The organism is Alteromonas sp. G4i13, from assembly GCF_054960505.1.
In genome coordinates, this window is sequence record NZ_JBHNYX010000016.1 from 57,672 (window position 1) to 108,209 (window position 50,538).

Annotated in this window: 46 protein-coding genes and 9 tRNA genes (1 of these 55 cut by a window edge); 32 read left to right on the plus strand and 23 right to left on the minus strand. The window is 44.7% G+C overall.

Annotated elements, in window-relative coordinates; all coding sequences use genetic code 11:
- The 4 genes from dapE to ACFI6J_RS09855 all read left to right on the plus strand — a co-directional run.
- Window positions 1-646, plus strand: partial view of a succinyl-diaminopimelate desuccinylase gene (gene dapE, locus ACFI6J_RS09840; RefSeq protein ID WP_462586069.1) — the 3' portion only. It extends 491 nt beyond the left edge of the window; the window shows 646 of its 1,137 coding nt (coding positions 492-1,137); its start codon lies beyond the left edge, outside the window; the stop codon is at window positions 644-646.
- Between the two features lie 9 nt (window positions 647-655).
- Window positions 656-1,342 carry a M15 family metallopeptidase gene (locus ACFI6J_RS09845; RefSeq protein WP_462555388.1) on the plus strand — a complete coding sequence of 229 codons (687 nt, stop codon included), beginning with the start codon at window positions 656-658 and terminating at the stop codon, window positions 1,340-1,342.
- Between the two features lie 14 nt (window positions 1,343-1,356).
- Complete coding sequence (locus ACFI6J_RS09850) at window positions 1,357-1,566, plus strand: DUF2897 family protein (protein WP_456252413.1); 210 nt, start codon at window positions 1,357-1,359, stop codon at window positions 1,564-1,566.
- A 190-nt stretch (window positions 1,567-1,756) separates the two neighbouring features.
- Window positions 1,757-3,016 carry a dicarboxylate/amino acid:cation symporter gene (locus ACFI6J_RS09855; RefSeq protein ID WP_081333974.1) on the plus strand — a complete coding sequence of 420 codons (1,260 nt, stop codon included), beginning with the start codon at window positions 1,757-1,759 and terminating at the stop codon, window positions 3,014-3,016.
- 155 nt (window positions 3,017-3,171) lie between these two features.
- On the opposite strand, the gene ACFI6J_RS09860 is transcribed toward ACFI6J_RS09855, so the two are convergent.
- The 7 genes from ACFI6J_RS09860 to seqA all read right to left on the minus strand — a co-directional run bounded on the left by ACFI6J_RS09860 (window position 3,172) and on the right by seqA (window position 11,918).
- Window positions 3,172-3,498 (minus strand): heavy metal-binding domain-containing protein, encoded by a 327-nt coding sequence (locus ACFI6J_RS09860; RefSeq protein WP_014949040.1) that lies wholly within the window; start codon window positions 3,496-3,498, stop codon window positions 3,172-3,174.
- Window positions 3,499-3,554: 56 nt separating this feature from the next.
- Window positions 3,555-3,965, minus strand: coding sequence for an HIT domain-containing protein (locus ACFI6J_RS09865; RefSeq protein WP_156086203.1), 411 nt, complete (start codon window positions 3,963-3,965; stop codon window positions 3,555-3,557).
- Entirely contained in the window at window positions 3,958-4,989 is a 1,032-nt protein-coding gene (gene astE / locus ACFI6J_RS09870) for a succinylglutamate desuccinylase (RefSeq protein ID WP_156086202.1), read from the minus strand. Before astE ends, ACFI6J_RS09865 begins: the two co-directional genes overlap by 8 nt.
- 145 nt (window positions 4,990-5,134) lie before the next feature.
- Window positions 5,135-6,439 (minus strand): putative bifunctional diguanylate cyclase/phosphodiesterase, encoded by a 1,305-nt coding sequence (locus ACFI6J_RS09875; RefSeq protein WP_462586070.1) that lies wholly within the window; start codon window positions 6,437-6,439, stop codon window positions 5,135-5,137.
- Between the two features lie 297 nt (window positions 6,440-6,736).
- Window positions 6,737-9,214, minus strand: coding sequence for a glycogen/starch/alpha-glucan phosphorylase (locus ACFI6J_RS09880; protein ID WP_014949036.1), 2,478 nt, complete (start codon window positions 9,212-9,214; stop codon window positions 6,737-6,739).
- Between the two features lie 218 nt (window positions 9,215-9,432).
- A complete protein-coding gene (gene pgm, locus ACFI6J_RS09885) occupies window positions 9,433-11,085 on the minus strand; it encodes a phosphoglucomutase (alpha-D-glucose-1,6-bisphosphate-dependent) (protein ID WP_061485424.1) in 1,653 nt (550 codons plus the stop codon).
- Between the two features lie 47 nt (window positions 11,086-11,132).
- Window positions 11,133-11,918, minus strand: a complete 786-nt coding sequence (gene seqA / locus ACFI6J_RS09890) for a replication initiation negative regulator SeqA (protein WP_156086200.1) — start codon at window positions 11,916-11,918, stop codon at window positions 11,133-11,135.
- A 499-nt stretch (window positions 11,919-12,417) separates the two neighbouring features.
- Here seqA and ACFI6J_RS09895 point away from each other — a divergent pair, with 499 nt between their 5' ends.
- The 6 genes from ACFI6J_RS09895 (at window position 12,418) to cynS (ending at window position 20,386) form a co-directional block, all read left to right on the plus strand.
- Complete coding sequence (locus ACFI6J_RS09895; protein WP_156086199.1) at window positions 12,418-13,365, plus strand: AAA family ATPase; 948 nt, start codon at window positions 12,418-12,420, stop codon at window positions 13,363-13,365.
- Window positions 13,366-13,401: 36 nt separating this feature from the next.
- Window positions 13,402-14,529, plus strand: coding sequence for a DUF58 domain-containing protein (locus tag ACFI6J_RS09900; RefSeq protein ID WP_462555380.1), 1,128 nt, complete (start codon window positions 13,402-13,404; stop codon window positions 14,527-14,529).
- Entirely contained in the window at window positions 14,526-16,592 is a 2,067-nt protein-coding gene (locus ACFI6J_RS09905; RefSeq protein WP_462555378.1) for a transglutaminase TgpA family protein, read from the plus strand. The genes ACFI6J_RS09900 and ACFI6J_RS09905 overlap by 4 nt, the downstream gene beginning before the upstream one ends.
- Window positions 16,593-17,032: 440 nt before the next feature.
- Entirely contained in the window at window positions 17,033-17,881 is an 849-nt protein-coding gene (locus tag ACFI6J_RS09910; RefSeq protein WP_014949030.1) for a formate/nitrite transporter family protein, read from the plus strand.
- A 126-nt stretch (window positions 17,882-18,007) separates the two neighbouring features.
- Window positions 18,008-19,918 (plus strand): protein kinase domain-containing protein, encoded by a 1,911-nt coding sequence (locus ACFI6J_RS09915; RefSeq protein WP_462555375.1) that lies wholly within the window; start codon window positions 18,008-18,010, stop codon window positions 19,916-19,918.
- Window positions 19,919-19,936: 18 nt separating this feature from the next.
- Window positions 19,937-20,386 (plus strand): cyanase, encoded by a 450-nt coding sequence (gene cynS, locus ACFI6J_RS09920; RefSeq protein WP_014949029.1) that lies wholly within the window; start codon window positions 19,937-19,939, stop codon window positions 20,384-20,386.
- 113 nt (window positions 20,387-20,499) lie between these two features.
- Here the strand turns inward: cynS and fusA are convergent, their stop codons facing one another.
- The 5 genes from fusA to ACFI6J_RS09945 all read right to left on the minus strand — a co-directional run bounded on the left by fusA (window position 20,500) and on the right by ACFI6J_RS09945 (window position 25,960).
- A complete protein-coding gene (gene fusA / locus ACFI6J_RS09925; RefSeq protein WP_039225640.1) occupies window positions 20,500-22,587 on the minus strand; it encodes an elongation factor G in 2,088 nt (695 codons plus the stop codon).
- Window positions 22,588-22,770: 183 nt separating this feature from the next.
- Entirely contained in the window at window positions 22,771-23,868 is a 1,098-nt protein-coding gene (rlmM, locus tag ACFI6J_RS09930) for a 23S rRNA (cytidine(2498)-2'-O)-methyltransferase RlmM (RefSeq protein WP_239246179.1), read from the minus strand.
- Window positions 23,861-24,328, minus strand: coding sequence for a DUF423 domain-containing protein (locus ACFI6J_RS09935; protein ID WP_239246181.1), 468 nt, complete (start codon window positions 24,326-24,328; stop codon window positions 23,861-23,863). The genes rlmM and ACFI6J_RS09935 overlap by 8 nt, the downstream gene beginning before the upstream one ends.
- Window positions 24,329-24,363: 35 nt before the next feature.
- Window positions 24,364-25,056 (minus strand): alpha/beta family hydrolase, encoded by a 693-nt coding sequence (locus tag ACFI6J_RS09940; protein ID WP_239246183.1) that lies wholly within the window; start codon window positions 25,054-25,056, stop codon window positions 24,364-24,366.
- Window position 25,057: 1 nt separating this feature from the next.
- Window positions 25,058-25,960, minus strand: a complete 903-nt coding sequence (locus ACFI6J_RS09945) for a transcriptional regulator GcvA (protein ID WP_239246185.1) — start codon at window positions 25,958-25,960, stop codon at window positions 25,058-25,060.
- Window positions 25,961-26,176: 216 nt separating this feature from the next.
- On the opposite strand from ACFI6J_RS09945, the gene ACFI6J_RS09950 reads away from it, so the two are divergent.
- Window positions 26,177-26,455, plus strand: coding sequence for a hypothetical protein (locus ACFI6J_RS09950; protein ID WP_014949023.1), 279 nt, complete (start codon window positions 26,177-26,179; stop codon window positions 26,453-26,455).
- A 62-nt stretch (window positions 26,456-26,517) separates the two neighbouring features.
- On the opposite strand, the gene kdsA is transcribed toward ACFI6J_RS09950, so the two are convergent.
- From kdsA to hemA, 6 genes are all read right to left on the minus strand, one after another.
- Window positions 26,518-27,372: a 3-deoxy-8-phosphooctulonate synthase gene (gene kdsA / locus ACFI6J_RS09955; protein WP_061485402.1), complete on the minus strand. Its 855-nt coding sequence runs from the start codon at window positions 27,370-27,372 to the stop codon at window positions 26,518-26,520.
- Window positions 27,373-27,392: 20 nt separating this feature from the next.
- Complete coding sequence (locus ACFI6J_RS09960) at window positions 27,393-27,764, minus strand: SirB2 family protein (protein ID WP_014949021.1); 372 nt, start codon at window positions 27,762-27,764, stop codon at window positions 27,393-27,395.
- Window positions 27,765-27,996: 232 nt separating this feature from the next.
- Window positions 27,997-29,559: a response regulator gene (locus ACFI6J_RS09965; protein ID WP_014949020.1), complete on the minus strand. Its 1,563-nt coding sequence runs from the start codon at window positions 29,557-29,559 to the stop codon at window positions 27,997-27,999.
- A 153-nt stretch (window positions 29,560-29,712) separates the two neighbouring features.
- A complete protein-coding gene (gene prmC, locus ACFI6J_RS09970; RefSeq protein WP_348671053.1) occupies window positions 29,713-30,552 on the minus strand; it encodes a peptide chain release factor N(5)-glutamine methyltransferase in 840 nt (279 codons plus the stop codon).
- 36 nt (window positions 30,553-30,588) lie between these two features.
- The gene (gene prfA, locus ACFI6J_RS09975; protein ID WP_014949018.1) at window positions 30,589-31,674 is read right to left on the minus strand and encodes a peptide chain release factor 1; all 1,086 of its coding nucleotides are present in this window, start codon (window positions 31,672-31,674) and stop codon (window positions 30,589-30,591) included.
- Window positions 31,675-31,689: 15 nt separating this feature from the next.
- On the minus strand, window positions 31,690-32,964 hold the full coding sequence (hemA, locus tag ACFI6J_RS09980; RefSeq protein WP_462558439.1) for a glutamyl-tRNA reductase: 1,275 nt from the start codon (window positions 32,962-32,964) through the stop codon (window positions 31,690-31,692).
- Window positions 32,965-33,095: 131 nt separating this feature from the next.
- Here hemA and lolB point away from each other — a divergent pair, with 131 nt between their 5' ends.
- The 19 genes from lolB to ACFI6J_RS10075 all read left to right on the plus strand — a co-directional run bounded on the left by lolB (window position 33,096) and on the right by ACFI6J_RS10075 (window position 44,080).
- A complete protein-coding gene (gene lolB / locus ACFI6J_RS09985) occupies window positions 33,096-33,722 on the plus strand; it encodes a lipoprotein insertase outer membrane protein LolB (RefSeq protein ID WP_131138404.1) in 627 nt (208 codons plus the stop codon).
- The gene (gene ispE, locus ACFI6J_RS09990; RefSeq protein WP_321825277.1) at window positions 33,722-34,588 is read left to right on the plus strand and encodes a 4-(cytidine 5'-diphospho)-2-C-methyl-D-erythritol kinase; all 867 of its coding nucleotides are present in this window, start codon (window positions 33,722-33,724) and stop codon (window positions 34,586-34,588) included. The genes lolB and ispE overlap by 1 nt, the downstream gene beginning before the upstream one ends.
- Before the next feature lie 33 nt (window positions 34,589-34,621).
- A tRNA-Gln gene (locus ACFI6J_RS09995) sits at window positions 34,622-34,697 on the plus strand.
- Between the two features lie 33 nt (window positions 34,698-34,730).
- Window positions 34,731-35,678, plus strand: coding sequence for a ribose-phosphate pyrophosphokinase (locus ACFI6J_RS10000; protein ID WP_014949014.1), 948 nt, complete (start codon window positions 34,731-34,733; stop codon window positions 35,676-35,678).
- Between the two features lie 255 nt (window positions 35,679-35,933).
- Window positions 35,934-36,416, plus strand: a complete 483-nt coding sequence (locus ACFI6J_RS10005; RefSeq protein WP_061485392.1) for a hypothetical protein — start codon at window positions 35,934-35,936, stop codon at window positions 36,414-36,416.
- A gap of 124 nt (window positions 36,417-36,540) precedes the next feature.
- Window positions 36,541-37,542: an NADPH-dependent aldehyde reductase Ahr gene (ahr, locus tag ACFI6J_RS10010; RefSeq protein ID WP_014978887.1), complete on the plus strand. Its 1,002-nt coding sequence runs from the start codon at window positions 36,541-36,543 to the stop codon at window positions 37,540-37,542.
- Between the two features lie 365 nt (window positions 37,543-37,907).
- Window positions 37,908-38,540: a 50S ribosomal protein L25/general stress protein Ctc gene (locus ACFI6J_RS10015; protein WP_014976150.1), complete on the plus strand. Its 633-nt coding sequence runs from the start codon at window positions 37,908-37,910 to the stop codon at window positions 38,538-38,540.
- Between the two features lie 5 nt (window positions 38,541-38,545).
- Window positions 38,546-39,127, plus strand: coding sequence for an aminoacyl-tRNA hydrolase (gene pth, locus ACFI6J_RS10020; RefSeq protein ID WP_014949010.1), 582 nt, complete (start codon window positions 38,546-38,548; stop codon window positions 39,125-39,127).
- Window positions 39,128-39,168: 41 nt separating this feature from the next.
- Window positions 39,169-40,260, plus strand: coding sequence for a redox-regulated ATPase YchF (gene ychF / locus ACFI6J_RS10025; RefSeq protein ID WP_014949009.1), 1,092 nt, complete (start codon window positions 39,169-39,171; stop codon window positions 40,258-40,260).
- Window positions 40,261-40,384: 124 nt separating this feature from the next.
- The gene (locus ACFI6J_RS10030; protein WP_275444899.1) at window positions 40,385-41,380 is read left to right on the plus strand and encodes a peptidylprolyl isomerase; all 996 of its coding nucleotides are present in this window, start codon (window positions 40,385-40,387) and stop codon (window positions 41,378-41,380) included.
- Window positions 41,381-41,551: 171 nt separating this feature from the next.
- Window positions 41,552-41,628 (plus strand) — tRNA-Met (locus ACFI6J_RS10035).
- 35 nt (window positions 41,629-41,663) lie between these two features.
- Window positions 41,664-41,748: transfer RNA gene (locus tag ACFI6J_RS10040), tRNA-Leu, on the plus strand.
- A gap of 4 nt (window positions 41,749-41,752) precedes the next feature.
- Window positions 41,753-41,828 (plus strand) — tRNA-Gln (locus tag ACFI6J_RS10045).
- Between the two features lie 34 nt (window positions 41,829-41,862).
- Window positions 41,863-41,947: transfer RNA gene (locus ACFI6J_RS10050), tRNA-Leu, on the plus strand.
- Between the two features lie 2 nt (window positions 41,948-41,949).
- Window positions 41,950-42,025, plus strand: a tRNA-Gln gene (locus ACFI6J_RS10055).
- A gap of 52 nt (window positions 42,026-42,077) precedes the next feature.
- Window positions 42,078-42,154, plus strand: a tRNA-Met gene (locus ACFI6J_RS10060).
- A 34-nt stretch (window positions 42,155-42,188) separates the two neighbouring features.
- Window positions 42,189-42,273: transfer RNA gene (locus tag ACFI6J_RS10065), tRNA-Leu, on the plus strand.
- 4 nt (window positions 42,274-42,277) lie between these two features.
- A tRNA-Gln gene (locus tag ACFI6J_RS10070) sits at window positions 42,278-42,353 on the plus strand.
- 320 nt (window positions 42,354-42,673) lie between these two features.
- Complete coding sequence (locus ACFI6J_RS10075) at window positions 42,674-44,080, plus strand: alanine/glycine:cation symporter family protein (protein WP_061485388.1); 1,407 nt, start codon at window positions 42,674-42,676, stop codon at window positions 44,078-44,080.
- A gap of 172 nt (window positions 44,081-44,252) precedes the next feature.
- Here the strand turns inward: ACFI6J_RS10075 and ACFI6J_RS10080 are convergent, their stop codons facing one another.
- Both ACFI6J_RS10080 and ACFI6J_RS10085 read right to left on the minus strand, forming a co-directional pair.
- Window positions 44,253-44,909, minus strand: coding sequence for a cupin domain-containing protein (locus tag ACFI6J_RS10080; RefSeq protein WP_239246308.1), 657 nt, complete (start codon window positions 44,907-44,909; stop codon window positions 44,253-44,255).
- A gap of 115 nt (window positions 44,910-45,024) precedes the next feature.
- Window positions 45,025-45,819, minus strand: a complete 795-nt coding sequence (locus ACFI6J_RS10085) for an SDR family NAD(P)-dependent oxidoreductase (protein ID WP_014976145.1) — start codon at window positions 45,817-45,819, stop codon at window positions 45,025-45,027.
- Window positions 45,820-45,924: 105 nt separating this feature from the next.
- Here ACFI6J_RS10085 and ACFI6J_RS10090 point away from each other — a divergent pair, with 105 nt between their 5' ends.
- Window positions 45,925-46,269 (plus strand): winged helix-turn-helix transcriptional regulator, encoded by a 345-nt coding sequence (locus tag ACFI6J_RS10090; RefSeq protein ID WP_014976144.1) that lies wholly within the window; start codon window positions 45,925-45,927, stop codon window positions 46,267-46,269.
- Between the two features lie 11 nt (window positions 46,270-46,280).
- Here the strand turns inward: ACFI6J_RS10090 and ACFI6J_RS10095 are convergent, their stop codons facing one another.
- Window positions 46,281-46,904, minus strand: a complete 624-nt coding sequence (locus ACFI6J_RS10095) for a flavin reductase family protein (protein WP_014976143.1) — start codon at window positions 46,902-46,904, stop codon at window positions 46,281-46,283.
- Window positions 46,905-46,996: 92 nt separating this feature from the next.
- Here ACFI6J_RS10095 and ACFI6J_RS10100 point away from each other — a divergent pair, with 92 nt between their 5' ends.
- Entirely contained in the window at window positions 46,997-47,554 is a 558-nt protein-coding gene (locus tag ACFI6J_RS10100; RefSeq protein ID WP_014976142.1) for an acyl-CoA thioesterase, read from the plus strand.
- Window positions 47,555-47,623: 69 nt separating this feature from the next.
- On the opposite strand, the gene ACFI6J_RS10105 is transcribed toward ACFI6J_RS10100, so the two are convergent.
- Together ACFI6J_RS10105 and ACFI6J_RS10110 are read right to left on the minus strand one after the other, a co-directional pair.
- Window positions 47,624-50,188: a TonB-dependent receptor plug domain-containing protein gene (locus tag ACFI6J_RS10105; RefSeq protein ID WP_039225628.1), complete on the minus strand. Its 2,565-nt coding sequence runs from the start codon at window positions 50,186-50,188 to the stop codon at window positions 47,624-47,626.
- Window positions 50,189-50,208: 20 nt separating this feature from the next.
- Window positions 50,209-50,538: hypothetical protein (locus ACFI6J_RS10110; protein WP_462558563.1), on the minus strand; the 330-nt coding region annotated here is incomplete at its 5' end.

Consider the following 50,538-nt stretch of genomic DNA (forward strand, 5'->3'; position numbering starts at 1 on the left):
ACCCTCTTCAACCGATGAAGTAGGCGATATTGTTAAGAATGGCCGTAGAGGTTCATTAACGGGTGATTTGATAGTAAAAGGTATCCAAGGCCATGTCGCCTACCCTCATTTAGCTAAAAACCCTGTTCATAGTGCAATGGCAGCCCTTGACGAGCTAGCTAAATCTCATTGGGATAACGGTAACGACTTTTTCCCTCCCACCAGCTTCCAGATATCAAACATTCACGCGGGAACAGGTGCGGGCAATGTGATCCCGGGCGAGATGCACATTTGCTTCAACTTCCGTTTTTCAACGGAAGTAACCGACCAAATTCTCATTGAGAGAGTCACGGCAATTTTGGAAGCCCACGAACTGGAGTACGAGATTAAATGGACGTTTAACGGTCAACCCTTTTTGACCGATACGGGTGCCCTGTTAGAAGCCACTCAAGGTGCAATAGCTGCGGTTAAAGGAACACCTACCGTGCTGTCTACTGCTGGCGGTACATCAGATGGTCGCTTTATCGCGCCAACAGGTGCACAAGTGATAGAGCTAGGCCCGGTGAATGCCACTATTCACAAAATTGACGAGTGCGTGAAAATGTCTGACCTTGAACAGCTTGCTGATATGTACTTCGGTATCTTAGAACGCTTGCTGGCTAAATAGCCGCTATTGATGGTTATGAATCAAGTGCCAGAAAAAGCGTGGTTGGGCCAGCACAACGACTATCTCGTTGATGCTGGCAACGGCCATAGACTGCATCGCGACGTGATATCGCCGTTTCTTGCCATGCAAGATGCTGCGCAAAAAGACGGTATAGACTTACAGTTGGTCAGTAGCTTTCGAGATTTCGACAGGCAAACAGCCATTTTTAACCGCAAATGGGCAGGTCAAGCACAGCTTCTTGATACCAACGGTGATGAACTGCCATTCGAGGCACTAAGCGATAATGAAAAGCTTCATGCTATTTTGACATGGTCAGCACTTCCCGGCGGCAGTCGCCACCATTGGGGCACTGACATCGATGTGTACGACAGAGTTGCCGTGCATAACTGGGGGGGCAAGTTTAATCTTGTCGAAAGCGAATACCTTTCTGGCGGACCGTGCCATGCCCTTTCATGTTGGCTAGCTGACAATATGGAACAGTTTGGCTTTTATCGTCCTTTTTCGGTTAATACGGGTGGCGTCGCAGTAGAGCCATGGCATTTAAGCTTTCGAAAAACAGCGTGTGTTTTCGAAAATGCCAGGCACTTAGATGGCTTTACAAAAGCCATTGAACAAAGCGATATAGAAGGCAAAACATGTATTTTGCCACAGCTACCTAGCTTGTATAATCGCTACGTATTGAACAAAGGGCTGTAGCCTACGGAATTTTTATGAGTACTACCTGGGTCATCATTATTATTGTTTTAGTATTGGGCGTTGTGATTGGGAATATCACGCTGCTTAAATACAGTGCTAGATTTAAATTTCCGACACCTTCTAAACCTTATGATGATAGTGACGACGATTCAAACGAGGACAGTGAAAGCGCGAATACATCCGTTAAAGACCAAGATAAAGACAGCAACACCCCAATGAAATAACCCTAATCTGATAGCGTCAATCGCGGCAATTTAATCGAAGCCTAAGTAAAGCTTTTATAATTCGAGGCTTTTATAATCAAAAGCTTGTACCCATTGTTTATGCCTACGCAGGCACTTGAGTATTAGGGCTCTCAATTATTCATTCACAAATCACTTTTCACATTTAAACACACTCTAAGAGGTTCTAGACGTGTCTAAAAAACAATCCTTACTGGGCAATATCGGCGTACAAGTTGTCATTGCTATGATTATTGGCACCGCTGTTGGCGCCTTTATGGGTGAAAGCGCTGAAATGTTCGCACCACTAGGTGCCATTTTTATCAATTTAATTAAGATGCTGGTCATTCCACTGGTGGCAGTAGCGCTTATCTCTGGCGCTGCGGGGCTTGGCAACAGCACTAATGCAGGAAAAGTGGGGCTATCTACCCTTGCTTATTTTGCGTTAACGTCAGCACTTGCCGTAACACTGGCCCTAATTATGGGTGAAGTGTTTAAGCCAGGAATAGGTATCGACGTTTCTGCGGTAGAAGGTATGTTCTCTGGTGAATACGCCTCTAAAGGTGAGTTACCTTCATTTTGGGCTACCGTTACAGGTATGATCCCCACCAACGTATTTGCATCGTTAACCAACGCAAACATTCTTCAAATTCTGGTGTTTTGCTTGTTCTTCGGCCTCGCCCTGTCTAAACAGCCTAAAAAGAACCGTGAGCCTATTTTAAATGGCGTGAACACTATCGTTGATGCCATGGTATGGATGATAAACTGTGTGATGAAAATCGCGCCTATCGGCGTATTTGGTTTAATGGCAGAGGCCGTAGGAACATTTGGTTTTGCCGCGCTCATGGTGGTATTCAAACTCTTCTTGGTGTTTACTGCGGCAATTTTAGTGTTTGGTTTTGTGGTTTACCCCCTTTTGGTACAGCTATTTACAAAAACGTCGGCTAAATCATTTCTCGTCGCCATGAAAAAGCCTCAGGCGGTTGCTCTTTCAACCGCGTCATCCATGGCGACACTGCCGGTTACTATGAATACAGTAGAGAATGAGCTAGGTGTAAGAAACGCAACGGCATCTTTTGTACTGCCGTTAGGCGCCACCATCAACATGAGCGGAAATGCCATTTATTATGGCTTGGTAGCGGTGTTTTTTGCGCAGCTTTTCAATATAGATTTATCAATGGGTGCATATGTTGCCATCATCCTAACGTCTACCCTTGGCGCGGTTGGTCAAGCGGGCGTTCCTGGGCCATCATTCTTGGTCGTTGCGGTGTTGCTTGCTGCCGGCATTCCCATTGAAGGTTTACCCCTGCTATTTGCCTTGGACAGAATTTTCGACATGATCCGCACAGCGCTAAATATTACGGGTGATGCAGCATGCGCAGTGATCGTAGATACGATTGCCATTGATGCTGATGCTGTTGAAGAGCAAGCAATAGAAAATACGGCCAAATAAAGCCTAGTCTTACAGATAGAAAAGGGCAGCAAAGCTTTTTGAAACGCTTACGCTGCCCTTTTTTAATTGGATTGTGTCGCTTTTTGCTTATCGCTATTTTAATCGGCACTTAATTGATAAACGTTAATTCACCAAAGCATACGCCCTTCATAATCTTATAAAGGGGTTGTTTTCACTGCGGTACCGCTAATGCTCACCATAAGCATACTGCCTTTATCGCCAATCACTTGATAGTCTAAATCGATGCCAACCACAGCATTTGCGCCCATGCTTCTGGCTTCATGCTCAAGCTCAGTAAACGCTAACTTACGTGCGGTGGTTAACTCTTCTTCATACGACCCAGAACGGCCGCCAACGATATCGCGAATAGAGGCGAAAAGATCTTTAAATACGTTTGCGCCCATCACGGCCTCGCCCACAACAATACCGTAATAAGCTTCAATTTTATGCCCTTCAAGCGTTGGGGTAGTTGAAACTATCATGCATAACTCCTTTTAATGTGAACTGTTTATTTTGCGCTATTAAGGGCGTGCGCCCTCTAGCTGTTGTTTTCGAACCACTGCTTAACAGACTTAACAAGTGCCTGAGCATCGTTTGTGTTATACGCCACTGCTGGCTGGTTGCCCCACACAGGTTTTGGCCACGCACAATCATTTTCAAAACGTGCGACGTGATGAACATGAAGCTGCCTTACCACATTGCCTAGTGCTGCCACGTTAAGTTTAAGCGGTGAAAACAAGGACTGCATGGCTTTTGATGCCAATGCAGACTCTTTAAGTAAAGTAATCTGCTCTTCTTCTGACAAATCGATAATTTCCGCAATATCATTTTTCATCGGCACTAAAATAAGCCACGGAAACTGACTATCGTTCATTAACAGTACACGACACAGCGAGAGATCACAGACAAAAAATGTATCATTGTGTAAACGGCTATCAAGATTAAACATCTAGCTTATCCAACGTAGTAGGCACAACGGTTAATAAGGCGCGTTGTCCAATGGCCACTTTTGCATTCGGGAAAACAATGGCTTCGCCGTCCTGCTCTGCTATGTACTCTTTACCCGGTTCAGAAGCCAATACCGTGCCTTTAGGGTAGTCAGTGAAGTTTGGCGTATCGTCATCGAAATGAAGCGTAAACTGTTCTTCGTTTCGGTTTATAACTTGGTTCACGCGATAAATATCAAGGTCATCCATATCAACCGTAGGCGCGTACTCGGTTTGAGTAATTAACTGCGTTATCGCTTGTTTCGCATCTTCAAATCGACGCATATCGTTTTGCCCGAATGGACGCACCTTGCCAAGTTCAACCGTAAACGCGTGCGCGTTGTATTGATATGACGAGAAATAGCTAAAGGTGGTTGTCGAGCTTTCCGACAGTAATATGGTTTTCACACCACACGCGGCAAGAAATGCCAGCTGCCCTTTGCTGTGTATTCTGTCATGAAGATAAGGATATACCGCAAACTTTTCATTTTTAGAGGCGCGAATTGCTGTGTGTAGGTCGTAGTGATATCGGGTGCCCTCACCCGCTTCGAAGAAAGACGCCACAGCATCTTCGAGCTGTTTAGCACGAACGCGCTCTGCGTTCACTAAACCTTCGCCCTTCGAGTGTGCACCGCTAAACAAGCGGTTCATGTTCTCTTCAACGAAACGCTCTGCAATATCCATCGCTGGCAGGTTGCCAAATAAGAACAAAACATCATGTGCCAGCGTTATGTTCCCTGTAAGGATCCCCTTAACCAAATCATCACAGATTTCGATAGGTGCGGTTTCATTACCGTGCACACCACACGATAAAACAATGCGTTTATTAGGCTTAGAGGTTGGCTGTACTGAAAAACTGATAATGCCAGGTGCGGTAATATGGACGAGCGTACCATTAGCTAATGTAAATTGATGAGAGCGTTCAAATAATGCGGAATTACGGCGAGAAAGTGTTAAAAATTGGCCGCTTTCGATAAGTTCTTGCATAAGTGTGAGCTTTGTCTACGTTGTCTAATCTCGAATGCTTCCAGTGTACCCAGACAGGCCTTCAAAATCACGTTATCTCACTGTTTAATTCCCAGTAGCTGTAAGCATTGAACAACGGAACTACAGATTGCCGCACTTTCAGATACTACGCTTGAGCGCGTCTAGGCGAGTTGCCGATAATTATCTCTTGTTGGGTAAGCTGTACGAAATCATCGAATGGAATGGCGCGAGAGAACAGGTATCCCTGCCCTTGTGTCACCCCTATTTCTCTGAGTATGTGAAGCTGCTCTACGGTTTCTACGCCCTCGGCGACTACACAGCACTCTTTTGCATGCCCTATCACTTTCGCCGCTTCGATAATGGCGCGATTAACAGGGTGAGCTTCAAGTTCCATCACAAAGGACTTATCGATTTTCAGCGCATCCAAATCCAGATCTCGAATATAAGCAAGATTTGAATACCCTTTACCAAAATCATCTACAGAAATAGATACGCCTAAGCTTCGCAGCTCATCTAACTGCTTTTTCACCATTAATGAATTAGACAGCGCCACGTCCTCGGTAAGCTCCAACTCGATTAACGAAAGCGGCATTGAATACGTACGACTCAGCATCGTCAGTGTTGGGACTAACTGGTTGTCGTACAACTGTGTGGGAGAAATATTCACAGACAGCATTAAAGACCGCTTCATTAGGTCCAATTCCGAGAGCGCCCTAAAGGCTTGCTCAAGCGTCCAGTAGCCCAGTTCGCTCATCATATTATACGACTCGGCCGCTTCGATTAGCGGACCTGGAAATAAGACGCCATCAAGAGGGTGATTCCAGCGAAGTAAGCACTCAGCCCCCACTACTTCTAGCGTTGTCAGATCGACTTTTGGTTGATAGTAAAGCTCGAGTTCATTTTGTGCTAATGCACGTTTTAAATCTGCTTTTAGCGCCAAACTTCTGCCCGTGTCGGTTTTGTCTGACTTAGTCAACGCGAAGTAATTTTCGTATTTGTTTTCTTTTGCTTGTTTTAAAGCCGTTTCCGCTCGGGAAACAAAGGAAGTGATATCAAAGTCATTCTTAATACTGCACGCCACACCTACGTTAAAGTCTGCAATAAAAGCCGTACCATCATAATGCATAGGCGTTTTGAAATGCTCGACTAAGCGTTCGAACATTTGTCGCATTACGGTTTCATTACTTTCATTAGGAAAAACGATGCCAAAAACATCACCACTGATACGGCCAATCGATACCGCAGTTCCAAATAGGAGTTGGATGCGGTTGGCTATTTCAAGTAAAAAGCGATCGCCTACATGAATGCCCAGACTGGTTGTCACATCAGAAAAACGCACTACATCGACCAGCATCAATGAAATAGAAGCACTGCGAGACGCTTGCTTCGAAATGCTATCGATAAACGCATAGCGATTGGGAATGGTTGCCAGTGATGTGTGTTGGCTCATGATGTTTTCCTTGAGCTTTACGCTTCGAGGTACTAAAAACAACTAGTTATATAAAACCATGGCGCTACGAAAGGCGCAACGACAGTAACGTATTATTTTGTATACCGTCTTATACTTTTGTACAACATTAGCCTAATATTGGACAAAAAACATGGCTGTAGTACTTATTTCTGGTGACGTTAAGAACAAACTGTGCCGTATTTTGAACCCGATACGAAACAATGAAGAAGTATTTAGAGGGTAATAAAAAACCCGGCGAGTGTACCACTGCCGGGCTATTTCTTTACGGTTCTGCGATTAGCTTTCAATCTTACACGGTGAAAGTTTCCAAACGCGTTCTACGTAGTCACGAATTGAACGATCTGAGGTAAATTTACCCATCTTCGCTGTATTGATGATGGCCATTTCTGCCCAACGCTCTTTGTCGCGGTATGCAGCATCAACTGCAATTTGTGCATCAGAATAAGCACGGAAATCTGCAAGCACCATGTACGGGTCACCGTTATCAAGTAAGCTTTGCTTAATTGACACCAATGCACCTGGTTTACCTGGCGTAAAGTAATCCGTTTCTAACCAATCCAGCACAGCTTTAATTTCTGGATCTTTATAGTAGTAGTCATGTGGGTTATAGCCATTCGCTTTAAGCTCGTTCACTTCTTCTACTGTAAGTCCGAAGATAAAGATGTTGTCATCGCCCACTTCTTCAGCAATTTCAACGTTTGCACCATCAAGTGTACCAATAGTTACCGCACCGTTCAGCGCAAGCTTCATATTACCGGTTCCTGATGCCTCTTTACCTGCCGTACTGATTTGCTCAGATACGTCTGCCGCTGGAATCATTTTTTCAGCGAGTGATACACGGTAGTTTGGTAAGAATGCTACTTTAATCTTGTTATTTACGCGCGGATCGTTGTTGATCTTATCCGCTACCTTGTTAATAGCGAAGATAATATCTTTCGCAAGCTTGTAGCCCGGTGCCGCTTTAGCACCAAACACAAATACACGCGGGTGCATATCGTAATCAGGGTTTTCTAGAATACGACGGTACAGCGCCATAATATTCAGAAGCGCTAAGTGTTGACGCTTATACTCGTGCAAACGCTTAATCTGCACATCGAAAATGGCGTTAACGTCTACTTCTATATCAAGTGACTTGCGAATTTCCTCTGCTAGCAACTCTTTGTTCTCAAGCTTCACTTTCATGAACTGCTTCTGAAACGTTTTATTGCTCGCAAATTTAGCTAACCCTTGCAGTTTGTCTAAGTCGCGCGGCCAGTCTTCACCAATCTTTTTATCGATTAGCTTAGACAGCGCTGGGTTACACGCTTTCAACCAGCGGCGTGGTGTAATACCGTTGGTTACGTTAGTTAGCTTACCTGGATACAGTTCATCGAACTCTGGGAACAGAGACGACTTAACAAGACGAGAGTGCATTTCTGCCACACCGTTAACGGCAAATGAACCGATTACCGACAGGTGGCCCATACGAACCATCTTCTCGTTACCTTCTTCAATGATTGAAAGCTTAGCTTTCATGGCATTGTCGCCAGGCCACTTCTTATCAACCTCTGCCATAAAGCGGTGGTTAATTTCATAAATGATTTCTAGATGACGAGGAAGGATCTTCTCAATCATGCGCGCAGGCCACTTTTCAAGTGCCTCTGGCAGCAAGGTGTGGTTGGTATATGCAAATACTTTTGTACAAATCCCCCACGCTTCATCCCAGCCAAGCTCTGCGCGGTCAACAAGAATGCGCATTAGCTCTGGTATAGAAATAGCTGGGTGCGTGTCGTTTAGCTGAATAACAACCTGATCGGCGAAACGGCTCCAATCGTCACCATGAGCACGCTTGTAACGACGGATAATGTCTTTAAGCGAGCACGAGCAGAAGAAGTACTGCTGAATAAGGCGAAGCTCTTTACCCGCTTCGGTCTCATCGTTTGGATAAAGTACTTTTGAAATAGTTTCAGCTGATACATTTTCACGTTGTGCATCAACATAACCACCCGCATTGAACACGTCCCAATTGAAGTAGTCAGACGCTTCTGACTGCCACAACCGCAATACGTTTACGGTTTTACCTTCGTAGCCTACAACCGGAATGTCCCACGGCACACCTTTTACAATTGAGCCAGGGTGCCATTCTTTCAGCACTCGTCCGTTGTCGCCATATTTAGTCTCTACATAGCCGTAAAGCGATACTTCTTGAATAGATTCTGGACGGCAAATTTCCCATGGATTACCGTAGTCACGCCAGCTGTCTGGTCGCTCGATTTGCGCACCGCTTTTAATTTCTTGGCGGAATAAACCGTGCTCGTAATGAATACCATAACCTATTGCAGGTAATTCCATTGTCGCCAGTGAGTCGATGAAGCAAGCCGCTAGTCGGCCAAGGCCACCATTGCCTAGCGCCATATCAGGCTCTTCTTCAAGAATGTCTGAAATTTCAACACCTAGCTCTTTCAACGCGCCACTAGCCACATCGAATAAGCCAAAGTTTTGCAGGTTGTTTGAAAGCAAACGGCCCATTAGGAATTCAGCAGAAAAGTAATGAACGGCGCGGGTGTCGTTCAGGTAATGACTTTTCTGGGTTTTGCGCAACCCTTCAAGTACTTGTTCTTGAATTGCAGCGCACGTTGCTTTCCACCAAGCGTGATTGTTTGCTTTGTTTTCGTCGGTGCCTAGCGTGCAGTGTAAGTGTTTAATAACCGCTGCTTTGAATGCAGCCTTATCGATCACTGGAGAGGGTTGCGTCTTGGTCGCTTTTGCGTTCATTTTGCGTCTCACTCTTAAGTAGAAGCGGTGTTTACACACCGAAAACGTAATTTAATTACAGAATAACTTCAGAATATGACAGCAATATAGCAGCGCTTAAACGATTATGTTGTAATAATTTTGTTAAAATAACAAAAAATCGCATGAATTCGTATGCATTCATGCGATTTTTAACAATTGATTTACAAAAAATAATTTAAAGTGATTTATTTTTGTACTTATTTAATTATTTTTCCGACTAAGGCTTCGGCTTCAGCAATTAGATCCTGTAAGTGGCTTTCACCGTTAAAGCTTTCCGCATAGATTTTATAAATTTGTTCGGTGCCAGAAGGACGCGCTGCGAACCAGCCATTTTCTGTCGATACTTTAACGCCACCAATTGCCGCGTTATTACCTGGCGCATGGGTTTGAACGGCAGTGATAGGCTCGCCCGCCAACGTATCGCTAGTGACGACAGATGCATCCATCGCCGAAAGCTTTTGCTTTTGTTCAAGGGTTGCTGCCACGTCAACACGGCTGTAAACCGGCGCTGCAAATTTTTCCGTTAGCGCTTTGTAGTGCTCGCCAGGATCTTTGCCTGTGATGGCTAGGATTTCAGCTGCCAGCAAACAAAGAATAAAGCCGTCTTTGTCTGTCGCCCACGTGCTTCCATTGCGTTCAAGGAAAATTCCACCAGCACTTTCTTCACCCGCAAAACCAATAGTGCTGTTTGATAAACCATCAACAAACCATTTAAAGCCTACCGGCATTTCAGCTAAAGGCTTACCTAAGCTGTTGGCTACGCGATCAATCATACTGCTAGACACCAGTGTTTTACCGATATTTAAATCGCTAGGCCATTCTGGGCGGTGAGTATAAAGGTAGTTAATAGCCACGGCCAAATAATGGTTTGGGTTCATTAGGCCCGCACTTTTGCACACAATACCGTGACGATCGAAATCAGGATCATTGCCCCAAGCTAAGTCAAAGTTATCTTTCAGCTCGATAAGCCCTGCCATCGCATAGGCAGACGAACAATCCATGCGAAGCTTACCGTCTTTGTCGCGGCGCATAAAACCAAACTGTGGGTCAACCGCGTCGTTAACAACGGTAATGTCCAAGCCATATTTATCTGCAATTCGCGACCAATAACCTATGCCTGCACCACCTAATGGGTCAGTACCTAACTTCAAGTTAGCTTTTGCAATCGCTTCCATGTCGATAACGCTTGCAAGATCTTCAATATAAGGTTCCATGAAGTCTTCTTCACGAACCAATTTGCGCGCGGTAGCTTGACGAATATCAATGCGCTTAACATTTTTATTGCCATCTGCAATTAATTCATTGGCGCGTTCTTGAATTTGTTTGGTTACATCACTATCGGCAGGCCCACCGTGAGGCGGGTTGTACTTAAATCCACCGTCTGAAGGAGGGTTATGAGAAGGCGTAATGACGATACCATCTGCCTTGTCGGTGTTACCTGCACGATTGTAGCGAATAATAGTACGTGAAATAACAGGTGTCGGCGTATAGCCCATGCTTTCATTGTCTGCGCGCTGCACGACAACATTGACACCGTTTGCACACAAAACTTCGATAGCGGTAATCATGGCAGGCTCAGATAACGCGTGGGTATCTTTACCAACGAACAGCGGACCGTCGATACCTTCTTGTTTACGATACTCTACCAATGCTTGGCAAATTGCACTGATGTGGGTATCGGTAAACGTAGCGTTGGAAGCTGTACCTCTGTGACCTGACGTGCCAAAAGAGACCGCTTGACCCGGGTCATTCATATCCGGTTTATAGCTGTAATACTGGCTCACTAACTGCGCTACGTTAATGAGTTGCTCTTTTGCTGCATGCTGTCCAGCCTGCGGATGTAATGCCATGAAAAAAATCCTTATTTAGAAGTTTCGTTGTTCTATACCTTGGCTTGCTATTTACCTTCTGAAGAGAAACGCGCAATCACGGTTTCAATAACATCAGGTTGATAGCCTAAGTTACGCAAAACTTGTTCCAGCATATTCGTTTTCTTGGCAGTATTGTTATTAGTTACCACCCAGAACGGGCTATCAGGGATAGCTTTAGGATTAGTACTGCTGCCGTTTTCCAACAATGCCGCCTTACTTGTCGCAAAGTACGTACGGTTTTTACCTTTTATACTTTCAACACGAGTAAAGTTTTCTGCATTAAGCTTGTGCGCTGCACTTAAAACAAACAGGAATTGATCAACGCGCTTGGTAAATGTGCCTAATGCATCTTTTGACACCGCTTCAAGAATATCTCTTTTCGAGTGAGATTCTGTTGCTGGCGTTACTGAAGAAACTTCCGAAACCTTTTTAGCTGCCCTTGAGCTCGCAGGCGCTTTTGCTGCCGTTGCTTTAGCTGGAGTTTTCTTCGCTGCAGCCTTTGGCGCTGCTTTAATTGCTGAACTGGCTGTCGCTTTGGTGGGTGCTTTGGCTGGTGTTTTAGTCGCCACTTGAGTTTCAACTTCGGGTGTTGACTCACTTGCGTTATCTGCGGTTTCTACAACGTCTGTACTTTTTGGTTCGCTTGTTTTTACAGATGTAGATGAAGCCCCACCATGCTGGACACCGTGGGACACGGCACCGTCTTCAGGCAAAAGTAAACGTCTTAAAATTTGTGATGCACTCTCACCAATATGCTTCGTTTGGCTGGCGATGAAGGCATATAAATCGTCATCTATTTCAATGCTTTTCATAACTACTTCCTTTTTAAGAGGCACCATTATAGACAACACAGATAAACTACGCAGCACTTAATAACAGATGTTTTGCGGGAATCTATGCTAATAAGATAAGAAAGTGACGTTTTACTGCTCCCAACCCGTCGTATTTGCTGTCGATAAAGTCCATGTAAGCCGTTTTTACTTTTTCAAAAATAGACGTCGCCTTAACAACATTAAGAACATAGGAGAAACAACGCAACGAACCATCAAGTCGCTGATATACCTGCGTATAAAATTTAACAGGTAATTCAATAGAAAGCCTTTCACTATCGTTGCTATTATTAAGAAGTAGTGACCTTCGAAACACCGCATTGTCGGCACTCGTTACCGTTCGCTAAACATGTAAACTAGAACATGAACTCAGACATGAACTTAAACTTCATTGCGCAACATCCTTAGAAAAGCCTTAATCGCTTTCTCACTGTTTAATACATAGTGTGACAGAGTAACTTTAAACTTAAGTGACAATCATATGCGCCAAGATATCATTAACGTACAGCGGGCTCTTAGTCAGAAAATTATTGGTAAAGATCACCAATTAAAACTCGCAATAACTTGTTTACTTGCCAATGGCCACTTATTAATTGAAGACTTACCGGGAATGGGTAAAACCACCCTTTCTCATGCGCTTTCCCAAGTTTTTGGCCTACAATATTCTCGCATTCAATTTACTTCTGACTTACTCCCATCAGATATGCTGGGCGTAAACATTTTTCATAGTAATGAACAAGACGAGGCAAAGCGCTTTTCGTTTAGACACGGCCCTATTTTTAGCCAAGTGGTGTTAGCGGACGAGCTAAACAGAGCCAGCCCCAAAACACAAAGCGCCCTGTTAGAAGCGATGGAAGAGCGACAAGTAAGTATAGATGGTGTAACCCACGCGCTACCCTCTCCATTTTTTGTTATTGCTACACAAAACCCAAGCTATCAATCGGGCACTTATCCCTTGCCAGAGTCCCAACTCGACCGTTTCTTTATGCGTATCTCTTTGGGCTATCCAGCGTGGGAGGCAGAAAAAGCCATGCTATTGCAACAGGATGCATCAGCACCGCTTGCACAAATATTAAATGAGGAGAATTTGCGCGAAATGCAACGAGAGGTAGCCGCTATTCATACCAGCGATGCCATTATTCATTACATTCTAAGATTGGTGAGTGAAAGTCGAGAAAGTAATGATTACCCTAACCCCCTATCGCCACGAGCGAGTAGAGCGATACTACAAGGTGCCAAAGCCTGGGCGTTTGTTACCGGAAAATCATATGTTACTCCCGAAGATGTACAGGCCGTCTTCGTGGCCATTACCGCTCATAGGCTAACATTGTCTTCACATCAGTTGGCACAAGGGCAGCAAACCCATGCTTTTGACGGTGAAAAACTGAGCCAGAAATTACTCGATAGTATTGACCCACTGGCAGCCTAGCATTCATGAATTTTCGGAGCGCTAAAGGTGCGTAGAATGCCAGCTTCACTTTCGAATTACCTACAACGCAGGCTATTAAAGTGGTTAGACAGGCGAGTTCCGGCTTCTCACGAACATCACCTCAACGTAAACAGTATTTTTATATTGCCGAGCGGATTCGGTTGGTCTTTTATTATTCTATCGCTGTGTTTGTTTTTACTTGGCACTAACTACCAAAACAACTTGATGTTGCTGCTTAGCTATTTGTGCTTAAGCATTATGCTATTAACGCTGTTTTACACTCATCAAAACTTTGCGCGTTTAGCGCTTAAAGCGACGCCCCCCAGTCCATTTCACTGTAACTTACAGGGTGAATTGCAGCTTCAGGTTATCCCTCACGCGGCAGCGCCAACGAAAACGTGCAATGGTGTATTAGCAATAAAGTGGCTAAATACAGCACGCCCCATGGAAACCGCTGTTAATGCAAGCAATCAAGATACCTCAGTGGATCAGCAGACGTACAGCTTTTCTTTAAACGACAATGAAGCTGCGGATACAAGACAAACGCAAACCCTCAGCGTGCCTCTTCCAATACCAGTACGGGGGCGATTTGCACTGGGCAGACTAACCATTGCATGCGATTTTCCGTTGGGATTATACAAATGCTGGACCCACCTCGATTTTGACCAACAAGTCACTGTCTATGCAAAACCTCAAGAAGGTCCGGTCACTGTTAATAAGGTAGCGAGTTCTAATGAGTCGGATAGCGTCAGTCAGGTTAACGACCTTACAAGTAACGAGGACTTCTACGCATTAAACGATTACGAAGTTGGACAGCCGCTTAATCGCGTATCATGGAAGCATGTGGCGAAAAACGGAAATTGGGTTTCGAAATCCTTTACCTCCTTGCAAAGCGACAGTTTTGTACTTTCAGTTCCCTCAAACATAGATGTGGAAACTGCCGTATCGGCACTTACCTATGCAACATTGTCTTGGACAGGCGCAGACCGGGTATTTGGAATACAGTACAAAGGGCTTAACATTGCCCCTGCTCACGGGGTAAAACATAGGCACGAATGTCTTAGTGCGCTTGCTTGTTTGAATTCATCACAAGCTTCTTCGACCTCAAATAAAACGGTCTCAATATCTTCCATAAAGAATGAAAGAGCGAGGTCAACGAAATGAGCTCCGCTATCTTAAGCCGTTTAACGCAATTAACCGTTGTTAAAAGCGTGTTTAGCCAACCAACGTCCGTGGCTGTGCTTATGCTCTGCATAGCTTTCTCTCTTATTCTTTTTACTCTTACCGCGCCGCTTATGACATGGGTAATTATGCTAGGTGGATGTGCTGTGATAGTGAGGGCCGCAGGCCTTAGTGCGTTAAATAGTTTGCCCACATCACGCACGGTTAATCTACTGGCGATATTGGCAGTGTTCGCATTATCGTGGTTTGGCTTCTCAGTAGGATTGCTTGATAGCATGATCAACCTATTGACCGTCGCGTGCGCGCTCAAAATCATGCTGGTTGAGAAAAAACGAGATTTTCACTTAATTGTATGTACCTGTTTGTTCTTGATCGGCTGCGGATTTATCTCGTCTCTAAGCGTATTTGCGTGGATTGGCTATACAGGAATACTGGCCCTGCTGCTATTCGCGACTGCCATTTATCACGGTGCAGGAATACCCAAATCAAAAAGCATTAAATTCGTGACCGTGCTTATTGTCCAAGCTTTCCCTATCGCGCTGCTACTGTTTTTACTGCTTCCCCAACTCCCTCCGCTTTGGCAGATGCCCACGTCAAAGTCGACTGAAACCGGGCTTTCTGACACGGTGACGCCTGGTGATATTGCGTCGCTTGCAAGTTCATCTGAATTGGCTTTCAGCGCCACATTTGAAAACGCAGAAGCAGTCCCTGTTGCACCGTCCAGGTATTGGCGCGCTATGACCTTAGAACATTTTGACGGGAAAACCTGGTCTATTAGCGACAAGCGCAAACAGGCAGAGCAGCAGCTAGCTTACATGGGCAAGCCAACACCCTTGTCAGCTCTGGCCGAGGAAAATACGCCTCAAGTGATAAGTTATGAATTGATCGTGGAACCCACACAGCAAACGTGGCTGTTTGCGTTAGCGCCTTCGACCCCCAACAACCGCGAGAACAGTATTTTCGTAAGAAGTCTTTTTGATTTTACGTTAAGGGCGAATAGCCCAATATCCAGTAAAAAAGCGTTTTATCTGCGCTACTATCCAACTGCTCAAATCACTAGCGGAATAGGAAATTTTGAATCGCAACTAAACCTTCAGGTTTCCATGAATGGCAACCCTCAAGCCAGAGCATGGGGACAGACACTTGCCAAACAATACTCAAGCGCACAGCAAATAGTTAGCGCAATAATGCGTGAATTTAATCAAGGGGGCTTCCGCTACACCCTATCGCCGAACGCCATGCCTACCGACCCCATCGACCGTTTTTTATTTGAAGAACGCTCAGGTTTTTGTGCCCATTACGCAGGCGCCATGGTGTATGTGCTTCGCGCCGCAGGGGTACCGGCAAGAATGGTGACAGGCTACCAGGGCGGAAGCGCACTTAATGACAATGTGCTTCAAATAAGGCAGTACGATGCACATGCGTGGGTGGAAGCTTTTATTGATGGTGTGTGGATTCGACACGACCCAACGAGTATGGTGGCACCGTCACGCTTAACCTTCGGGCTTGAACGTGCTTTGGAAGAGCTTGGGGAGTCTCGTAAAGCCAGTATTTTGGGCGACCTTAGCAACGCTGCTATTTTTGCAACATTACAAAGCTGGTTTCAACAGCTCGATTACTCGTGGAGTAAATGGGTACTGGGCTTTGACAATACTGCGCAAACCAACATGCTTGAAGAATTACTAGGCTCGCTAACGCCGCAAAAAATGCGAGTTGTATTTCTTTCCGCCATTGGCCTAATTGGGCTTATATTAGCACTTTATTTTTTACCCAAAACGCATCGCAACACACTGTCGCCCTCACACAGAGTTTTACTAAACGCAATAAAATGCGTTGAAGCTAAAACAGGAAAAGAAAGAGGGAATAAAACCTTGTCCGCCTTTATGAGTGAAGTTAACCCCTTGATAAACGACGATGCTGCCAAGGCACTAACACTTCTGTGTGAACAATTTGAGCACGAAAAATACGCACACCGAACACAAGAGGCAAAAGTTTATCCAACCATGAAGCGTCAGCTAAAAATGTTAAAACAGGCATTAAAGTAGGAAATAGTTAAACCGGTTGCACCTTAAACACTCACACTCCCCCCTTTTTAGTGCAGACTAATTAATAGTGCCTAGGCGCAAGCGCCTATCAATACAGCCACGAATTTACACAAGCCATTGTTTTAAATAGCAATAAATAACACATTTAGGTACATTTTGGTTATTGGCACTTTTTTAGCTTTGTACAAATGGATAACAAAAGTACGAAGGCGCTTATACAAGTATTAGTTGCCAACGGGCTTTAGAGTACAAAGGCGTACACATAACCGACGGTTTATTTGTTAGCTACCACAATGCATGAGTTTCGGACAAAGGCGTCCCCAGTTCTTTCTTACGAGAGCGCTGCGGACGCCTTTTTTTGATCTTCTGGAACGCATTGAAACAGTAAACGCCAACACACAGATGACAACTTATTAATAACGACAACGTGAGGTGAAACCATGGCTTATCTTCTCCCCGCTGAGTTTGCAACCAAGATGGTAGATGCAGGCGAAGCCAAAATTTATATGTCTACACGAGATACTCTAATTCGCGCTTATATGGCAGGTGCAATATTGGCCCTTGCCGCTGTTTTTGCCGTTACCATTGCCGTTCAAACCGGCGTGTTTCTTCTTGGCGCAGTGTTATTCCCAGTGGGCTTTTGTATGCTCTACCTTATGGGGTTTGACCTATTAACCGGCGTGTTTGTACTTACCCCACTCGCTTGGCTTGCACAGCGACCTGGCGTCACGCCAAAACAAATTCTACGAAATTGGGGATTAGTATTTTTAGGTAACTTTGGCGGCGCATTAACCGTGGCCTTTATGATGTCGTTTATTTTTACCATGGGATATAACGTGGATGGCGGTGCCATCGCGACTAAGGTAGCCAGCATTGGCGAAGCTCGTACATTGGGCTACGCAGAACACGGCGTTGCAGGCTGGTTCACCATTTTTATTCGCGGCATGTTGTGTAACTGGATGGTGTCGCTAGGCGTAGTGGGTGCAATGATTTCAACTCACGTTAGCGGAAAAGTACTAGCCATGTGGATGCCAATCATGCTGTTCTTCTTTATGGGTTTTGAGCACTCAGTAGTAAACATGTTCCTTTTCCCATTTGGCCTTATTATGGGCGGCGACTTCTCGGTTATGGACTACTTCATTTGGAACGAGATCCCAACTGCACTTGGAAATCTTGTTGGTGGCCTCGCCTTTACTGGACTAACCCTGTACACCACCCACGTTAAGACGCTACCCAAACGTACTATCCCTGTTGATAAAGCCGCTGCATCGCAAACACTGCCTATTTAATTAAGGCGCTTATCTTAAAGCCATCATGCCTTGTCCCTACAAGACACGTCATGATGGCGTTATCCGTTTCCTTGGAAATAACTAATTGGGCTCATAATTAAATATGCAGGTAAGAAGCAATTAAACATGAATGAGCGAGCCGCGTTAAACGCCCCAATTAACCCACCAGCTAACACGCTCAGTGTAAGTGCATTTTCTACAGCCGGCGTTAAAGCGATAAACCAAGATGCATACGCTTTCCAAGTCTCTGATAACCCAAATCAAAGCAGCGTTTTTGTTATCGCTGACGGTGTAAGTAGCAGTACGGTTAGCCAGGTTGCTAGCGACTTTGCTACCAGTCAGTTTATTAAACTGTTTAAAATAGCGCCGGAACAATGGTCGGTTAAGACGCGCGCTGAAACCATTATTAAAGAGATAAACGCGCTGCTTTACACACGTACGCAAAGAAGTCCCTTTTGCTATACACCAGAAAAAGGTTATGTGTGCACGTTAACAGTGGCAGTGGTAACAGGCAATCACATGGATGTATTTCATGTGGGGGATTGTCAAATTCAAGTTCTTTCTAAGAACGCACAATCGCCTATCTTACTCACAAAACCTCATCGTCAAGTATCGGAAAGTGAGCCTTCGCAGAGTTATCTTACTAAAGCATTAGGCGTTCAAGCACATATAGATATCGACCACACAACACTCACCCTCAACTCATCGAGCACGTTTTCGATTAGTAGCGACGGCGTTTATGAGTTTGTTTCGCTACCCACCATTCTTATGAAAATCAGTGAGGCCGATACGCTTTCTGAAAACCAAGCTGCGTTGGTAGTACATGAGGCATTTACTAGAGGAAGCGATGACAACCTCACCTTACTTCTCGTAAAGGTTCTTGTAGCTAGCCATGATGGCCTAGACGATCACAGACACCCACTGTATACAGGCGTTTCAACTTCACCTCATTCATCTGTACTTAACAGGCCGTTGGTCAACCAACTGATAACCAATTCTGAGGTTTCTGATGCTGCGATTCATTACTCAAATCAGCAGTCTGATGAACATGTATGCCGAGAGCCTGCTGCCGCAAACTTTAAGACGGGTGATGATGTTGATGGACTGAAGCTAGAACGACAGCTTTATACGTCGGCCCGAAGCCATGTTTTTATTGCCACCAATTCGTCTTGTGAAGCTACGCACACAAACAGCCCTGTGGTTGTAAAAACACCGGCTACCGACTTTACCCTATCACCAGAAATGGTAAATGGGTTCCTAATAGAGAGCTGGTTTTCGAGACGGATTAATTCGGCACACGTTATTAAAAGCCCAACGTTTACTGATTTGGGTTTACCATACCCTCCCTCTGCTTTTTACAGCGTAAGTGAATATGTACAAGGTCAAACGCTAGCTCAATGGGCTGTTGATAATCCTACGCCGCCATTAGAGCAAGTTAGGAATATAATCGAGCAGGTTGGTAAAGGTTTACAGGCAATGCACCGTCAGGGCATTGTTCATAGGGATATACGCCCCGACAATATTATTATTAGCGAACAAGGGCACTGTACTATTATAGATTTGGGTTCAGCAGCCTTAGCCGATGCCCCAAGCCTCTATAGTGACACACCTATTCCTGGCGCTGCACTTTTTTCCGCACCTGAATACTTTTTAGGAAATGTTGGCACAGAGCGCTCTGATCTGTTTTCCTTAGCCGTACTCACCTACTATCTCTTGTGCGGGCGTTACCCCTATGGCACAAAGCTCGTTCATTGTCGCACGTTGGCTGAGCAGAAAAAGTTAACATACCAAACCGCATTGGCTCCTAATCGACCAATACCTAATTGGGTTGATAGCGCCCTTAAGCGTGCTTTGCATGTGAACCCTGATAAGCGATTTTCTTCACTATCTGAGTTTCTTTTTTCGCTTCGCTACCCAAATCCATCACAACATACGGCGTACGAGCCGTTAGTAAAACGACACCCTCTTTTTGTGTACAAGGTGCTAATACTGGCACTTATTTTCAGCAATCTAGTTACGCTCATTTTGTTTAACTAACCCTTTAAGGAAATGCAAATGATTACATCGAGAACCCAAGTTACCGACATGATCCAGTCAGCCAAAATTTTAAAAGGCATAAAGTGGAGTCAGATTGCCGAAGTTGTTGGTCAGTCAAAAGAATGGAGTACAGCAGCTTGCTTAGGACAAATGGCCATGACAAAGCAGCAAGCTGAAGCCGTGGGTGAGTTGCTTGAGCTTACCGATGAAGCGATTGCCTGGCTTCAAATCGTGCCCTACAAAGGCTCGTTACCCACAGAAGTCCCTACCGACCCGCTTATTTACCGCTGGTATGAATTGGTGAGTGTGTATGGCACTACATTAAAGGAATTAATTCATGAAGAGTTTGGCGACGGCATCATGAGTGCCATTGATTTTTCTATGGATTTACAGCGCGAAAACGATCCTAAAGGTGACCGTGTCAGCGTAGTTATGTCAGGGAAGTTTCTGCCATATAAGATGTACTAAACGTATTTCAGGATGGGACACCCGACATAAAAAAAGCCGGTCATGCGACCGGCTTTTTAGTATTTCTTGAAGCGTAAGCTAACCCAAGGTCAGCTTACGTTCGCAAAGGCTAATTACTTAGCAGCTTTACGTGCTTTTGCTTCTTCAATTACTTTGTCAGCTACGTTCTGAGGACATGCTGAGTAGTGGCTGAATTCCATAGAGAACTGACCACGACCAGATGTAATAGTACGTAGGTGACCGATGTAACCAAACATCTCAGATAGAGGTACGTCAGCCTTGATACGAACGCCAGTAGCGCCAGCTTCTTGGTCTTTGATCATACCACGACGACGGTTAAGGTCACCGATTACGTCACCAACGTTGTCTTCTGGGCTGAATACGTCAACTTTCATCACAGGCTCAAGAATTTGAGGACCTGCTTTTGGCATTGACTGACGGAATGCACCTTTAGCTGCAATTTCGAACGCGATTGCTGATGAGTCAACTGCGTGGAAACCACCGTCGAATAGCTCAACTTCAACGTCTAGTACTGGGTAGCCCGCTAGAGGACCTACTTCCATCATACCTGCGAAACCTTTTTCGATTGCAGGGAAGAATTCTTTAGGAACGTTACCGCCCACAACAGTAGATGTGAACTTGAAGCCAGAGTTAGTTTCGCCCGGACGGATGCGGTAATCAATCTTACCGAACTGACCAGAACCACCAGACTGCTTCTTGTGCGTGTAGCTGTCTTCAACTGCTTGTGTGATAGTTTCACGGTAAGCAACTTGAGGTTGACCAACTTCTAGCTCAACGCCGTAAGTACGCTTCAAGATGTCTACTTTGATATCTAGGTGAAGCTCACCCATACCTTTAAGGATGGTTTCGCCAGAATCTTCGTCAGTTTCAACTTGGAAAGATGGGTCTTCTGCTACTAGTTTACCGATAGCGATAGACATCTTTTCGTTAGCGCCTTTGTCTTTTGGCTTAACAGCAATCGAGATTACTGGCTCAGGGAAGATCATTGGCTCTAGTGTACAAGGGTGCTTAGGATCACATAGCGTGTGACCAGTTTGAACGTTCTTCATACCAACAACAGCTAGGATGTCACCTGCTTGTGCTGAAGTAAGTTCAGTACGTTCATCAGCGTGCATCTCAACCATACGGCCGATACGCTCAGTTTTACCCGTTGCGCTGTTAAGAATAGTGTCGCCTTTGTTTAGCTTACCAGAGTAGATACGGATAAACGTAAGGGCACCGAAACGGTCGTCCATGATTTTGAACGCAAGTGCACGGAACGGCTCGTCAACAGATACTGTTGCAACTTCTCCAGTAGGCTCACCCGTTTCTTCGTCAGTTAGATCTTGTGGATCAACTTCTGTTGGAGAAGGTAGGAAGTCTACAACCGCGTCAAGAACTAGCTGAATACCTTTGTTCTTAAATGCAGAACCACAGTATGTTGGGAAGAACGCTAGGTCACGAGTACCTTTACGGATACAACGCTTGATGTCTTCTAGAGACGGCTCTTCACCATCCATGTAAGCCATCATTAGGTCGTCATCTTGCTCAACAGCAGTTTCGATTAGTTGCTCACGGTATTCGTTAGCCTTATCAACCATATCTGCTGGGATATCTACAACTTCGTAGTTTTCAGGAAGACCTGAATCGTCCCAGATGTACGCTTTCATGTCTAGAAGGTTAACAACACCTTTAAACTCGTCTTCGATACCGATTGGAAGCGTCATTACTAGTGGGTTAGCAGCAAGTACTTTCTTAACTTGGCCAACTACACGGTAAAAGTCTGCACCCATACGGTCTAGTTTGTTTACGAAGATTACACGCGCAACTTCTGATTCGTTAGCATAACGCCAGTTAGTTTCTGACTGAGGCTCAACACCGCCAGAACCACAGAATACACCGATACCGCCGTCTAGTACTTTAAGTGAACGATATACTTCAACTGTAAAGTCAACGTGTCCCGGAGTATCGATGATGTTCATGCGATGATCTTTCCAGAAACAGGTTGTTGCCGCTGACTGGATGGTAATACCACGCTCAGCTTCCTGCTCCATGAAGTCAGTTGTTGATTCACCATCGTGAACCTCACCAGTTTTATGGATTTTACCAGTAAGCTTCAAGATACGTTCTGTTGTGGTAGTTTTACCCGCGTCTACGTGGGCGAAAATACCAATGTTTCTGTAATGAGATAAGTCTGACATTAGTTCACTTTCATTGGTTCAGAGTAAAAAAACGGCCGGATTATAAAGGATTTCTATACCAGATTTACACCTTTTTTAGCATAAACCTTAAATTCGTTTGCCAAAATCCGCGCCACCATCAATTCTTTTCTTTAAGTATCAATAACTTATTAATTAATGACACTTTTTTGAAAAATAACAAAATCACACCTCATCTTTTGAAGTGCGAACAATTGTTACTGTAACTTCATCTCTGTCGTGGTAGAGATGCCTCACCTTCACCGCAAATGCATCTTCCAAGGCATTTAATCGGCCTCTTAGCAACGTCATGGCTTCAACTACAGTTTCATAACGTTGTTTCATAGGTAACTTTAAATTGAATATTGCGTGCGTTGCCCAGTGCTTAACTAACCAATCACCCATCAATTTAGCTACCCTATCGGGTTGCTCTATCATATCACATACCAGCAAATCTACACGACCAAATTGTGGTCGATAGGTAAACCCGTCTGCCGCGTGATGTTCAACCAAGCCCGTGCTCATTAAACTATCGGCTACAAGTCCATTGTCGATAGCTTCAACATACATTCCGCGCTTCACCAGCTGATATGTCCAACCACCCGGGCATGCACCTAGGTCCACGGCACGTCCACCGCTTCGAAGTACCTTAGCCTGCTGTTTGTCGCTCAGCATATTCACTAAAGCATCTTCAAGTTTAAGCGTCGAGCGGCTCGGCGCATCACTTGGGAACTTTAACCGGCAAATACCCAAGTGATCGCCACTAGCATGACTGGGTAATGTATAGCCAATGTGGCAAATCTCAAATGACTCAAAGAAAATATGTAGCTTTGGCTTACCTAAATTTTCCTTTGCGGTGAGCCATCCCGCTTTTCTTAGGGCTTGGCGAAGAGGAACAGTAAACTTTCGGCAGAACTTTGCGAGGGTTTTACCTTCTTCTGTATCTGGGTATTCGACGTCTATGGCGCCAAAAATTTGAAATGGTTTTTCTACCTCTTTTAGGGCTTCAAGCACTTGCCCTACTCTGTCTTCTTTTTCTATATCGGTAAGAGTGGCAAAAACTGCCACCAGCTGACGAGGAAAAATACTGTCGTAAACAGCAAACTGGGTAATGGTTTGCTCTAGCTGCGAGCCATCATATAAATGATAAAGCACAAAGCCACTGTTCTTCTTCGACACTGGGTAGCCATAACACTGGGCTTCACCGTAACGCGATGTAAGTTCGTTAGCCGTATCGTTTTCATAACCAGGTCGGCAATAACCCAAAATACTGGTGTTAGACATTACCTGCCCCCGGCGTGTGGTGAGTTTTGTTCTGCTCTTCTTTTTGTTGCTTGTTTAAATAATGACCTTTTATCAGTCCAATCACTAACAACACCCATCCAATAATAAAGAACATGCCACCCAAAGGCGTTATCGGGCCAAACCATTTAATACCGCTTATTCCTAGCGCATATAAACTTCCACTAAACAACACAGTTCCGGTAACAAAACAAAACGCTACACGATTAGCCCACATCGATGAGACAACGCCTGACAGCGCAGGCAAAAGCAGCAAGGCTAATGCGTGATACATTTGATAACGCACGCCAATTTCAAACGTGTTGAGCTGCTGTGCAGTTAATACGCTTTTTAAACCATGTGCGCCAAACGCACCTAGTACCACAGAAAGGCCCGCTAGCAATGCGCCAATAATAAGATAAGGTTTAGCAACGGTGGCAAACCTAAGTTTTTCAGTTTTCATTAAATTAGTCTTTCGCTCTGATTTCTAATTAACCATTAATTACTTAAATGGGCTTCAATAAAAGAAGCGGTAAGCGTGGCAGCGGTAACAATGTGTTCTTCCTGCGTTTTGCCACTTGCTTTGCGAGGCTTAAAACTGTGATCGCCGTCGTCCAAATAGGCGCACTCAATGTCTGTAGATAATACGCGACGCTTTTTGTAATCTTCTACTTCGCTCTTTGTACCAAAGGTATCTCGTTCACCCTGAATAATAAGCAAAGGCTTAGACGCCGTTTGCAGATGTTCGGTTCGTGTTTTTTCTGGCTTACCAGGAGGGTGAAACGGATAGCCCAGCGCTATCGCGCCTTTTACATTGCTCACCGCTTCGTACACCATGGTCGCCATACGCCCGCCCATCGACTTTCCACCGATGAACACAGGCAAGTTATGCAAGGCTTTGTTATCTTTGCTGCAGGTTTCAATCACCGCAGTAAAATGTGACATAAGTTTATCGGCTTTATCGGGAGGCCTACGCTTACCGGTAGCTTTTATGGTTTGCATATAGGGAAAGTTAAAAAGAACGGTTGATATACCTCTAGCAACCAGTTCCTTCGCAATGTCTTGCATGAACTCATGTTCCTTACCGGCGCCGGCTCCGTGGCCTAGTATCAAACACGCTAAGGGCTTATCGGCTTCATGCAATTCAATGTCAAAACTAGGCTGTTCAGCAATGGTGTTCAACTTAGTCATATTACAACAAGTCCTCTTGTTCAGCTTCGACCAGCGCTAAGATCCAGTCTCTAAATGCCGAAATCTTACCGAGTTCAGCCTGTGATTCCTCACACACGAGATAAAACGCATCGCGACTCTCCACGCGTTCTTCAAACGGCATAACTAGCCTTCCCGCTTCAATTTCCGGCCTTGCAAGTACCGTGTTACCCAACGCAATGCCTTGACCGAGTGCAGCGGCTTGCAAAACTAGCATGGAGTGACTGAAAACCGGTCCTTGGTTAACGTTTACGCCAACCACACCTACATGCTTCAACCAATTTTTCCATGCAGTACGGCTTAAGTCGTGAAGCAACACGTGGTGCCTTAAGTCAGACAGGCTGGATAAAGGTTTGGGGCCTTGAAAAAGCATTGGAGAGCAAAGCGGAGTTAGAAACTCTCGATGTAGCTGGTCGGCTTGAAGACCAGCCCAACGACCTTTACCGTAATATATCGCAACGTCTACATCGTCTTCTAAGAAGCCTTCATCGAAATCAACTGCCTTGATGCGTACGTCGATGTCTGGATGCGCCAAGCTAAACTTATGAATACGGGGTACCAGCCATTGGCTCGCAAAGCTGGGCGGCATCGCTACCGTGATAGCACCTTTACTGCCCTTCGCAAGTAGCCTTTCTGTCGCATCTTGTAAGTTTTTGAAGATATCTTTTAGCTCAAGAAAATAAGCTTGACCTTCTTCGGTTAGAAGCAGGGTTCTATTTCTTCGAAGAAATAGCTTCATCGATAAGAAATCTTCAAGCGCTTTTATCTGGTGGCTAACGGCAGCTTGCGTAACAAACAGCTCATCGGCAGCCTTAGTAAAGCTCAAATGGCGAGCAGCCGCTTCAAACGATTTCAAGGCGTTGAGAGGGGGTAAACGTCGATGCATATATCGTTTTTAATCCAGTGTGACCGAAGCATGACAAATTCATTAGTTTTTCTAATGACAACCCATACTTTTACTCGTTTTATTTTTCACCACCCACTGACTATAATTTACCCGAAATTAAAAAAGAACATTTAATTTCAGCATTTTATGATGAACATTTGTTAAACATTTTAACATTCATCAACAATTATTTAATTATTTTTATTAGGTGTGAAAATGAAAAAATTACTTTTAGCTAGTGTTTCTGTAATGGCTTTTGTAAGCGCTGCTGCAAATGCTAACGCACAACCAGAAAAGATCAATCTACAATCGTTAATCAACACAGCAATGACCAGCGTAAAAATGGCCGAAGTACTGCCAGAAAACGATGCGCACATTGTTGTGAAAAAGCAGTCTAAAGCGATTTTAGCTGAAGAGACGCAAGTTCAGCTTCACAAGAACTTATTAGCAATGACAAAAGGTGAAGAGCGCGTAAACGTTTCTGAAGCGGAATAAGCAACTCACACACCTGATACGCATGCCGGTGCTTGCACCGGCATACGCCATCAAATACTAGCTTAGGTATTACTTGTATCTAACGCGTCAAAACCTTTCACCAATTCATCTAGTGCTTTCATCTGCTGCAAGTAAGGCTCTAATTTTGCCAACGGCAGTGCGCAAGGCCCATCACATAGTGCTTCATCTGGGTTAGGATGCGCTTCTATAAATAGCCCTGCCAAACCTAATGCCATACCACTTCTGGCCAACTGTGCAGCTTGCGCTCTACGACCATCTGCAGACGTCGCTCGGCCACCCGGCATTTGAAGTGCGTGAGTCGCATCAAATATTACTGGGGCATATTCTTTCATTGCGTCCATGCCAAGCATGTCCACAACTAAATTGTTATATCCAAAGCAGCTACCACGCTCACAAAGAATAACCTTATCGTTCCCCGCTTCGCCTAGTTTTCCTATGATGTGACGCATTTCATGCGGTGCTAAGAATTGAGGCTTTTTCACATTGATAACGCTACCGGTTTTTGCCATTGCAACCACAAGGTCGGTTTGGCGCGCCAAGAAAGCAGGCAGTTGAATAACATCCACCACTTCAGCTACGGGAGCTGCTTGGTGCGGTTCGTGCACATCAGTGATAAGCGGAACGTTAAAGGTCGACTTAATTTCTTCAAAAATACGCAACCCTTCTTCCATGCCAGGCCCACGGTAAGAAGTCACAGATGAACGGTTCGCTTTATCAAACGAGGCTTTAAAAACGTACGGAATATTGAGCTTTTGCGTTACTTCAACATAGTGTTCTGCAATACGCATAGCGAGATCGCGAGACTCAAGTACGTTCATTCCACCGAACAGAGCAAACGGCAAGTGGTTGGCAACGTCAACGTTACCTACATTAATAATCTGTTGAGATTCAGACATTATCTATTTCCAATTAAATCTTAAAAAAGAGGTTGTTTGGTTACAGCAACCATAGCCGTTGCCATAAGCACAACAAGCGCTGCTACGAAAAAGCTCCATTTGCCTAACGCTGTTTTGGCTTTTTTCAATGCAAACAATCCAAACACTATGTACAGCACCACGCCCACAACTTTAAATGTGAGCCATGCATTAACTAAAGGATATTGAGACAAAATAATGCATAGCCAAATTGCGCTGGCTAATAGCACGGTATCAATGATATGAGGGAGAATTTTAACCCATTTTTTGCTAAGTGCTGTAGCGTCGAATTGACTCCATATAAAGCGAAAGACAAAAAATAATATGCTCAAGCCAACGGCGGTCATGTGAAGGTGTTTAGCCATCATGTACATAATGTGTTCCTGTTCTTATTAGATAGTAAGGCTGCTTCTGGTTACTTTAACACAGGTGTTAATTGAGCCGATTTAGTTTTACAGCAATGCAAAATTCAACAGACTCAGAATACGAGTAGCAGACTCAAAAAAACAGGTGCATGTAGCACCTGCCTTCGTTTTAATTATGGCGCCTGTTTAGAGGCTGTTATTGTAACGTATTACAGTACGTAAATAACGGAGAAATAAATCATTATGCGTCAGGGAATTGAGCTTGAATTGCCATAAAGGCCGGAAGGTCATTTAGCATACACTGAACTAAATCAGGGTCGAAGTGCTTGCCACTTTCCTCTTTCAATACGGCTTCAACCTTATCAATTGTCCACGCTGGCTTATACGGCCTTGCGTTTAACAGTGCATCAAACACATCAACTAACGTGGCAATACGGCTTTTTATATCAATTTCTTCGCCTTTAAGCCCGTCTGGATATCCCTTTCCATCCCAGCGTTCGTGATGTTGCTTTGCTAACATTGCTGCAAGTTGGATAGTGGGCCGGCTTGAATCTCGCAAGATCTGGTAACCAAATTCAGCATGCTGACGTATTTTAAATACTTCCTCTTCGGTTAACGGCGTCGTTTTGTGCAAAATAGATTTAGGCACTATAGACGTCCCAATATCATGGAGTGGCACGGCAAGGCGTAATGCGTGGATGTCTTGCTCGTTCAGCCCAACCTTTTCTGCCAACAGTTGCGCCATTTCAACCATTCTTGTGAGATTATTTGATGCATTTGACTCATGCTCTAACGCTCGACCTAAACGCTCAATTATTTCTTTCTGCGTCGCTTCAACATCTACGGTTTTAAGTACGTTGTCAAAAGCAAGCTGAACACTGTCTGAAAAGCGTTTTACCAGATGACGATCACTTTCCCCTATTCGTCTCGGTAATCCTGACAAGTACAAGAGTGCGCCATTGTGGCTTTTACTGTTGCAATAAGCCACAACGTGATCTTCTGCATAAACAATTTGCTTATCGCGCATAGCTCTTGCGCACAGGGCATATTCTTGTGCGCTAATCGCGTCTTTTAAAGGCACCCCTTCCTTACTGGCGTACTCACCGTTGCCAGCAAAAACATATAGTTCGTCGTCACCCAGTTTGTTGTTGCTGGTATTAATAGTACGCGATGTGGTTGCCACCGCTGTAGTAATGTAAGCAGCATCCTTTGAACAGCCCAGAATAGACGCCAGCTGTTGAATGATGCCCTGCATGAACTTTTCGAGGGAACGAGAGGAAAATAAATCCACAGACGCATCTATAATTTTTTCAAGGCCGCGTCTATTTTCTTCGATAACGATAATATCTCGATATGAGCGGAGCGCTGCAATGATAACAGTAAAAAGTTTTTGCGCGGTCAGTTCGGTTTTCGACTTGTAGTCGTTGATGTCGTAATTAATGATGACATCTTTTTCAGGGGCTTGGCCAGGTTGTCCAGTACGCAAAATAATACGCGTGAAATGATTGTCTAATTCGTTACGAACATACTCCGCCACTTTAAGACCGGCGTCATCAGTCTCCATAACAACATCAAGTAACACAACGGCGATATCATCATGGGTTTTGAAAATGGCCTTCGCTTCCTCTCCGCTATAGGCACTAACAAACTCAAGGGTTTTGCCATTTAAACTAAAGTCATTTAGCGCCAGCTTGGTAACGGCGTGTACTTCGGGTTCATCATCAACAATGAGTACTTTCCAGCTACCCAGATCATCTACTTCATTTTCATCGTCATCTTCTGCGAAAAGAAAGTCATCATTCATCTGGTACGTCCTGTAGTGTAAGAGATTGTTTAACTTAGTGCTTTTTGAGGTCTTACAACCGCTTAATAGATACTAATGTAAAACAAAATATTAGCAAGTTTGCAATTAAATTTTGATAACTACAGGAAAGATAATTTCTTTGGAAGTTGAAAACTACTGCCACTGTCCTAGCGTTACACGGTCATTGTCGCCGTAGTCTTTAACAGTTTTGACGTCTACAAATCCCGCATCTACGAGCAAAGCGTTGACCGCAACCCCTTGGTCAAAGCCGTGTTCGAATGCAAGTAAGGCACCTTTATTGAGATATTGCGGCGCGCTATTGATGATGTGTTTTATGTCGTCTAGGCCGTCAGTGCCCGAGGTTAATGCTGTTTTAGGTTCAAAACGCACGTCGCCCTCATTAAGGTATGGACTGGATTCTTCTATGTAAGGTGGGTTTGAAACAATAATGTCGAAGGTTTGACCTGCCAGCGCACTAAACCAGTCACTTTGCACAAAATGCGCATTGGCTATGCTATTAGCTTGAGCATTGCGGGTAGCAAGCTTCACCGCCCCCTCTTGGTAGTCTACGCCAGTAACGGATGCTTCTGGCAGTTCGCTCGCTAATGCCAGCGCAATGGCGCCCGTACCTGTTCCCAAATCACAGATAGATAAGGATGCAGAGGATTGTTGATTTGCCCAATTGAACACCTGCTCAACCAATACTTCTGTATCCGGTCGTGGAATTAATGTATCTGGCGAGGTAAACAGTGACAGGGTCCAGAAATCACGCTTGCCGATAATATACGCCACGGGCTCACCCCGTTTACGCTTGGCCACATCCGCTTCAAACTGCGCTTTTTGGGCGGCATCCAAGGTTTTATCAGGCCATGTGAATAGGTAAGTTTGTGACTTACCTAGAATGTTCGCCAACATGACTTTGGCATCAATAGAGGGTGACTCCCCACCCTCTAGTTGTTCAGCAGCCCATGTTAAGGCGTTGTCTATGCGCATTGTTTTTCTATAAACAGTTTGTGTAACAAGAAAGCGTTATTCGTCAGACAGAGAGGCCAGTAGATCGGCCTGATGCTCTTGCAAAATTGGGTCGATAAGCTGCTTAAGGTCACCTTCCACCACTTCGTCTAAACGATAAATAGTCAGGTTGATACGGTGGTCGGTTACACGTCCCTGCGGGAAGTTATAAGTACGAATTCGCTCAGAGCGGTCACCGCTACCGACTAGGCTCTTACGAGTAGAAGCCTCTTCTGCTGCACGCTTTTCTTCTTCAATCTGATTTAAGCGCGCTTGAAGTACCGACATCGCTTTCGCACGGTTTTTGTGCTGTGAACGCTCGTCCTGACATTCCACTACCAAGCCTGTTGGCAAGTGAGTAATACGAATAGCCGAGTCGGTTTTGTTAACGTGCTGACCACCCGCACCTGATGCACGGAAGGTATCGATGCGAAGCTCTGCAGGGTTAATTTCAATTGCCTGCGACTCTGGAATTTCTGGTAATACCGCCACAGTACATGCCGAGGTATGGATACGGCCTTGTGATTCGGTTTCTGGTACACGCTGTACGCGGTGACCGCCCGACTCGAATTTCAATACGCCGTACACGCCATCGCCGCTAACATTCGCAATGACTTCTTTATAACCGCCATGCTCGCCTTCATTGGCGTTAACCAACTCTACACGCCAGCCACGACTTTCGGCATAACGGCTGTACATGCGGAACAAGTCACCTGCGAATATTGCCGCTTCGTCACCACCCGCACCAGCGCGAATTTCCAAGAAACAGTTGTTATCATCGTTAGGATCTTTTGGCAGGAGTAGCACCTGAAGTTCAGTTTCAAGGCGTTCAATTTCCGCCTTGGCATCTTTCATCTCTTCCTGTGCCATCTCGCGCATTTCAGCGTCATCTTCGTTCAACATTTCCTGCGCTGAAGCCAAGTTTTCTTGTGCTTGCTGATAAGCATTAAAGCCTGCCACTACATCTTCTAGCTGACTAAACTCTTTTGACAAGTTGCGAAACTTATCTTGATCGCCGATAACTCCAGGGTCGCCTAACAACGCCTGAACTTCTTCGAAACGCTCGACTAAGTGTTCGAGTTTCCTAACTACCGACTCTTTCATATGCTTCTTATTACCTTATTTATTATCGTCTGACGAAAAGTCAGATAAATCTAATGCCTGTCCCATCCATCGGCTCAATGCCGGGTCATCGTGCATGGCAGCCTCGCGTAACGCTAAGGTTGTTGGGTGCAATAGCGTATTGGTTAATTTATACGCCATTTCTTCTAATACCGTTTCGGCATTTTTACCTTCCGCTAATTGCGCTTTGGCTTTTTCCACAATATCGTCACGCTGTGCCATGCCTTTCTGGCGATACTGTCTTACTAAATCTATCGATTGCTGCGACTGCTTCCACGTCATGTAGTCGCCAGCTTGTTTGTCGATGAGCTTTTCCGCTTCTTTTGCTGCTTGCTCGCGGTTTTCTAAATTCTTCTGAACAATATGCTGCAAATCATCAACGGTATAAAGATAGGCATCGCCTAGCTCGTTAACCTCTGATTCGATATCTCGTGGTACTGCAAGGTCAACCAAAAACATCGGCATGTTTTTGCGCTGCTTAAGGGCTTTCTCCACCATACCCTTGCCAATTAAGGGCAGTTGGCTAGCGGTAGAGCTTATCACGATATCAAAGTCTTTTAAGTGCTCTGGCACCTGCGATAAGGTAAACACACTTGCATCTAGTGTTTCAGCTAAGGCTTCTGCTCGCGCTACGGTTCTATTCGCCACCGCCAAACAGCTCACGCCCTGCTCTTTCAAATGCTGAGCCACAAGTTCAATGGTTTCGCCAGCTCCCACTAATAACACTGAACGTTTTGGTAGTTCAGCGAATATATGCTTGGCCAACTGAACGGCTGCATAAGCCACGCTTACCGCGTTTGCACCTATATCTGTTTCACTGCGAACTCGCTTCGCCACCGAAAACGTATGTTGAAACAGCTTATCAAATTCGCTGCTCACCATACCTGAGTGTTTTGCATCACCAAACGCCTGCTTCACCTGACCTAAGATTTGAGGTTCTCCCAAAATCAGTGAATCAAGTCCGCTGGCTACACGCATAATGTGCTTTACCGCTTCATCCTGCGCGAGCACATAGCTGTTATTGGCAATCTCTTCTACATCCAAGTGATGGAAATCACTTAACCATTGTAAAAGCTTTTGGCCTGTGTCGTCTTGAGTATTAACGTATAGCTCAGTGCGGTTACAGGTCGATACAATGACAGACTCATCTACGCCTTCCAGCTTTTTTAAACTCGCAAGCGCTTCCACCAGAGAATCTGGTGTAAAGGCCACTTTTTCGCGAAGTGCTACTGATGCTGTTTTGTGGTTAATACCGAGGGCGAGTAAAGTCATTAAAATCTGTGCTGGCAACGTCGGAGCGGCATTGTACGAAAAACCCAAAATGATTGAAAGTGTTGGTGAAACTGTGTTCCCATAATGTCACAATTAAATGTGTTTTATTTTTATACAGGTAACGCGCCTTAATGATTCGCTTTATTTCCCTACTGTTGTTTCTCTGCTTCGTACTGAGCGCATGCACAACCGCTCCCAAAGGCCCAGAAAACGCGGTAAACCTCACGGCCCAACTTGAAAAAGTTGCTGAAGTACATCAGTGGCAAATGCGCGGAAAAATTGCATTTCGCCAAGGAAAGGAAGCGGCCAGCCTTAATTTAGTCTGGAAAAACGATTCCGGTGATTTTGATTTTCGATTAACCAATTTTCTAGGGGTAAGTCTGGTTAACCTTAACGTTACCCAGCAGCAGTCGGTATTAGAGGCTGACGGTGAAACGTATGTAGATGCTCTACCAGAACCACTTATTTATCAGATTACGGGAATGGTCATTCCGGTGGAATCACTATTGTCTTGGGTAAAAGGCTTACCGCTAGACGGTGATAAATTCACCCTAACTGAAAAAGGGTTGGTTAATACCCTTGAAAGCTATTGCCGAGGTTGCCGCAATTGGCAAGTTGCTTATGGTAATTACGGTAGTGTTGAACTAGATGATGGCACATCTGTATGGTTGCCTCACAGCATAACGCTTACCCAGAATGAAACGCCGGACATGCCTAATACTCAGCTTAAAATTAAAATTTATCAGTGGACTCTGTAGTGAACTCATCTGTTTCAGAACATAAAGATTGGTGGCCTTCCCCCGCTAAACTGAATCTTTTTTTACATATTCTTGGCCGCTACGACAACGGCTATCACCAGCTTCAAAGTCTGTTTCAAATGCTAGATTACGGCGATGCACTCGCCTTTGACATAAGTACAGACGACACAACGATTCGCATGGAAACACCTCTTGATGGTGTGCCAGACGATGACAATTTAATTGTAAAAGCAGCGCGACTGCTGGCAACAAAAACAAAATGTGATAAAGGTGCCGTTATTTCGTTAGACAAGCGCCTTCCTATGGGGGGCGGCATTGGCGGGGGTTCTTCGAATGCAGCCACCACGTTAGTGGCGCTTAATCACCTTTGGAACACAGGGCTAAGTGAAGATGAACTGGCTGAGCTCGGGCTATCTTTAGGCGCTGACGTACCTATTTTTGTGCGAGGTCTAACAGCATTTGCAGGAGGCGTTGGAGAAGACATAACGCCAGCTCCCCAAAAAGAACAGTATTTTCTTGTAGCGAACCCAAATGTTCATGTCAGTACAGCAGAAGTGTTCACCTCGCCGGATTTGCCCAGAAATACACCTGCGATACGTTGGGAAGACTATAAATTTGAAAAAACTTGGAATGATTGTCAGCAATTAGTCGCGAATCGCTATCCTGAAGTTGCAAAATTATTACAGTGGTTGGTACACTACGCACCGTCGCGAATGACGGGCACAGGTGCATGCGTGTTTGCCACTTTTTCTGACTACACTTTAGCCGAACAAGTTAGGGCTCAAATGCCTGAAACTTGGCAGAGTTTTGTCGCAAAAGGTGTGAATCGCTCACCACTATTAGACAAATTAGAACAACAAAGATAGCGTGTACGCCACATCGGACAAGAACTTAAAAATTGGGGTATAGCCAAGTTGGTAAGGCAGCGGGTTTTGATCCCGCCATCCGTAGGTTCGAGTCCTGCTACCCCAGCCAAACCTCTTTTATCAACGCACTGAGGAACCACTTGTGCCAGATATGAAGCTCTTTGCAGGTAATGCCGTACCAGAACTTGCCCAGAAAGTTGCCGATCGCCTCTACACCAAACTTGGAAATGCCAAAGTTGGCCGTTTCAGTGACGGTGAAATCAGCGTAGAAATTCATGAAAACGTCCGTGGCTCGGACGTTTTTATTATCCAGTCTACGTGTGCGCCTACTAACGATAACCTTATGGAACTTATTGTGATGATCGACGCACTACGTCGCGCATCAGCTGGTCGTATTACAGCAGTAATTCCTTACTTTGGTTATGCACGCCAAGACCGTCGTGTTCGTTCAGCTAGGGTGCCAATTACTGCGAAAGTAGTGGCTGACTTCCTGTCTAACGTTGGTGTTGACCGCGTACTTACTATCGACCTACACGCCGAACAGATTCAAGGTTTCTTTGATGTTCCGGTGGATAACGCATTCGGTACTCCTATCCTTCTTGCTGACATGGTAAGACGTGATTTTGCCGACCCTGTAGTCGTTTCTCCTGACATTGGCGGTGTTGTACGTGCACGTGCTACTGCGAAACTACTTAACGACACCGACCTTGCCATTATCGATAAGCGTCGCCCTAAAGCGAACGTGGCTCAGGTAATGAACATCATTGGTGATGTAAAAGACAGAGACTGCATCATTGTCGATGACATGATTGATACAGGCGGTACGCTTGCAAAAGCAGCCGAAGCACTTAAAGCACATGGCGCGCGCCGTGTTTATGCTTACGCGACTCACGCTATCTTTTCAGGCAACGCTGCAAACAATCTTAAAGAGTCTGTTATTGACGAAATTATCGTTACCGACTCTATCCCATTAAGTGCAGAGATGAAGCAAATTGGAAAAGTAAAACAGCTTACTTTATCTGAGATGCTTGCAGAAACTATTCGTCGCATCAGCAACGAAGAGTCTATTTCAGCAATGTTTGAATACTAAAATTTAAATATTGTTACTCCTACCAAAGAGCTGGCCCATGTAAGTGGCGCCGGCTCTTTTTTTACCTTTCTTTTTTCTTTGAAAGCGAACATCACCTTAAAAATAAGAACAGTACATCAAGCCAAACACATTCCGTTTAGGCCTTAAATATACTTTATTGCCGTTTTCCGACTCGTTAATGTGACTTTCTTTTCATCAATTTTAGGTTTAACGTTAAGAATTGTTGTGCGTTAAAACTAATATTAAGGACATAAAATGAAAACAAAAACACTATGCCTTGTTGCAGTAATTGCTGCCCTTTTAAATACAGCAGGCTGCTCTGGAGATGACGACTCAGTGAAACAAGCAGATCTTGAGAAACAAGGAACTGAAATGAAAGACAAATCTTCCACAGTTCAAGCTAACGATAAGGCGTCTATGCCCAAGGAACTGGTAGCCGAACCAGTTACTCAGGCTGAAGCCGTAGAAGATAATGCAAAAGGTGAAGTCACCATGAAGGGCAGTATTATTTATAAAGATCTCGAAGGCGGTTTTTATGCTTTTATTGCTGAAAACGGCGATCGCTATACGCTACATGGTTTAGATGAAACTTATCAAAAGAACGGCCTTGTTGTGGAAGTTAAAGGTACGCCTAAACCTGATATGATGACCTTTACGCAATTCGGTACGGTACTTCAAGTATCAAGCGTTAAAGTACTCGATACCAGTAAAGTCATTGATAACCTGCAAACACAATGATCGAGAATATAGCTTTGCGTGTAGCAAATTACTTATAAAGGTAATTAAGCTAGCGATTTAGCAATTATAGAATTTTTGCGTACGCGTGAATGTTGCACTGCAACACTTAAAAGGACGGTTATTGATGATAAATGCATATGCCGCTAAAGAAGCGGGTGGAAAACTGGAAAAGTTTCAATACGACCCCGGTAAGCTGGGCTCACATGACGTTGAAATAGACGTTGAAAGCTGTGGTATCTGCCACAGCGACCTAAGCATGCTCGATAATGAATGGGGCATGACAGAATATCCCTTTGTGCCTGGTCACGAGGTTGTCGGCACAATTAGCCAAATAGGTGAACATGTAACGTCACTTAAGGTGGGACAGCGTGTCGGTTTAGGCTGGCATTCAGGCTACTGTAATAGTTGTAGAACCTGCGAAGAAGGCGATCATAACCTGTGTGCCGATGCTACGATGACCATAGGTGGTCGTCACGGTGGATTTGCAGATAAAGTGCGCGCCCAAGCACGTGCCGTTATTCCCCTTCCCGATGCTATCGATAGCACAAAGGCAGGCCCTCTTTTTTGCGGCGGTATTACCGTCTTCAACCCATTAGTCCAGTTTGGTATTAGTCCTACCAGTGAAGTGGGTGTAGTTGGTATTGGCGGCCTGGGTCATCTTGCCCTGCAGTTTTTAAATGCATGGGGATGTAAGGTAGTAGCGTTCACTTCAAGCGAATCTAAGAAGAAGGAAGCGCTAGAGCTAGGTGCATCAGATACAATTAATAGCCGTGATGAAGATGAGATTAAAAAAGCGCGCGGTCGGTTTGACTTAATTATTTCAACCGTAAATGTAAAGCTTGACTGGAACTTGTACCTATCGACATTGGCTCCGAAAGGCCGGCTTCACTTTGTAGGCGCCACCCTTGAACCTCTAGATATTGGTGCGTTTAACTTAATTGGTGGTCAGAAAAGTGTGTCAGGTTCGCCAGTGGGAAGCCCCGCGACCATTAAGACCATGCTAGATTTCGCTGCACACCACAATATTGAACCTGTGACCGAAACCTTCAAGTTTGATGACGTAAATGAGGCAATTGCGCGATTAAGAGAAGGTAAAGCCCATTACAGAGTGGTGCTGACGAAGTAAACGCTTGTGTAAAAAGTTGCTATGTTCCCAAGGCCTGTTGACCTTGTGAAGCCATAGGAAAGAGACATTAACGGTCAAGTTAGTCTTAGCAAAGTGCTTTTTTCTATAAATATGATAGAAGCGCGCCAAGGTGCGCTTCTTTTATTGTGAGTAACGCAAATACTTGCATTAGCTTGGTTGGATATTTTATCTGCCTTTGTAATTGTATGTTTTGGTAGGTGGTGTTAGAATTCGCCGCCCTTGAATTTTGGGCTGGTGTTTTATTGCGCATAAAAAGTTATTTTTAAACGTAATTCACATCATTTTACCGTGGGTTTTGGTCGCAAAAATCCACATCATTAGACTTATATTTTTGGAGACAGACAATGTCTGAAGCAAATTTCAAACTAGACGCTTCTGTTCGTACAGACCTAGGGAAAGGTGCGAGCCGCCGCCTACGTCGCGAAGACAAGCTTCCTGGTATCATCTACGGTGGTGAAGAAGCACCAGTTTCTATCACACTAGATCATAACAAAGTAAACAACTCTGCTGACTTTGAAGCGTTTTATTCTCACGTTCTTGAGATTAACCTTGACGGTAAAGTTGTTGAAGTTCTAGTTAAAGATATGCAACGTCACCCGTTCAAGCCAAAGATCACACACATTGACTTCCAACGTGTAATCGCTGGTCAAGACGTTCACACTAACGTACCACTTCACTTCGTAAATGAAGAAAAATCTGCAGCTGTTAAAGCTGGCGGTATTGCTGAGCACCACGTAACTGAAATCGAAGTTACTTGTCTACCTAAGAACCTTCCTGAGTTCATCGAAGTAGATATGGCTGGTGTTGAAATGGGTCAAACGCTACACCTTTCTGACCTAACTCTTCCAGCTGGCGTTTCTTCAGTAGAACTTGCGAAGAACGACGAAGCTCACGACCTAGCGGTTGTAACTGTTAAGCCTGCTCCTAAAGCGGCTGACGCAGAAGAAGACGGCGAAGAAGCAGCTTCTGAGGAATAATCCTCTTGGCTGATATCCGCCTTATCGTGGGTCTGGGTAATCCAGGCCCCGAATATGAAAATACCCGACACAATGCCGGTGAATGGTTTCTCAACCAACTAGCCGACACCTACAACGCCCCGCTAAAACCAGAAACCAAATTCTTCGGTAAAACTGCTCGCATTACAGTTGCAGGCAAAGATATCCGTTTGCTCTACCCCACTACCTTTATGAATAAAAGTGGACAAGCCGTAGCAGCACTGGCTAACTTTTACCGCATAGAACCAGAACAAATATTAGTAGCGTTTGACGAGTTAGATTTACCCCCAGGTGTTGCAAAATACAAAGTGGGCGGAAGCTCTAGTCAAAATGGCGTACGTGACATTGTGGCTAAAATGGGTAACAACAAGAATTTTTTGCGTTTGCGCATAGGTATTGGTCATCCAGGTCATAAAAGCCGCGTTACCGGCCATGTTCTTGGAAAACCACCAGCAGAAGAAAAAGCAGCCATTGAAAGTGCCATCGATGAAGCGGTACGTTGTACAGAAATTTTGCTGAAAGAAGACCTTAAGCAAGCACAAAACAGGTTACACTCGCACAAAGGGTAAACCTAGCCAGTTATCACTTTTCCAAACTAAGGATCCATACCATGGGTTTTAAATGCGGTATTGTTGGCCTACCAAACGTAGGTAAATCAACACTTTTCAATGCATTAACTAAAGCAGGTATTGAAGCGGCAAACTTCCCGTTTTGTACTATCGAGCCAAACACAGGTGTTGTTCCTGTGCCAGATCTTCGTTTGGACAAGTTGGCTGAAATCGTAAAACCTCAGCGCGTTATTCCTACTACCATGGAATTCGTAGATATTGCTGGCTTGGTTGAAGGTGCCTCTAAAGGTGAAGGTTTAGGAAACAAATTCCTTGCTAACATCCGTGAGACTGACGCTATTGGTCACGTAGTACGCTGTTTTGATGATGAGAACATTGTTCACGTTGCAGGTCGCGTTAGCCCTAAAGACGATATCGATGTTATCAACACCGAGCTTGCACTTGCTGACTTAGAAACAACAGAAAAAGCACTTCACCGTGTTGCTAAGCGCGCAAAAGGTGGCGATGCTGAAGCTAAGTACGAAATGAAAGTGCTTGAAAAGATTAAGCCGCACCTAGACGAAGGCTTGTTACTACGTTCACTTGAACTGACTAAAGAAGAGCTTGCGGCAATCAGCTACATGAACATGCTTACCCTTAAGCCAACCATGTACATTGCCAACGTGAATGAAGACGGTTTTGAAAACAACCCGTACCTTGATCAGGTTAAAGAAATTGCAGCAGGCGAGAATGCGACTGTAGTTGCAGTATGCGCGGCAATCGAATCTGATATTGCTGAGCTTGAAGACGACGAACGCGAAGAGTTTATGCAAGACATGGGTCTAGAAGAACCAGGTCTTAACCGCGTAATTCGTGCGGGTTACAGCCTGCTTACGCTACAAACCTATTTTACTGCAGGCGTAAAAGAAGTACGTGCGTGGACCTTCCCTGAAGGCTCAACTGCACCACAAGCGGCAGGTAAAATTCACACCGACTTCGAAAAAGGCTTTATTCGCGCTGAAATCGTAGGCTACGAACACTTTGTTGAGTTCAACGGCGAGCAAGGTGCGAAAGACGCGGGTAAATGGCGTTTAGAAGGTAAAGACTATATTGTTAAAGACGGTGACGTTATTCACTTCCGCTTTAACGTGTAATTTCTATTGTAGAAATTAGCACTGTTTACTAAAGCCACCGCAAGGTGGCTTTTTTGTTTCTAGCGAATAATTGTGAAGCGCACATAGGCCTGATATAACTAGTAAAAAACTAACGGCTTTTGTAATGACTATTAATCAGCTTTGCGCTTCACGCCCTTTAACTTGCAGCAAATCACAGCACGCCAAACGATTTTCTGTTTTAAGAACCTCAATTAAAGCGTTGTGCTTGTTAAGCCTGGCTAATTTTTCTTTTGCCAGTGAACCTCAAACTAATCCAGTGAATTCACAAATCAGTAGCGATGCTGTTGAAAAGGCACCAGCATTAGCAAGTAACACTGCCAGTTGGTATCAAGTTCCTCAGAGTAATACTGTGACGTTTAAAACTGCATATGGCGATGTAGTTATTGCGCTTCACCCTACCCTTGCACCAAAACATGTGGCCAGGTTTAAAAGTTTAATAGACGCAGGCTTTTATAACGAACAAGCATTTTATCGTGTAGTAGACGGGTTTGTGGCACAGGCAGGCAGCAACGATACGCATGACGCATCACAATTTCCGCCGAATCTGCTTAAACCTATTAACGCTGAATTTACGCAACCGCTTAATAGCAATGTAAACGTGGTTGAGAATCAGGATATGTTTGCGCCTAACACCGGATTTTTAGATGGCTTTCCAGTAGGCATTGATAAAAGCCGAAAAGAAATGTGGGGGCTTCACTGCCCAGGTGTTGTGGCGTTTGCTCGCAATAGCGAGAAAGATACAGCCAGTACGGAGTTTTATATTGTGATTGGGCAAGCACCACGACACTTAGACAGAAATATGTCGGTCGTTGGTCGCGTACTGCACGGTATGGATGTGCTTCAAAAGTTGCCGCGAGGAAATATGGACAGAGGTGGCGTTCTAGATGATATAACGCAAGAAAGCAAAATTAAGCAGGCTTTTGTGCATGCAAACAACGCGGCACCTTATTTCTTACAAACGCCGCATCATGAAGAATATAAAAAACGGGCAAACACAGGAAGAAACTTAGATAACCCGTTTTTTCATGACAATACGTATGGCCCGCGCCCTATTGACGTATGTTATTACCAAACAAAAACCAGTAACAAAGCGTGGTAAATAGCTAACTTTTTTCGTGCAAGTTGTTCAATTTCACGGCTTTTTGCGCGTATTTCGCCCTAATGCGCACACTTAATGAGCATTTAAAAAAAGTTAGTAAAAAAGGGGTTGACGGTTGCCAGTCATATACGCATAATACGCGCCACTTCCTGAGAGGGAAGAGAATAGCAAGGCTACGTAGCTCAGTTGGTTAGAGCACATCACTCATAATGATGGGGTCGCAAGTTCGAATCTCGCCGTAGCCACCAATTCTCACTTATCTCTTTTAGGAAAGTCTAGCTGCGCGGAAGTGGTGGAATTGGTAGACACGCTGGATTTAGGTTCCAGTGCTTCACGGCGTGAGAGTTCAAGTCTCTCCTTCCGCACCACGACTGGGGTATAGCCAAGTTGGTAAGGCAGCGGGTTTTGATCCCGCCATTCATAGGTTCGAGTCCTGTTACCCCAGCCATTCTTTTTGAATGACTATTATAGCTAGCGTCTACGCGGAAGTGGTGGAATTGGTAGACACGCTGGATTTAGGTTCCAGTGCTTCACGGCGTGAGAGTTCAAGTCTCTCCTTCCGCACCATTTGGGGTATAGCCAAGTTGGTAAGGCAGCGGGTTTTGATCCCGCCATTCATAGGTTCGAGTCCTGTTACCCCAGCCAAATTCTTGAGAAGCCGCTCATCGAGCGGCTTTTTATTGAAGATAAAAGTTTAGGCTACGTAGCTCAGTTGGTTAGAGCACATCACTCATAATGATGGGGTCGCAAGTTCGAATCTCGCCGTAGCCACCAACTTTTACTTATTCCTTAATTGGAAGTCTACATTGCGGAAGTGGTGGAATTGGTAGACACGCTGGATTTAGGTTCCAGTGCTTCACGGCGTGAGAGTTCAAGTCTCTCCTTCCGCACCAATATTGGGGTATAGCCAAGTTGGTAAGGCAGCGGGTTTTGATCCCGCCATTCATAGGTTCGAGTCCTGTTACCCCAGCCATATTCTTGAAAAAGCCGCTCTTTTGAGCGGTTTTTTTGTTTGTACTCTCGTATTGTTCAGCAAATGTGTTCTTCTCCCCCATGAATGAATAAATTTGCTATATGCGAGCATAAAACGTCATAGTTTCAGTACGTTTTCATTGTCCAATCATTTAATTGTCGTGCTAGTATTGGTTTTTTATCGATATAGCTCGGCTTATTCCAAGGTTTAGCAAATAAAAGTTTGCTTAAGCCGAAGCGTTTGTTCTGACAACGCACCTGTCATGTTCAGTTCATTTCTACACGCCGAGCAATAATTAAAACAATAACGAAGGAAAGTGCGTGATAAACGAATTCGTTTCATTAGTTAACAATATTCTTTGGGGAGACGGTCAGGTACTTATCATTATGCTGCTTGCATGTGGTATCTGGTTTACCGTTAAACTTGGCGGTGTGCAGCTTAGGCACTTCGGCCATATGTTCAGCCTACTAAAGGGCAGTAACACTTCTACTAAGGATGGGATCAGTTCATTCCAAGCTTTATGTACCAGCTTATCGGCTCGCGTAGGCACGGGTAACTTAGCTGGCGTCGCGGTTGCTATATCTCTAGGCGGTGCTGGCGCTATTTTTTGGATGTGGATGATTGCCCTTTTAGGTATGGCCACTGGCTTTGCCGAAAGTGTACTAGGTCAGCTATATAAAGTCCGTGACGAAAACGGCGAGTTCCGTGGCGGTCCCGCTTATTACATCAAGCAGGGTTTGAACAAAACCTGGCTTGCAGTCGCATTTTCTCTATGTTTGTTCTTTGGCTACGGCTTTGTCTTTAGCGCCGTTCAAGCCAATACTATTACCGATGCATTAAACAATGCATACTCATTCCCCACGGAATATGTAGGCCTAGCCATTATTGCACTGGCAGCCTTAATCGTCGTGGGAGGCCTTAAAAGCATTGCGCGCTTTGCCGAGTTTGTGGTGCCATTTATGGGAATAGGCTACGTGCTTGTGGCTTTGGCTATTACCTTCATTAATATTTCCGAACTGCCAGCCATGCTGCTCGATATCGTTAAATCAGCATTTGGCTTGCAGGAAGCTGGCGCTGGTGCACTCGGTGCGGCCATTAAAAATGGTATTCAGCGCGGGCTTTATTCAAACGAAGCAGGCAGCGGCTCTGTACCGCACGCTGCGGCGAGTGCTGTGCCAAACCCTAATCACCCCGTATCACAGGGTTACATTCAGATGCTAGGCGTTTTCTTAGATACACTCGTGCTATGTACGTCTACTGCCTTCATCATTTTACTTGCTGGCGGTTCAAGCTCTGATCAAATGGAAGGCATACGCCTAACCCAAGATGCGATGAGCAGTCACCTAGGCGAAGGCGGTACTGATTTTGTGGCTGCCGCCATCAGCTTATTTGCATTCACGTCTGTAGTGGCAAACTATGCCTATGGCGAGAGTAATCTGCACATGTTCAAGCTAGATAATAAAATAGGCCGTGCAGTTTACACTATTGGTTATTTAGGCATGATTTACTGGGGCGCACAGGCAGCCCTACCTCAGGTATGGGCCATGGCCGATATGGCGTTGGGCCTAATGACGGTGATAAACATCATTGCTATTGTATGGATGACCCCTACCATTGTGTCTATCAGCAAAGACTACTTTAAGAAAAAAGACACCGGCGCAAACATGGAATACAAAGCGGGCGACTGTGAAATACAGGGTAAGTCAGAAGAGGGTATTTGGGATTAAGTCCGGCTTTTACTAGGTTAGTGTTTTAAAGTTAGGTGTTACCGGGCTAACTTTAATCTAGTGAGATTAAACAAAAAGAAAGGCTAACCTCGGGTTAGCCTTTTCCGTTTGTAGCAATTGACCGCAAGTAAAACACTGGTTTTGATTTACCTGCAACAAATGAAGTGGCGGCCTACAACGCTACTGGCAAATGCCCTGTCTTCACCCATATTATTGTTTCCTCATCCACGTAAGGATGATGCTGACTCATATGAGGATTGCGCAACCATGTGCCTTTTGGGTATGCACCATGTTCGTCTTTAAATGTACCCGATAGCACAAAAATTTCTTCACCTCCGAAATGCTTGTGAGGCTTAAATACCTCTCCCACGGGCCACTTAACTAGCGCCACATGTTCATGCTCAAAGTTGTGGAGCGGCATCACTTGTAAACCGCCCTGCCCTTGCAGCCATTGTGCTTTATTTGTATTTACGCGTACTTCACTCAAATCGCGCTTATCAAACTGATTCAGCTTAACCAGAATCACACAGCCTTCTTTACTGAAAGGGCTATGTTTACTGCCTGGCGGGTTACGCAAGTAAGTACCTGCAGGGTAATCACCGTGTTCATCGGAAAACACACCTTCAAGCACCAAAATTTCTTCACCATAAGGATGACTATGCTGCTTAAAGCTCGCGCCAGCTTCGTACTTCACGACGCTAGTTGTATGACCAGACTCTTTTGCTTCACGCTCTAAGGGTTTACGCCATACCGTAGAAGACGGTGACGCCTGCCACTCTTGCATTTGCGTATTAATCGCTAGGCGTTCATCAAAGTTCATATTAAGCATCATTGATAATCTCGTTTTATTTAGAGCAAGCAATTGTTACCGAATAAACGTATACATCATCTCGCTTCGTGTTATTAGAATGAAGACAAAGCAAGATAATGATACGTCCTATTTATTAGTTCCTACCTGCCATTACACCACCATCAATATCTAATACGGTACCGGTAGTCCAATTAGCTCTTTCTGATAACAGATAAAGGATGCCATGTGCCACGTCTTCTGGAGTTCCTATACGTCCTATCGGATGAAACGCATTGAAACCTTCCAATACTTCATCGGTTTGCTCTTCTGGAACGAACGCATTGTAAATAGGTGTTTTAACTACCGCTGGCGATACTGCATTTACACGTATGCCATCGTCGGCAAGTTCCATGGCCAGATGCTGAGTAAGTGAATGCAGCGCTGCTTTTGCCATGGAGTAAGCAGACGAAGGAGTCGCCTTAACGGCCTGCTTAGCCCACATAGAACCAACATTAACAATACTGCCAACACTGTGCTGAGACATTCTTTTGGCTACCGCTTGGGTGATAAAAAATAGGCTTTTATTCAAATCATGATAAACATCATAATCTTCGCATGTATGCTGTAAAAATGGCTTAGGGTTAAAATACCCTGCAGCATTTATTAAGTAATGAAAAGGTACAGCTGCATCTTCTACGTACTTTATTAATTTTTGTACGTCTGCAGGCTTATATAAGTCAACTTGGACAGCGTTTATGCTAATGGTTGAAACATTTGTGAATGTACTTACCGCTTTCACTGCTTCTTCCAGTTTGGAACCATTCTTGCCCACAAGCACAACGTTAACACCTTCATTCGCCAATAACTTAGCGGTGGCAAGACCTATACCGCTTGAACCGCCTACAATTAACGCGTTACGGTTTTCACAAAAATCATTTAAAAGTGACATTTAAAATTCCCTCACTGTTTTCAATTCGTGATAACCTTACGCCTTAGATAACTCCATGAATAGTAAGTATAATTTGGTTCAGTAAGTACTTTTAGGTACATCTTTATGAATTTTAAGGAAAAACAAATCGAGCGAAAAATACCACCTCAAGAAAGCGCGCGCATGGTAGAGACGATTTACGGCTGTAAATGGTCGCTTACCGTTTACCAACTCTTGGCAAATGGCATTAACCGCCCCGGTGAAATGGTGCGTACTGTAGACGGACTAAGCACCAAAGTATTAAATCAATGCCTGAAGAAGAACACGGAATTTGGTATTCTGAAAAAAACGGTGTATCACGAGCTCCCGCCTCGGGTTGAATACCAAGTAACAGAGTTTGGAAATAGATTTTTAGCCGTACTAGAACAAATAGAGGCCTTACAAGAAGACCTCAATAATCTATCGAGATAGCATCGCCAGCTCTATCCCTCTGGTCTTAGCATTTCGAAAAAGTTATCTCGGGAAATAGTGTAATAATCGCCTCGTCCGCCACCACGGGTAACTGGCGCACTTTTCAGCGTGCTGTAAACGCCGTTCTCTATGAGTGACTTATCAATATGTACACCCACTACTTCACCCATGATAAACCAGCTATTCACCTCCTCACCTGAGGCGGTCTTAAGCTGTACCACATCAGTTAGCTTACATTCCATGCTCACCTTACTCGCTTTTACGCGGGGAACGCTTACCACTTCACTTTCTACAGTTTGAAGCCCTGCATGGTCAAATTCACTTTCTTCAGGTGCCAGAGGTTTACTTGTCGTGTTCATTGCATCAATCAAATCTTCTGATACAAGATTCCAGCAAAACTCACCCGTTTCCTGTACGTTTACCAGTGAATCTTTCTTACTGCCTACTACTGAAAATCCGATAATTGGCGGCGTGTAGTTCAACGCATTGAAAAAACTGTAAGGAGCAAGGTTTAACACTCCCGTTTTTGATTTTGTAGAGATCCATCCGATTGGGCGCGGTGCGATGATTGCGTTAAACGGATCGTGAGCCAAGCCATGACCTTCTTTTGGTTGATAAAAATGCGTTTGTGACAAAACCATTCCTTAAAATTTGTGGTAGGGTAAATCTAATACTGATATGAACGCTTATTCGGCGCTTTTCAAGGGCTTAAGATTAAAGGTTGTTTATGACTGCACGTAATGTCGCTTTTTCAAGAACAAGACTGACTGAATTAATGGTGCCATCTTTTGCTAATTTTGGCGGTAAGGTGCATGGAGGTGTCATTTTATCGTTAATGGATAAAGTCGCCTATGCCTGCGCAAGTAAACACGCAGGAGCCTATTGTGTAACCGTTACTGTTGATGGCGTCGAGTTTTTACAGCCTGTTGAAGTGGGTGACTTACTTCACCTCGACGCTACCGTTCATTATGTCGGAAACACATCCTTGGTAGTAGGGATAAAAGTCACTACGGAAAATATAAAAACCAACGAGGTCAAACATACCAATAACAGCTTTTTTACCATGGTTGCCAAAGATGATAGCGGCACACCTGTTTCAGTCCCTGAGCTAGAGTTATCTACTCACCATGAAATGCGCAATTTCGTAACGGCTATACGCCGCAGTAAAATTCGCAAGGAAGCACAAGTTAAGCTGCAACGTGATTACGACGCTTTTATTCCCAAAGAAGACTTTGCGCTTTTAAACGAACATCGCTGTGTAGTTACCTTTGAGAAAAATGACTAAGTAACAGGTACAAAAAAAGCCAGTTGCGTATTAATCAACTGGCTTTCAGCACTCAAGAACCGGTGCTAATTAGAAGCTATACGAGACTTTTCCGTAAACAAAACGGCCTGTAAAACCGTAAGGCGAAAAGCCTGAATACGGGAATAAGCGCGAGAACGTGGTTACATCATCCACAAGTTCACGGGTTGTTTCTGGGTACACATCAAACAGATTGTTAGCACCAACAGAAACGGTAAGTCCTTCTGTTAACGCAATGCGAACGTCTAGGTCTGTGATCCACTCTGACGGAATGATTTCATTGCGTGCTTCAACTGACGATGGGTCTTCCACTTCACCATAACGAGTAGTGCGTAAGGTTGTTGTGTAGCGGTCATAATTCCACGTAACACCTAAGTTAAGTTTGCTGTCAGGCGAAGCCGTTTCGAAGCGACGTAGTTCAACATCATCGAACAAGTTAGCCTGGTCGAAGCCTGCATTTTGCAACACATCAGGTGCATCGATAACATTTGTTACCTCGTTATCGTTAAAGTTAGCACCAGCGTTAAAGTTAAACGCACCATAATCTGACGTATTAAGCGTATAGGTAGAAACGATATCAACACCTTCCGTACGCGAATCTATCGCATTTAAGAAGAATCGAGCCTGATTAGCTCCCGTACCCGCAAGTAGTGCTTCTATACCCTCACCTGATAGGTTGTTAGACAGCACGATACGATCGTCGATATCAATGCGATAAAAGTCTACTGTCAGGTTGAAATCAGCAGTTGGCGAGTAGGTAAAACCTGCACTGTAGTTATTCGATTCTTCTGCATCAAGACCTGGGCTGCCCAGCGCTTGCGCAACATCACTTGACGGCGCAAATGTCCCCGTTTCAGTTGGCTCGCCATCAACAAATACCGTCGCGATTGAGGTGAAGAATTGCTGTTGTAGCGATGGTGCTCTAAAGCCGGTTGATACTGACGCTCGAAGTGCAAATGCATCACTCAGGGTTACACGGTGAGACATTTTCCAATTAAACGTGCTGCCGAAGTCAGAATAATCTTCATAGCGCCCTGCCACTGCTACGTTCCAGTTTTCTACAACGTCAGCTTCTACATCCACATAGAAGCTATAGTTATGACGGCTGTTTTCACCTGCAGATTCTGGTGTAAAGCCTGGGAATACTTGCGAACCAGCAGCACCAAACGGGCCGTCTACCGGGTCAGTCACCACGCCGCCAGGTCCAAACGTACCTTGTATGTAAGACCCTTCTTCACCTGCAGTTATTTCATAGCTCTCATGACGATATTCTGCGCCCATGGCGAAGTTCATTTCGCTGTAGAAATACCCGGTATCTACCAAACGTGACGCGTCAGCATTCACAATTGTGGTGTTGTATTCTAGCGTACCCGCGTCAAACTCAGTTTGACTCGTTGGACCTAAAGACGTGTTTAGGGTGTTGATAACACCATACTCAAGCTCATTACCACCATGTGTTACGGACAAGTCGTAATTCCAAACATCGCCATAGCCCTTAATACCAGCAAGCAGCGACATATCGGTTATGTCAGTTTGAATAGAAGGTAGGAATCCGTCTGGATAAATTTCAACTACGTTTCGTGAATCTTGAGCTCGACGGTAAAAGCCTCCGCCTACCGAATCACGAGTGCTGTAGCCTGCGGTAGTATAAAACTCAACGCTATCAGTAAGGGCTTTGCCCGCGTTTATGAACAAGGCGTAATCTTCCACCTCACCATTTCCGTAAACGTGATTGTAGCGGTTGACCGTAAGCTCACGAGGGTCTAGGTTGCCGTCCGCGTCTCGCGCATAGTTTTCTCGCTGGTCGTAGTCCGAACGGTTCGCCTGTCCACGGTCGCGGTATTCACCTGATACGTTAACAAAGCCGTCGTCTCCCCATTCGAAGCCTACGTTGCCGCGAAGGGTAAAGGTTTGTCCATCGGTTACGTCTCTGTCGCTTCCTTCAGCGAATGCTAAATTACCGTCAGCGCCAACACTCACACCTTCAAGGTTAGGCACACCGTCCATTGTTGTAACGTTAGCACCATACGTTGCCGACACTTCACCGCCTTCGGCAGCATCTTTCAAAACAATATTAATAACACCGGCAATGGCGTCTGAGCCGTACTGAGCCGCAGCACCGTCACGCAACACCTCAATACGCTTAATCGCATTAGCCGGGATAGCGTTTAAATCTACCGCTGAAGAGCCACGCCCCACCGAACCATTTAAATTAAGAAGCGCAGAGGTATGACGACGCTTACCATTAACTAATACCAGCGTGTGGTCTGGTGCTAAACCACGCAGCTGCGCTGGTCGTACGTGGTCGGTGCCATCGGTAATAGATGGCTGAGGGAAGTTAAAGCTAGGCAGTAACTGGTTTAAGATCATGTTGGTTTCAGTGAGCCCCGTTGCTTCTATAGATGAAGCATCGATAATGTCGATAGGTACAGGGGAGTCATTGATGGTGCGACCAACGCGACGTGAACCTACAATTTGGATTTGCTCAACATCTTGCTCATCAACAGAAGCTTGCTCCTGTGCAAGCACTGACGAAGAAGAAAAAGCCATTCCTGCAATTGCAGAAGCAATGAGGGAAAGCTTGAAAGCAGAAGCGTTAAATTTTGCCTGTTGCATTGTGTTGTTCCTGAATTCTTTTAAATTTTACTTTTCGAAGTGTGTAGTTTTGTATTTCGTGAATCAAAAACGCGTTGAAATACAATATCTTCTTTCTGTTGTTGGGGTACTGCTAAACGCCAGATTGTCTGATCAGACTTATTATTATTAGAGATGAAAAGCACGCGGTGCTTGAAGGCTGAGTAAATCACAAAAAGATTCGCTCGCACAATACTAAAGTTGTAATAAATCCTTAATATCGACGACAGGCAGAATTTTGAAGATGAAGCGACGGAATCATCTATTGCACTGGTGGTAAGAGGCGGTAGGAAGGTGCCACCTTCACAAAAGGTAATTTGGACTAGAGTACA

Excerpts from the sequence above, each read along its gene's own strand:
- ACFI6J_RS09845 (WP_462555388.1), top strand. The coding sequence starts at position 656 with ATGGTTATGAATCAAGTGCCAGAAAAAGCGTGGTTGGGCCAGCACAAC.
- ACFI6J_RS09850 (WP_456252413.1), top strand. The coding sequence starts at position 1,357 with ATGAGTACTACCTGGGTCATCATTATTATTGTTTTAGTATTGGGCGTT.
- ACFI6J_RS09860 (WP_014949040.1), bottom strand. The coding sequence starts at position 3,498 with ATGATAGTTTCAACTACCCCAACGCTTGAAGGGCATAAAATTGAAGCT.
- ACFI6J_RS09865 (WP_156086203.1), bottom strand. The coding sequence starts at position 3,965 with ATGTTTAATCTTGATAGCCGTTTACACAATGATACATTTTTTGTCTGT.
- astE (WP_156086202.1), bottom strand. The coding sequence starts at position 4,989 with ATGCAAGAACTTATCGAAAGCGGCCAATTTTTAACACTTTCTCGCCGT.
- ACFI6J_RS09875 (WP_462586070.1), bottom strand. The coding sequence starts at position 6,439 with ATGAGCCAACACACATCACTGGCAACCATTCCCAATCGCTATGCGTTT.
- ACFI6J_RS09880 (WP_014949036.1), bottom strand. The coding sequence starts at position 9,214 with ATGAACGCAAAAGCGACCAAGACGCAACCCTCTCCAGTGATCGATAAG.
- pgm (WP_061485424.1), bottom strand. The coding sequence starts at position 11,085 with ATGGCATTACATCCGCAGGCTGGACAGCATGCAGCAAAAGAGCAACTC.
- seqA (WP_156086200.1), bottom strand. The coding sequence starts at position 11,918 with ATGAAAAGCATTGAAATAGATGACGATTTATATGCCTTCATCGCCAGC.
- ACFI6J_RS09895 (WP_156086199.1), top strand. The coding sequence starts at position 12,418 with ATGCGCCAAGATATCATTAACGTACAGCGGGCTCTTAGTCAGAAAATT.
- ACFI6J_RS09900 (WP_462555380.1), top strand. The coding sequence starts at position 13,402 with ATGCCAGCTTCACTTTCGAATTACCTACAACGCAGGCTATTAAAGTGG.
- ACFI6J_RS09905 (WP_462555378.1), top strand. The coding sequence starts at position 14,526 with ATGAGCTCCGCTATCTTAAGCCGTTTAACGCAATTAACCGTTGTTAAA.
- ACFI6J_RS09910 (WP_014949030.1), top strand. The coding sequence starts at position 17,033 with ATGGCTTATCTTCTCCCCGCTGAGTTTGCAACCAAGATGGTAGATGCA.
- ACFI6J_RS09915 (WP_462555375.1), top strand. The coding sequence starts at position 18,008 with ATGAATGAGCGAGCCGCGTTAAACGCCCCAATTAACCCACCAGCTAAC.
- cynS (WP_014949029.1), top strand. The coding sequence starts at position 19,937 with ATGATTACATCGAGAACCCAAGTTACCGACATGATCCAGTCAGCCAAA.
- fusA (WP_039225640.1), bottom strand. The coding sequence starts at position 22,587 with ATGTCAGACTTATCTCATTACAGAAACATTGGTATTTTCGCCCACGTA.
- rlmM (WP_239246179.1), bottom strand. The coding sequence starts at position 23,868 with ATGTCTAACACCAGTATTTTGGGTTATTGCCGACCTGGTTATGAAAAC.
- ACFI6J_RS09935 (WP_239246181.1), bottom strand. The coding sequence starts at position 24,328 with ATGAAAACTGAAAAACTTAGGTTTGCCACCGTTGCTAAACCTTATCTT.
- ACFI6J_RS09940 (WP_239246183.1), bottom strand. The coding sequence starts at position 25,056 with ATGACTAAGTTGAACACCATTGCTGAACAGCCTAGTTTTGACATTGAA.
- ACFI6J_RS09945 (WP_239246185.1), bottom strand. The coding sequence starts at position 25,960 with ATGCATCGACGTTTACCCCCTCTCAACGCCTTGAAATCGTTTGAAGCG.
- ACFI6J_RS09950 (WP_014949023.1), top strand. The coding sequence starts at position 26,177 with ATGAAAAAATTACTTTTAGCTAGTGTTTCTGTAATGGCTTTTGTAAGC.
- kdsA (WP_061485402.1), bottom strand. The coding sequence starts at position 27,372 with ATGTCTGAATCTCAACAGATTATTAATGTAGGTAACGTTGACGTTGCC.
- ACFI6J_RS09960 (WP_014949021.1), bottom strand. The coding sequence starts at position 27,764 with ATGTACATGATGGCTAAACACCTTCACATGACCGCCGTTGGCTTGAGC.
- ACFI6J_RS09965 (WP_014949020.1), bottom strand. The coding sequence starts at position 29,559 with ATGAATGATGACTTTCTTTTCGCAGAAGATGACGATGAAAATGAAGTA.
- prmC (WP_348671053.1), bottom strand. The coding sequence starts at position 30,552 with ATGCGCATAGACAACGCCTTAACATGGGCTGCTGAACAACTAGAGGGT.
- prfA (WP_014949018.1), bottom strand. The coding sequence starts at position 31,674 with ATGAAAGAGTCGGTAGTTAGGAAACTCGAACACTTAGTCGAGCGTTTC.
- hemA (WP_462558439.1), bottom strand. The coding sequence starts at position 32,964 with ATGACTTTACTCGCCCTCGGTATTAACCACAAAACAGCATCAGTAGCA.
- lolB (WP_131138404.1), top strand. The coding sequence starts at position 33,096 with ATGATTCGCTTTATTTCCCTACTGTTGTTTCTCTGCTTCGTACTGAGC.
- ACFI6J_RS10005 (WP_061485392.1), top strand. The coding sequence starts at position 35,934 with ATGAAAACAAAAACACTATGCCTTGTTGCAGTAATTGCTGCCCTTTTA.
- ahr (WP_014978887.1), top strand. The coding sequence starts at position 36,541 with ATGATAAATGCATATGCCGCTAAAGAAGCGGGTGGAAAACTGGAAAAG.
- ACFI6J_RS10015 (WP_014976150.1), top strand. The coding sequence starts at position 37,908 with ATGTCTGAAGCAAATTTCAAACTAGACGCTTCTGTTCGTACAGACCTA.
- ychF (WP_014949009.1), top strand. The coding sequence starts at position 39,169 with ATGGGTTTTAAATGCGGTATTGTTGGCCTACCAAACGTAGGTAAATCA.
- ACFI6J_RS10030 (WP_275444899.1), top strand. The coding sequence starts at position 40,385 with ATGACTATTAATCAGCTTTGCGCTTCACGCCCTTTAACTTGCAGCAAA.
- ACFI6J_RS10080 (WP_239246308.1), bottom strand. The coding sequence starts at position 44,909 with ATGCTTAATATGAACTTTGATGAACGCCTAGCGATTAATACGCAAATG.
- ACFI6J_RS10085 (WP_014976145.1), bottom strand. The coding sequence starts at position 45,819 with ATGTCACTTTTAAATGATTTTTGTGAAAACCGTAACGCGTTAATTGTA.
- ACFI6J_RS10090 (WP_014976144.1), top strand. The coding sequence starts at position 45,925 with ATGAATTTTAAGGAAAAACAAATCGAGCGAAAAATACCACCTCAAGAA.
- ACFI6J_RS10100 (WP_014976142.1), top strand. The coding sequence starts at position 46,997 with ATGACTGCACGTAATGTCGCTTTTTCAAGAACAAGACTGACTGAATTA.
- ACFI6J_RS10105 (WP_039225628.1), bottom strand. The coding sequence starts at position 50,188 with ATGCAACAGGCAAAATTTAACGCTTCTGCTTTCAAGCTTTCCCTCATT.